General features: G+C 66.5%; 51 protein-coding genes (2 of these 51 only partly in view). 27 read left to right on the top strand and 24 right to left on the bottom strand.

Features of this window, described 5'->3' with window-relative positions:
• Nucleotides 1-1,108: the 5' portion of a phosphatase PAP2 family protein gene (locus tag ASD15_RS10025; RefSeq protein WP_057154700.1), read on the bottom strand. Its footprint begins 140 nt before the window's first position; 1,108 of the gene's 1,248 nt are visible here — the first part of the coding sequence; it begins with the start codon at nt 1,106-1,108; its stop codon lies off the left edge, out of view.
• A gap of 50 nt (nt 1,109-1,158) precedes the next feature.
• On the opposite strand from ASD15_RS10025, the gene ASD15_RS10020 reads away from it, so the two are divergent.
• Both ASD15_RS10020 and ASD15_RS10015 read left to right on the top strand, forming a co-directional pair.
• Nucleotides 1,159-2,256: a patatin-like phospholipase family protein gene (locus ASD15_RS10020; protein ID WP_229418135.1), complete on the top strand. Its 1,098-nt coding sequence runs from the start codon at nt 1,159-1,161 to the stop codon at nt 2,254-2,256.
• Entirely contained in the window at nt 2,253-3,017 is a 765-nt protein-coding gene (locus ASD15_RS10015; protein WP_082551721.1) for an SDR family oxidoreductase, read from the top strand. Before ASD15_RS10020 ends, ASD15_RS10015 begins: the two co-directional genes overlap by 4 nt.
• Before the next feature lie 22 nt (nt 3,018-3,039).
• Here ASD15_RS10015 and ASD15_RS10010 read toward each other — a convergent pair whose 3' ends face one another.
• Nucleotides 3,040-4,143, bottom strand: coding sequence for an HAF repeat-containing protein (locus ASD15_RS10010; protein ID WP_057154697.1), 1,104 nt, complete (start codon nt 4,141-4,143; stop codon nt 3,040-3,042).
• A gap of 93 nt (nt 4,144-4,236) precedes the next feature.
• On the opposite strand from ASD15_RS10010, the gene ASD15_RS10005 reads away from it, so the two are divergent.
• Complete coding sequence (locus ASD15_RS10005; protein WP_229418134.1) at nt 4,237-6,552, top strand: NHL repeat-containing protein; 2,316 nt, start codon at nt 4,237-4,239, stop codon at nt 6,550-6,552.
• A 12-nt stretch (nt 6,553-6,564) separates the two neighbouring features.
• On the opposite strand, the gene ASD15_RS10000 is transcribed toward ASD15_RS10005, so the two are convergent.
• Together ASD15_RS10000 and ASD15_RS09995 are read right to left on the bottom strand one after the other, a co-directional pair.
• Nucleotides 6,565-7,353 carry a LytTR family DNA-binding domain-containing protein gene (locus tag ASD15_RS10000; RefSeq protein WP_057154695.1) on the bottom strand — a complete coding sequence of 263 codons (789 nt, stop codon included), beginning with the start codon at nt 7,351-7,353 and terminating at the stop codon, nt 6,565-6,567.
• Nucleotides 7,350-8,411: a sensor histidine kinase gene (locus ASD15_RS09995; protein WP_057154694.1), complete on the bottom strand. Its 1,062-nt coding sequence runs from the start codon at nt 8,409-8,411 to the stop codon at nt 7,350-7,352. Before ASD15_RS09995 ends, ASD15_RS10000 begins: the two co-directional genes overlap by 4 nt.
• 155 nt (nt 8,412-8,566) lie before the next feature.
• On the opposite strand from ASD15_RS09995, the gene ASD15_RS09990 reads away from it, so the two are divergent.
• From ASD15_RS09990 to ASD15_RS09965, 6 genes are all read left to right on the top strand, one after another.
• Nucleotides 8,567-9,400, top strand: a complete 834-nt coding sequence (locus ASD15_RS09990; protein ID WP_082551720.1) for a DUF2306 domain-containing protein — start codon at nt 8,567-8,569, stop codon at nt 9,398-9,400.
• A gap of 228 nt (nt 9,401-9,628) precedes the next feature.
• Nucleotides 9,629-10,429 (top strand): hypothetical protein, encoded by an 801-nt coding sequence (locus tag ASD15_RS09985; RefSeq protein WP_057154693.1) that lies wholly within the window; start codon nt 9,629-9,631, stop codon nt 10,427-10,429.
• Nucleotides 10,430-10,522: 93 nt separating this feature from the next.
• Nucleotides 10,523-11,713: an acyl-CoA dehydrogenase family protein gene (locus ASD15_RS09980; RefSeq protein ID WP_057154692.1), complete on the top strand. Its 1,191-nt coding sequence runs from the start codon at nt 10,523-10,525 to the stop codon at nt 11,711-11,713.
• An 11-nt stretch (nt 11,714-11,724) separates the two neighbouring features.
• Nucleotides 11,725-12,864, top strand: a complete 1,140-nt coding sequence (locus ASD15_RS09975; RefSeq protein WP_057154691.1) for an acyl-CoA dehydrogenase family protein — start codon at nt 11,725-11,727, stop codon at nt 12,862-12,864.
• 29 nt (nt 12,865-12,893) lie between these two features.
• Nucleotides 12,894-13,358: a MaoC family dehydratase gene (locus tag ASD15_RS09970; RefSeq protein ID WP_057154690.1), complete on the top strand. Its 465-nt coding sequence runs from the start codon at nt 12,894-12,896 to the stop codon at nt 13,356-13,358.
• Entirely contained in the window at nt 13,351-13,803 is a 453-nt protein-coding gene (locus ASD15_RS09965; RefSeq protein ID WP_057154689.1) for a MaoC family dehydratase, read from the top strand. Before ASD15_RS09970 ends, ASD15_RS09965 begins: the two co-directional genes overlap by 8 nt.
• 34 nt (nt 13,804-13,837) lie before the next feature.
• On the opposite strand, the gene ASD15_RS09960 is transcribed toward ASD15_RS09965, so the two are convergent.
• On the bottom strand, nt 13,838-14,068 hold the full coding sequence (locus ASD15_RS09960; protein ID WP_057154688.1) for a hypothetical protein: 231 nt from the start codon (nt 14,066-14,068) through the stop codon (nt 13,838-13,840).
• A gap of 224 nt (nt 14,069-14,292) precedes the next feature.
• On the opposite strand from ASD15_RS09960, the gene ASD15_RS09955 reads away from it, so the two are divergent.
• Complete coding sequence (locus tag ASD15_RS09955; RefSeq protein WP_200953944.1) at nt 14,293-15,711, top strand: polysaccharide lyase family 1 protein; 1,419 nt, start codon at nt 14,293-14,295, stop codon at nt 15,709-15,711.
• A 23-nt stretch (nt 15,712-15,734) separates the two neighbouring features.
• Here ASD15_RS09955 and ASD15_RS09950 read toward each other — a convergent pair whose 3' ends face one another.
• From ASD15_RS09950 to ASD15_RS09880, 15 genes are all read right to left on the bottom strand, one after another.
• Nucleotides 15,735-16,658: a diguanylate cyclase domain-containing protein gene (locus tag ASD15_RS09950; protein WP_057154686.1), complete on the bottom strand. Its 924-nt coding sequence runs from the start codon at nt 16,656-16,658 to the stop codon at nt 15,735-15,737.
• The gene (locus tag ASD15_RS09945) at nt 16,655-21,226 is read right to left on the bottom strand and encodes a PAS domain-containing protein (protein ID WP_229418133.1); all 4,572 of its coding nucleotides are present in this window, start codon (nt 21,224-21,226) and stop codon (nt 16,655-16,657) included. Before ASD15_RS09945 ends, ASD15_RS09950 begins: the two co-directional genes overlap by 4 nt.
• Before the next feature lie 141 nt (nt 21,227-21,367).
• On the bottom strand, nt 21,368-22,627 hold the full coding sequence (locus ASD15_RS09940; protein WP_057154685.1) for an acyl-CoA dehydrogenase family protein: 1,260 nt from the start codon (nt 22,625-22,627) through the stop codon (nt 21,368-21,370).
• Nucleotides 22,628-22,638: 11 nt separating this feature from the next.
• Nucleotides 22,639-23,718, bottom strand: coding sequence for a phosphotransferase (locus tag ASD15_RS09935; protein WP_057154684.1), 1,080 nt, complete (start codon nt 23,716-23,718; stop codon nt 22,639-22,641).
• A gap of 76 nt (nt 23,719-23,794) precedes the next feature.
• A complete protein-coding gene (locus ASD15_RS09930) occupies nt 23,795-24,379 on the bottom strand; it encodes a prepilin-type N-terminal cleavage/methylation domain-containing protein (protein WP_057154683.1) in 585 nt (194 codons plus the stop codon).
• 27 nt (nt 24,380-24,406) lie between these two features.
• Nucleotides 24,407-25,114, bottom strand: coding sequence for a type II secretion system protein (locus ASD15_RS09925; protein ID WP_057154682.1), 708 nt, complete (start codon nt 25,112-25,114; stop codon nt 24,407-24,409).
• 2 nt (nt 25,115-25,116) lie between these two features.
• Complete coding sequence (locus tag ASD15_RS09920) at nt 25,117-25,857, bottom strand: hypothetical protein (RefSeq protein WP_057154681.1); 741 nt, start codon at nt 25,855-25,857, stop codon at nt 25,117-25,119.
• Complete coding sequence (locus tag ASD15_RS09915; protein ID WP_057154680.1) at nt 25,844-26,332, bottom strand: hypothetical protein; 489 nt, start codon at nt 26,330-26,332, stop codon at nt 25,844-25,846. Before ASD15_RS09915 ends, ASD15_RS09920 begins: the two co-directional genes overlap by 14 nt.
• Nucleotides 26,329-27,000: a hypothetical protein gene (locus tag ASD15_RS09910; protein ID WP_057154679.1), complete on the bottom strand. Its 672-nt coding sequence runs from the start codon at nt 26,998-27,000 to the stop codon at nt 26,329-26,331. The genes ASD15_RS09915 and ASD15_RS09910 overlap by 4 nt, the downstream gene beginning before the upstream one ends.
• Nucleotides 26,997-28,562 carry a hypothetical protein gene (locus ASD15_RS09905; RefSeq protein WP_082551719.1) on the bottom strand — a complete coding sequence of 522 codons (1,566 nt, stop codon included), beginning with the start codon at nt 28,560-28,562 and terminating at the stop codon, nt 26,997-26,999. The genes ASD15_RS09910 and ASD15_RS09905 overlap by 4 nt, the downstream gene beginning before the upstream one ends.
• Nucleotides 28,563-28,569: 7 nt before the next feature.
• The gene (locus ASD15_RS09900; RefSeq protein ID WP_057154678.1) at nt 28,570-29,778 is read right to left on the bottom strand and encodes a type II secretion system F family protein; all 1,209 of its coding nucleotides are present in this window, start codon (nt 29,776-29,778) and stop codon (nt 28,570-28,572) included.
• Complete coding sequence (locus tag ASD15_RS09895; protein ID WP_057154677.1) at nt 29,778-31,490, bottom strand: GspE/PulE family protein; 1,713 nt, start codon at nt 31,488-31,490, stop codon at nt 29,778-29,780. The genes ASD15_RS09900 and ASD15_RS09895 overlap by 1 nt, the downstream gene beginning before the upstream one ends.
• 2 nt (nt 31,491-31,492) lie before the next feature.
• A complete protein-coding gene (locus ASD15_RS09890) occupies nt 31,493-33,502 on the bottom strand; it encodes a lipopolysaccharide assembly protein LapB (RefSeq protein ID WP_057154676.1) in 2,010 nt (669 codons plus the stop codon).
• Nucleotides 33,499-35,355: a pilus (MSHA type) biogenesis protein MshL gene (gene mshL / locus ASD15_RS09885; RefSeq protein ID WP_057154675.1), complete on the bottom strand. Its 1,857-nt coding sequence runs from the start codon at nt 35,353-35,355 to the stop codon at nt 33,499-33,501. The genes ASD15_RS09890 and mshL (ASD15_RS09885) overlap by 4 nt, the downstream gene beginning before the upstream one ends.
• Before the next feature lie 110 nt (nt 35,356-35,465).
• The gene (locus ASD15_RS09880; protein ID WP_162249890.1) at nt 35,466-37,646 is read right to left on the bottom strand and encodes an AAA family ATPase; all 2,181 of its coding nucleotides are present in this window, start codon (nt 37,644-37,646) and stop codon (nt 35,466-35,468) included.
• Nucleotides 37,647-37,783: 137 nt separating this feature from the next.
• On the opposite strand from ASD15_RS09880, the gene ASD15_RS09875 reads away from it, so the two are divergent.
• The 15 genes from ASD15_RS09875 to ASD15_RS09805 all read left to right on the top strand — a co-directional run bounded on the left by ASD15_RS09875 (nt 37,784) and on the right by ASD15_RS09805 (nt 51,146).
• Nucleotides 37,784-39,487 (top strand): GspE/PulE family protein, encoded by a 1,704-nt coding sequence (locus ASD15_RS09875; RefSeq protein WP_057154673.1) that lies wholly within the window; start codon nt 37,784-37,786, stop codon nt 39,485-39,487.
• A 1-nt stretch (nt 39,488) separates the two neighbouring features.
• Nucleotides 39,489-40,715, top strand: a complete 1,227-nt coding sequence (locus ASD15_RS09870) for a type II secretion system F family protein (protein ID WP_057154672.1) — start codon at nt 39,489-39,491, stop codon at nt 40,713-40,715.
• Entirely contained in the window at nt 40,715-41,260 is a 546-nt protein-coding gene (locus ASD15_RS09865; RefSeq protein WP_057154671.1) for a type II secretion system protein, read from the top strand. The genes ASD15_RS09870 and ASD15_RS09865 overlap by 1 nt, the downstream gene beginning before the upstream one ends.
• Nucleotides 41,261-41,322: 62 nt before the next feature.
• Nucleotides 41,323-41,784: a type II secretion system protein gene (locus tag ASD15_RS33645; protein WP_057154670.1), complete on the top strand. Its 462-nt coding sequence runs from the start codon at nt 41,323-41,325 to the stop codon at nt 41,782-41,784.
• Between the two features lie 22 nt (nt 41,785-41,806).
• Nucleotides 41,807-42,352, top strand: coding sequence for a type II secretion system protein (locus ASD15_RS09855; RefSeq protein ID WP_229418132.1), 546 nt, complete (start codon nt 41,807-41,809; stop codon nt 42,350-42,352).
• A complete protein-coding gene (locus tag ASD15_RS09850) occupies nt 42,342-42,905 on the top strand; it encodes a prepilin-type N-terminal cleavage/methylation domain-containing protein (RefSeq protein WP_057154669.1) in 564 nt (187 codons plus the stop codon). Before ASD15_RS09855 ends, ASD15_RS09850 begins: the two co-directional genes overlap by 11 nt.
• A complete protein-coding gene (locus tag ASD15_RS09845; protein ID WP_057154668.1) occupies nt 42,902-43,759 on the top strand; it encodes a prepilin-type N-terminal cleavage/methylation domain-containing protein in 858 nt (285 codons plus the stop codon). Before ASD15_RS09850 ends, ASD15_RS09845 begins: the two co-directional genes overlap by 4 nt.
• Entirely contained in the window at nt 43,756-44,205 is a 450-nt protein-coding gene (locus ASD15_RS09840; RefSeq protein ID WP_057154667.1) for a hypothetical protein, read from the top strand. Before ASD15_RS09845 ends, ASD15_RS09840 begins: the two co-directional genes overlap by 4 nt.
• A 176-nt stretch (nt 44,206-44,381) precedes the next feature.
• Complete coding sequence (locus tag ASD15_RS09835; protein ID WP_057154666.1) at nt 44,382-45,326, top strand: hypothetical protein; 945 nt, start codon at nt 44,382-44,384, stop codon at nt 45,324-45,326.
• Entirely contained in the window at nt 45,323-46,039 is a 717-nt protein-coding gene (locus ASD15_RS09830; RefSeq protein ID WP_057154665.1) for a hypothetical protein, read from the top strand. Before ASD15_RS09835 ends, ASD15_RS09830 begins: the two co-directional genes overlap by 4 nt.
• Nucleotides 46,036-46,776 (top strand): type II secretion system protein GspM, encoded by a 741-nt coding sequence (gene gspM, locus ASD15_RS09825; RefSeq protein WP_057154664.1) that lies wholly within the window; start codon nt 46,036-46,038, stop codon nt 46,774-46,776. The genes ASD15_RS09830 and gspM overlap by 4 nt, the downstream gene beginning before the upstream one ends.
• Complete coding sequence (locus tag ASD15_RS09820) at nt 46,761-47,114, top strand: hypothetical protein (protein ID WP_057154663.1); 354 nt, start codon at nt 46,761-46,763, stop codon at nt 47,112-47,114. Before gspM ends, ASD15_RS09820 begins: the two co-directional genes overlap by 16 nt.
• 35 nt (nt 47,115-47,149) lie before the next feature.
• A complete protein-coding gene (mshL, locus tag ASD15_RS09815; RefSeq protein ID WP_057154662.1) occupies nt 47,150-48,934 on the top strand; it encodes a pilus (MSHA type) biogenesis protein MshL in 1,785 nt (594 codons plus the stop codon).
• Nucleotides 48,934-49,824, top strand: coding sequence for an ExeA family protein (locus tag ASD15_RS09810; protein ID WP_057154661.1), 891 nt, complete (start codon nt 48,934-48,936; stop codon nt 49,822-49,824). The genes mshL (ASD15_RS09815) and ASD15_RS09810 overlap by 1 nt, the downstream gene beginning before the upstream one ends.
• Nucleotides 49,821-51,146, top strand: coding sequence for a tetratricopeptide repeat protein (locus ASD15_RS09805; RefSeq protein ID WP_082551716.1), 1,326 nt, complete (start codon nt 49,821-49,823; stop codon nt 51,144-51,146). The genes ASD15_RS09810 and ASD15_RS09805 overlap by 4 nt, the downstream gene beginning before the upstream one ends.
• 49 nt (nt 51,147-51,195) lie before the next feature.
• On the opposite strand, the gene ASD15_RS09800 is transcribed toward ASD15_RS09805, so the two are convergent.
• The 3 genes from ASD15_RS09800 to ASD15_RS09790 all read right to left on the bottom strand — a co-directional run bounded on the left by ASD15_RS09800 (nt 51,196) and on the right by ASD15_RS09790 (nt 53,928).
• A complete protein-coding gene (locus ASD15_RS09800; RefSeq protein ID WP_057154771.1) occupies nt 51,196-52,194 on the bottom strand; it encodes an HD-GYP domain-containing protein in 999 nt (332 codons plus the stop codon).
• 25 nt (nt 52,195-52,219) lie between these two features.
• Nucleotides 52,220-53,398: a pyridoxal phosphate-dependent aminotransferase gene (locus ASD15_RS09795; RefSeq protein ID WP_057154659.1), complete on the bottom strand. Its 1,179-nt coding sequence runs from the start codon at nt 53,396-53,398 to the stop codon at nt 52,220-52,222.
• Between the two features lie 92 nt (nt 53,399-53,490).
• Nucleotides 53,491-53,928, bottom strand: a complete 438-nt coding sequence (locus tag ASD15_RS09790; RefSeq protein ID WP_057154658.1) for a putative toxin-antitoxin system toxin component, PIN family — start codon at nt 53,926-53,928, stop codon at nt 53,491-53,493.
• A 37-nt stretch (nt 53,929-53,965) separates the two neighbouring features.
• On the opposite strand from ASD15_RS09790, the gene yaaA reads away from it, so the two are divergent.
• Entirely contained in the window at nt 53,966-54,736 is a 771-nt protein-coding gene (gene yaaA / locus ASD15_RS09785; RefSeq protein WP_057154657.1) for a peroxide stress protein YaaA, read from the top strand.
• A 105-nt stretch (nt 54,737-54,841) separates the two neighbouring features.
• Here the strand turns inward: yaaA and ASD15_RS09780 are convergent, their stop codons facing one another.
• Nucleotides 54,842-55,645 (bottom strand): outer membrane protein assembly factor BamD, encoded by an 804-nt coding sequence (locus ASD15_RS09780; RefSeq protein WP_057154656.1) that lies wholly within the window; start codon nt 55,643-55,645, stop codon nt 54,842-54,844.
• Between the two features lie 64 nt (nt 55,646-55,709).
• On the opposite strand from ASD15_RS09780, the gene ASD15_RS09775 reads away from it, so the two are divergent.
• Nucleotides 55,710-55,831, top strand: partial view of an RluA family pseudouridine synthase gene (locus tag ASD15_RS09775; protein WP_057154770.1) — the beginning only. The gene runs 952 nt beyond the window's last position; the window shows 122 of its 1,074 coding nt (coding positions 1-122); its start codon is at nt 55,710-55,712; the stop codon falls past the right edge of the window.

The following is a 55,831-nucleotide window of genomic DNA, read 5'->3' as shown; positions in this document are numbered from 1 at the left end:
CCAGCGTGTGCAGGTCCAGCAGCGGAAAGTGCTGGTAGGGGTGGCGGCGCAGCGCGGGCGTTTCGCTCAGTTCGTTGGACAGGTCGATCACGGCGCAGCCGGCGGGCAGGCGCGCCGCCTCGGCGTTGCTCAGGCGCCTGCCCACCCACAGGCGCTCGCTGTGCCGGTCGAAGGGCGGCTTGTGCCGTTCGCGCCAGCGCACCAGCTGCCAGGTCAGCAGGTAGCCGCCCAGGTAGGGCGCGTAAAGCAGCCAGATCCACAGCGGGTGGCGGCCGTTGCGCTTGTGCAGGTAGGCGGCGTCGCGGCGCTGGTAGGCCCAGGCCACCAGCAGCAGGCTGGCGCACAGGTACAGCCACCACGGGCCGCCCAGCGCAACCCACGCCAGCAGGGACAGCCCGGCCAGCAGCGTGTAGCAAAATGCGACCGGCTTGGCGGTGGCGTGTCCGGCGGCGCCTTGTGCCGGGGCGGCAAGGTGGGCTACGCCGGCGCGCACTGCTGCACGGCCGGGCAGGGCGCGGATGGCCAGCATGCCGAGCAGGGCGCCTCCCGCGACGTCGGCCAGATGGTGCTGATAGGTGAACACGGTGGCGGCGGCAACCAGCATCAGCCAGGCGGCGAGCACTGCCCGCGCTACCGCGCGGCTGCGGAGCGCGCTGCTCAAGGCTGGCCAGAAAATCAGGCAGTAGGCCACGTGGAGCGACGGCAACTGGTTGTACGGCTGGTCCATGGCGGACAGTTGCGCGAACAGCCAGGCCGGCAGCGCCGCGTCCACGGCGGGCCGCTCGAAGCCGAAGCGCAGCGGGAACGCGGCAAATACCAGGCAGGCAGCGACAGTGGCAAAGGCCACGCGGCGGCTCAGCGCGGACAGCTCGGCGCGGCTGGCCGCCAGCACGAAACTCAGTACGAACAGCAGGCCGGACGTCATGTAGGGCAGCACCATCCAGGGCAGGAAGGGCAGCGCCGCATCCCACGGCAGCGCCACGCTGCCCGTCGTGCCGGCGCGTTGGGCAAGATGGTTCGCCAGCGGGTAACATAGCCCGAACAGCGCGCCGTTTAGCGCTAGCTGCGTTACACGCTCGCGCATGCTGGGCACTGCTTCCGGCTCCATGGTCGAACTGTCCTTGTTAATATCTATGTAATTGATGCATTATGGCACGCATGATGCGAGCACAACCAGATGAACGCTACGAACGCTGCATGGTGCTGGCCGGCGGCGGCTTTCGCTTCGGCTACTATCTCGGCATGCATGCCGCCGCCGTGGACGCTGGCCAGGAACCGGACCTGCTGCTGGCCACCTGCGGCGGCGCGGTAGCCGGCGCCATCATCCGCAACCTGCCCGACAGCGCCGCCCGCAAGGCTTGGGTGGCTTCCCCGCAGATGTACGAGTTCTTCTGCGGCCTGCAGTCCGGCCCGCAGGCCGCACCGTTGCGGGCGCTGGCCAACGTGGCGCTGCGCCGCCTGCACCCCGGCAAGGCCGCGCGCCTGCCGGACCTGTTTGGCGACTATCTGTTCGAGATACCCGCCGTGCTGCCATTGCCGCCGGCGGCCGGGCAGGGCGGCGCCGCGCTGGCCATCATCGGCGGCAAGCTGCTGTTTGGCGAGCACGAGGTGGGCCAGGCGCGCCAGGGCCGCCAGCTCTATGGCGTAACGCTGTTCTGCGGCAGCCGCACCGCTGCGCTGGCTGACGGCCTGCCGTCCGCCATCGGCAGCGGCGGGTGGACGGACGCGGTGGCGCCGTCTCTGCTGGTCGACACCGCCATGCCCTTGGCCGACGCGGTTCGCATCTCCATCTCGGACATGTATTACTTCCGCTGCCATTCCGTTGCCAGCGGCGACTACACCGGCGGCGTGGTGGATCTGTTCCCGGTGGAACTGGCGCGCAGCCTGGCGCGGCACGTCACCATGGAAATGAAGCCGCCGTACGACCAGCTGATGGCCATTCCCGCCTTGCGCGCCGTGTTCGGCTTTGACGGCAACCGCCGCATGCGGCACGTGCACGGCCAGGCGGTGGATGTGTGGGTCGATACCAGCGACGTCGGCGTCGCGCTGCGCGACAACGGCATCCAGAAGCGCGTGGACTGGCTGCGCAACCGCGTCCGCCTGGTGGCGCCGCCCAGTTATCCGCGCTACGTCGAGCAGGTGGAGGCGCAGTGGCATTATGGTTACCAGCGCGCCGCCGAAGCGTACGCGCTGGCAGCAGAGGGCCGCCGCCCGGCGATGCGCCTTGCCACGCGGCACAACAAGGCGCTGGCATGAACGTGCGGTTGAACGTCCTTATCATTGGCGGCACCAGCGGCATCGGGCTCGGACTGGCCCGGCACTACTGGGAACAGGGCGCGCGCGTGGCCATCTGCGGCCGTCGCCCGGAGAAGGTGGCCAGCGTGCCGTTCGCCAGGGATGAAAGAGTCAGCCTTCACGCCTGCGACATTGCCGACCGCGCCGCCGTGGCGCGCCTGGTGGCCGCGGCGGCCGGCGCCGGCGGCGGAATCGACCTGCTCATCGTCAGCGCCGGCCAGTACACCGACGCCGCCGCCATCGCGCGCGACCGCACCAGCACCTTGCCCGTGCTGCGCGTCAACGTGGGCGGCCTGGACAACGCCTTCAGCGCCGCGGCCGATACCATGATGGCGCGCGATGGCGGCAAAGGCGGGGGCCACCTGGTGGCGGTCGCCTCCATCGCCGGGCTGCAGGATGAATATCCGAACGGCTCGCTCTACAGCGCCAGCAAGCGCGCCGCCATCGCCATCTGCGACGCCTACCGCAAGGCGCTGGCGCCGTTCGGCATCGCCGTCACCGCGATCGTGCCCGGCTACGTGGACACCGCCCGGCTGCGCGAACTGAACCACGGCGACGCCAGTGGCAAACCCTTTCTCATGTCCGAGGCCGAGGCCGTGCAGCGGATCGCCGCCGCCATCGCCCGGCGTGATGAGCGCTGCGTGTTCCCATGGCAGATGCATGCGCTGGTGAAAGTGTTCAATCTGCTGCCGGGCTTCCTCAAGCGCGCGCGCAAAAAGTAGCCGCGCCGGCGTTCAGTAGCGCTCAGTAGCGCGCCATTGCGATACCGCGATACCGGCGCCGCAGCAGCATCAGCGCCACGGCCGTGCCGATCGCCATTGCGATCATCCCCATGAATTCGCGGTGCCCCTTCGGCACCACCGGAATCATGTCCGAACGCATCGTGGCGGCCGCATAGCGCTTGCTCAGATAAGTGGCACCGGCCACCAGTTCATTGTCGTTGATGGCGTTGGTCAGGTACAAGCCCTTACCCGCCTGGTGCACCAGCATCTTGCCGTCGCGGTAAACGAAGGAGCGCCGTTCTTCGCCGATCAGAATGGTACCCACCACGTGGCCCGCCGCGTTGATGCCGGTGGCGTAGCTGTTGCCGTAGCCGATCAGCGCGCCCAGGTCCACCATCTTCTGGCCGTCGTGCAGGAAGGCGTGCCAGCGCCGGTTGGGCATTTCCGACGCGCCAACGATCAGCCCGTCGTCATTGATGCCGGTGGCCGCGCTGGAGCGTCCGCCCAGCGTTCCCAGGTTGATCATGCCTTCGCCCGGGCGGTACAGGAAGGCGCGCCGGTAGCCGTCCGGCAGGGCCGCCGTGCCCACCACCGCGCCGCTGTTGTTAATGCTGGATGCATAGCTGATGTTGCCTCCCAGCGTGCCCAGGTCCAGCATGCTGCCGCCGGCGTCCAGCATGAAAGCGCGGAAGTAGCCGTCGGCGGTGTCGGCGAAGCCTGCCGCCTGGCCGGCCGCGTTGACGGCGGTGCCGTAGCTGCTGCCGCCGCCCAGTGTGCCCAGGTCGCGCATCGGCTCGCCCTTGCGCACCAGGAAGGCGCGCCAGTGGCCCTTGCCGTCCTGCGCCGACCCCACCACCAGGCCGTCGTCGTTGATGCCCTTGGTGTAGCTGTCGCTGCCGCCCAGCGTGCCCAGTTCCAGCACGCCTTTGTCGTACAGCACCGCGCGCTGCTTGCCGTCTTCGTCCTCAATCACCGCCGCCACCTGGCCGTTGGCGTTGATGTCGACCGCAATGCTGGCTTCCTTGCTGTTGGCCGCGAAGCCTGGCAACTGCTGCACTTTGGCGGCCGCGCTGACACTGCACAGGCCCAGCATGAGGGTGAGGGGCAGCAGCGAGGCTTTCAGCATGGCAGTCTCCGGGCTGGTTATGAGAACGGTAACTATAGCATTGGCGCCACCTTTTCGGTTAAGCTCGGTCTTCATTCATGGATGGGTTGTAACGTGGCGGCGAAGCAGAATTATGTGGCCCTGGCGGGCATAGGCGTGGTGGCGGCAGCGACGGGCGCCGGCGTGTATTTTTACCTGCAGGCCCGCGCGCCGCAGCCGGCACCGCAGGCGGCAGGGGCGGGGCGGGGGCAGGTTGCGGCGAAGACGCCGGCGTTCTGGACCGCGCGCGTCACCACGCTGGCCGGCGACGGCCTGGCAGGTGCCGTTGAGGGCAATATGCCGCTGACCGTGGCGCGCTTCGCGGACCCGTACGGCGTGGCGGTCGATGCGGCGGGCAATATCTACATTGCCGACGCCGGCGACAACAACCGCATCCGCAAGCTCACGCCGGGCGGCGCCACCTCCACGCTGGCTGGCGGCAAGGAAGGGTTTGTGGACGGGCCGGGTGCGCAAGCCAGGTTCAACACGCCGTCCGGCATCGCTATCGACGCCCAGGGCAACCTGTATGTGGCCGACACCGGCAACAACGCGATCCGCAAGGTGGCGCCGGACGGCACGGTCAGCACGCTGGCCGGCAATGGCGCGGCCGGCACGGCGGACGGCAAGGGCAAGGATGCGCAATTCAACGGCCCGGTGGGCGTGGCGGTGGGCGACGACGGCGTGGTCTATGTGGCCGACACCTACAACGACGCCATCCGCCGCATTGCGCCCGACGGCGCCGTCACCACCATCGCCGGCAGTGGCGCGCCTGGCGACGCGGACGGGCCCGCGCTCAACGCCGGTTTCGACACGCCGTGCGCGCTGGTGCTGGACGGCGACGGCGGGCTGCTGATCGCCGACACGCGCAACAACGCCATCCGCAAGCTGGGCAAGGACGGCATGGTCAGCACCGTGATGCGTGCGCCGGAAAACAACCGGCAAGCCGTGCTGCGGCGCCCGATGGCGCTGGCGCGCACGGCGGACGGCCACCTGTACATCGCCAGCGGCTCGCAGGGCCGCATCCTGCAACTGACGCCGCAGGGCGAGCTGGGCGGGCTGCTCGACATCGGCCAGCGTGTCGAGCCGGAGTACGGCAGCGACGGTAAGGTGCAGCTGTACGCGCCGCGCGGCATGGCGCTGGCGCGCAATGGCAGCCTGGTGGTCAGCGACGCGGCCACCTTCCGCATCCACCGCCTCAGCGCCGCCACGTCGGCCGACGCGCTGCCAGCGCCGCCTCAGCCAGCCGCTGCTGCCGCCGGCAACAGCGGCAGCAGCGGCGGCGCGCCGCAGTCCGCCGCTCTGGCCGCGTTGCCGATGGGCGCCGCGCAGGCTGAAGGCAAGGGCACGGATGCCGGCTCCGGCTCCGGCGCCAGCTTGCCCAGAGAATCGGCTCCGGCCCGGCGGGCGGCCCCGGTGACCACGATGCTGTGGCCGGTGGGCCCGCAGGACCAGCCGCACGAGATTGTCGGCGTGATGGGGGAAGTGCGCGGCAACTTCGAGGGCGAAAGCCGCGACCACTTCCACGCCGGACTCGACGTGCAGGCCGACGTCGGCAAGCCGGTGCTGGCGGTGGCGCCCGTCAAGGTCAGCGACCCCCTGCCCAACTGGGGCTTCGGCAGCCTGAGTGAAGGCATCGCGCTTGGCAACATCTCCTACATCCACATGCGCGTGGGCCGCGACCCCAAAAACGCTCCGCTGGACCAGCGCTTCCAGCTGCTGCTCAACGCCAAGGGCAAGCCCGAGCGGGTGCGCGTGCGGCGCGGCGCGCGCTTTGCGGCCGGCGACATGCTGGGCACCATCAACGGCATGGCCCACGTCCACCTCGACTACTACGACCAGGGCAAGGCCCTCAACCCGCTCAGCCTGCCGTTCAAGGGCCAGCTGGATACGGTGCGCCCGCGCATCAACAGCATCACCCTGTTCGACAGCCGGGGCAAGCTCATCAAGGCCGCCAAGCGCAAGCCGCTGATCGTCCAGCGCAGCGCGGGCGAACTGAGCATCGTGGTGGACGCCTACGACCAGATGGACGGCAACGAAGCGCGCCGCCGCCTGGGCCTGTACACGCTGGGCTACCAGCTGCTGCGCGAGGACGGCAGCCCGGTGGCCGGCTACGAGCAGCCGCTCATCACGCAGGTGTACGACGAGCTGCCGCGCAACTGCGAAGCGGTGAAATACGCCTACGCGCCGAACAGCGGCATCACCGTCTACGGCAGCAAGGCCACGCGCTTCGCCTACATGCTCACCAACCGCATGGTCCACGGCCAAGTCACGCCCGGCATGTGGAACGTGGCCGGGCTCGCGCCAGGCAACTACCGGCTGCGCGTGCTGGCCGCCGACTACGCCGGCAACAAGGCGGTTGACGGGCGCGACCTGCCGTTCACGCTGGAATAGCCTGGCCGGCAGTTACATCTGCCGGAAGTGGTGCAGATAGCTGCGGCTCACGGGCAGCACTTCCGCGTGCCCCCGCAGGTGCACGTCGGCCGTTTCGTTCACGCCGCGCACCACCTCGCGCACGTAGTGCAGGTTGACGATGGCGGACCGGTGGATCTGCACGAAGCGTTCGGGGTCCAGTTCGTCCGCCAGCTCGCGGATGCTCTTGCGTATCAGCGCTTCGCCGTCGTCCCACACCACCGTGGTGTACTTGCCGTCCGCGCGCAGGTAGGCCACCTGTTCCACCGGGATCAGGCGCATGCGGCTGCCGCTGGAGGCCTTGATCCATTGCAGCCAGGCGCGCGCGGGCACGCGCTGGCGCAGTTCGCCGGCCATGCGCTGCAGCACGGCGTCCAGCATCGCGTCGGTGGCCACGCGCTGTCCGGCGCCCGCGCCGGCGCTGAGCCGCTCTTGCAGGCGCTGCACCGTGTCGGCCAGCCGGGCCGGGTCCACCGGCTTCACCATGTAATCGATCGCGCCCTGCTCAAAGGCTTGCACCGCGTATTGTTCGTAGGCCGTGATGAACACGATCTGCGCGCGCCGCGCCAACGCGCGCGCCGCCTCGATGCCGTTCAACCCCGGCATGTGCACATCCAGGAACACGACGGCGGGCTGGTGCGCGTCGAACAGTTCCACCGCCTCGCGCCCGTTGCGCGCGTCCGCCACGATGTCCAGCTCGGGCCACAGCCGCGCCAGCTGGGAGCGCAGGTGCTCGCGCAGCAGCGGTTCGTCGTCGGCGATCAGGGCGGTGATGCGATTCATGCGGTGCTCCGTGGCGGGAAGGTCAGTTCAACGTGCAGGCCGTGCGGCTCGGCCTCGAGCAGGTCCAGCCGCGCGCCGGCGCCGTAGAACGCCTGCAGGCGGGTCCGCACATTGCCCAGTCCAGTGCCCGGCTGGGCGGACTCGGACATGCCCACGCCGGTATCGCTCACCCACAGGGTGACCAGGCCGCTGGCCGCGTCGGCCTTGCCGCCGACTTCGATGCTGCCGCCGTCGGTGCTGGGATCGATGCCGTGCCGGACGGCGTTTTCCACCAGCGTCAGCAAGGCCATGGCCGGGAAGGCCAGGCCGTGCAGTTCGGCCGCCGCGTCCAGCTTGTAGCGCAGGCGGTCCGGCATTCGCAGGTGCATCAGCTCCAGGTAGGCGCGCACCAGCTGCAGTTCGCTGCCCAAGGTGGCATCGGCGTCGTGCAGGCGCGGCATGGCGGCGCGCAGGTAGGCGATCAGGTGGCGTAGCACCGGCCCGGCGTTGCCGGAGCCGGACTCGACCAGCGCCTGGATGTTGGCCAGCGTGTTGAACAGGAAGTGCGGTTCGATCTGCGCTTGCAGCAGGCGCAGGCGGGCATCCAGCAGTTCGCGCTCCAGCGTATTGCGCTCGCGCTCGGCTTGCAGCAACGCGGCCCGCTCGCGCGCGCGGCGCTCCATGCGCAGTCCGGCCATGGCCGTGATGGTGCCCAGCACGAACATTACGATGGCCAGCATGGCGTAGCCCGACACTTCCCTGGACGAGCGCATGAAGACCAGCGTGTTCCCGCGTTGCATGGCCACCAGCGTGGCGAGCGTGGCAGCCGGCGCCGTCAGGCCCGTGGCCGCCAGGCGCAGCAGCGCCTGCGGCACCCAGCGCACGCGCCAGCGCGCGGAGGCCGTGTAGGCCAGCAGCATCGCCATGCCGATGGAGACGATATGGCCCGCCACCGTGAGGTAGGGCGTCTTCGACATCGCGTGCAGCAGCCAGGACAGCTGTCCGGTGAGGAACAGCACCACCAGGAACTGGCGCCAGGTCGGCAGGGCAGGCGGGGAGGGCGGCGGCGCTTTAATCATCCTGCAACAATAACCGTTCGCAGCCTGCGGTTCAAGCCGCAGGCCGTCGCTCACGCCGCGAAAACCGCCGCTCGTCGCACCGGCGCGCCGCAGGCGGCCAAACGCGGGACGCACCGGTCTACATTGGCAGCAAGCCCACTAACCGGAGATCCCGCATGAGCACCATCCAAACCCAAGCCGTCCCGCAGTACCTGGTTGGCCCGCAGGCCGCGTCCACGGCATTAAAAGCTTCGGCGACGCTGTGGTTCGCCGTGGCCGTCGCCGGCCAGTTGCTGTTCGCCTGGTACGTTGCTGCGCTCTATGGCGGCGCCGTGGTGCGCGGCGACCCGGCGCGCTGGAACTCGGTGGCGCCGCACGCGCACGTGCCCGGGGACACGGCCGGCAATGCCGCCTTCGGCCTGCACATGCTGCTGGCGGTCATCATCACGGTCGGCGGCGCACTGCAGCTGATCCCGCAAGTGCGCCGCCGTGCGCCGCGCTTCCACCGCTGGAATGGACGGATCTACGTGCTGCTGGCGGCCGTTGCCAGCGTCACCGGCCTGTACATGGTCTGGGCGCGCGGCACGGTGGGCGATCTGTCGCAGCACATCGGCGTGAGCGCGAACGGCGTGCTGATACTGCTGTGCGGCGCCATGGCCGTGCACCACGCGCGCGCCCGCGACGTCGCCCGCCACCGTCGCTGGGCGCTGCGCCTATTCCTCGTGGTGAGCGGTGTGTGGTTCTTCCGCGTGGGCCTGATGTTCTGGATCTTCGTCAACCAGGGGCCGGCTGGCTTCGATCCCAGGGCCTTCACTGGCCCCTTCCTCACCTTCCTGTCCTTTGCCCAGTTCCTGTTGCCGCTGGCCGTGCTGCAGTTGTACCTGCGCGCGCGTGACGGCGGCGGCGCGGCGGCGCGCATCGCCATGGCGGCCGGCCTCACCATGCTGACGGCAGCCATGGGCCTGGGCATCTTTGCCGCAAGCGCCATCATGTGGCTGCCCCGCCTGTGAGAAAGTTCACAATTGATAGCACCCGCTGCTATGGTAAACGATCGCTCAATTGTTAAATATGAGCGGTATTGTGACAATTGGTGAGTATCTCAAAATGGCTTTGAAATAATATGGTTCGCAAGCAAAACAAGTCCCGGCGGCAGCGTACGGGACCGGGGTGACAGTCGCGTAGTGGTCGGCGTGGCTGGAGCCAATCCAGAACCGCGGCCACTACGTGGAGGTAGAGTCATGTCCAAAATTTCGGAGACACAAAAGGAATTCCTGCAAAAACTGAACAGCCTGGACTTCGGTCCGCTGGCCTACAAGCTGATGAATCCCGAAGACCGTCCCGGCCTGTCGCTGGAGCAGGCAGCCGACGCCATCACGCGCTACAAAGGTTTCCTGTTCCTCACCCACAGCAATCCGGGCAAGGCCATTTCGCCGTCGCGCTATGTGGACTACGCGTGGCACAACCATATCCTGGATACCGAGCTCTACCTGGCGCAAACGGCCACGCTGTTCGGCAAGCCGCTGCACCACTTCCCCTTCTTCGGCAAGCGCGGCGCGGCGGACGAACGCGAGCTGCTGGCCGCAGCCGAGTACACGCGCGGCCAGGCACGCAGCTATTTCGGCTGGGACGACGACGACTGGTGCGGCACCGGCGGGCCGAAAGGCCCGCGCCCCCCGAAGGGGCTGGCGGAGCTGGCCGGCATCCTGTTCCCCGCCGGCGTGAGCCCGGCCGGGCTGGCGCGCGAAGCCGACACCTTCAGCCTCCAGGTGGGCAACTTCCGCCACACGGTGGAACATATCGGCGGGCAGGGTAGCCAGATGTTCGCCATGCAGGGATCGCGGCTGGACTACCTGGAGAAGCTGCTCAAACTGCCGATCTGGGTTATCGTTTGCATGCCGGCGGAACTGAGCGTGATCGACGAGATCGTCTCCATCCGCAAGGAGCGGCTGGCCGAGGTGTCCAAGGCGCTGGTCGAGCAGCGCCTGGCGCCACAGGGCTTCAAGCGTGAAATGGTACAACTGGAGGCGGTCGTCCACTAAATCGTGCATGAAAAGGTATTGCCGCTGTCTCCTTGTGGAGTACAATAAATGAACGGTCGTGCTTTTTGCGATTGATCATAACAAGGAGACAGCATGGATTTGAACTACTCGTCCGAGGATCTGGCGTTCCGCGACCAGGTGCGCGCCTTCCTCGAAGCCAACCTGCCCGCCGACCTGCAGCAGAAGGTGCGCAAGCACCTGCGCATGTCGCGCGAGGATTACGTCCGCTGGCACCAGATTGTCGCCAAGCAAGGCTGGGTCGCCCCGGCATGGCCGGTCGAGTACGGCGGTCCGGGCTGGAACGCCACCCAGCGCCACATCTGGGAAGAGGAATGCGCCATCGCCGGCACGCCGGCCATCCTGCCGTTCGGCATCAACATGGTGGCGCCCGTCATCATGGCCTTCGGTAACGACGAGCAAAAAGCCTACTTCCTGCCGCGCATCCTGAGCTGCGAAGACTGGTGGTGCCAGGGCTACTCCGAGCCGGGCTCCGGCTCCGACCTGGCCTCGCTGAAAACCACCGCCGAGCGCGTGGGCGACCATTACATCGTCAACGGCCAGAAGACCTGGACCACGCTGGGCCAGCACGCCGACATGATCTTCTGCCTGGTGCGCACCGACAGCACGGTGCGCAAGCAGGAAGGCATCTCCTTCCTGCTGATCGACATGAAGACGCCGGGCATCACCGTGCGCCCCATCATCATGCTGGATGAAGACCACGAAGTGAACGAAGTGTTCTTCGACAACGTGAAGGTGCCGGTCGCCAACCTGATCGGCAAAGAGAACAAGGGCTGGACCTACGCCAAATACCTGCTGGGCCACGAGCGCACCGGCATCGCGGCGGTGGGCCGTTCCAAGCGCGAGCTGCAGTTCCTGAAGAAAGTGGCGCTCAAGCAGCTCAAGCGCGGCAAGCCGCTGCTGGACGACCCGCTGTTCGCGGCCAAGGTGGCCAACCTGGAAATCGAGCTGATGGCGCTCGAGACCACGGTGCTGCGCACCATCTGCCAAGAAGACCAGACCCCCGGTCCGCAAGCGTCCATGCTGAAAGTGCGCGGCTCCGAAATCCAGCAAATCCTCACCGAGCTGATGATCGAAGCGCTGGGGCCGGACGCGCTGCCGTTCGACACCCGTTATCTGGAAGGCAAGTCCGAGCACGCCGTCACCGGCGAGGACGACAACGCGCCGCTGGCCGGCTACTACTTCAACTTCCGCAAGACGTCGATCTACGGTGGCTCGAACGAGATACAGAAAAACATCATCACCCAGATGATCCTGGGCCTGTAAGGGGAGACAGCATGGACTTTACTTTCAAAGAAGAACAGCAGCAGTTCGCCGACGCCCTGCGCCGCTGGGTGGACAAGGACTACACTTTCGAAACCCGCAAGCGCATCATCCACTCGCCGTCCGGCGTGTCGGACGAGGCGTGGGCCACGCTCGCCGAGCTGGGCATGCTGGCACTGCCGGTGCCGGAGGAGCAAGGCGGCTTCAACGGCAGCGCGGTGGACATGCTGGTGGTGATGCAGGAGCTGGGACGCGGACTGGTGGTGGAACCCTACCTTGCCACCGTGATGGGCGCGCAATTCCTCAAGCTGGGCGGCGGCCATGAGCAGCTGCTTGAACAAGTGGCAGGCGGCGAGCTGAAACTGGCTTGCGCGCTGGGGGAGCAGCAGTCGCGCCACGACCTGAGCGACGTCGCGGTCAGCGCCCATGAGCACGGCAACGGCTTTGTGCTGAGCGGCGCCAAGACCGTGGTGATCCACGGCGGCCAAGCGGGCGCCTTCATCGTGTCCGCGCGCAGCGGCGGCGAGCAGCGCGACAAGGGCGGCATTTCACTGTTCGTTGTGCCGGCCGCTACCAGGGGCGTGACGGTCACCGACTACCGCACCATTGACGGCCAGCGCGCCGCCACCGTGCAGTTCAGCGCGGCCGAAGTGCCCGCGTCGGCGCTGTTGGGCGGCGTCGGCGCCGGCTGGGACATCCTCGATGCGGCCGCCGACTACGGCGCCACCTTGCTGTGCGCGGAAGCCGTGGGCGCCATGGACGCCATCTTCGCCGCCACGCTGGACTACCTGAAGACGCGTCAGCAGTTCGGCGCGCCGATCGGCAAGTTCCAGGCCCTGCAGCACCGCATGGCCGACATGTTCATCCACCTGGAACAGGCCCGTTCGATGGCCATGCTGGCGGCCGTGAAAGTGGCCTCCACCGATGTGGAAGAACGCCGCCGGGTGGTGTCGGCCGCCAAGGTGCGCGTGGGGCATGCCTGCAAATTCGTCGGCCAGCAGGCGGTACAGCTGCACGGCGGCATGGGTGTGACGGACGAGCTGCCGGCGGCGCACCACTTCAAGCGCCTTACCATGATAGACCTGACACTGGGCGACGCCGACCACCACCTGGAACGCTTCATCGCCCAGCCCGGATTCAAACATGCCGCTTAAAATGGCGCATTAATTCAAGGAGAGGCTGCATGAAGAAATGGTATTTCGAGGATTTTTTTGAAGGCCAGGAGATTACGCTGGGTAGCCGGCACGTGACGGAGGAAGAGATCATCGCCTTCGCCACCCAGTTCGACCCGCAGCCTTTCCACGTCGACCACGAAGCGGGCGCGCGCTCCATCTTTGGCAAGCTGGCCGCCAGCGGCTGGCATACCTGCGGCATGATGATGCGGCTGGTGGTGGATGGCATCCTGAACGACTCGTCCAGCATGGGTTCCCCCGGCCTGGACGGCATCCGCTGGATCAAGCCCGTGCACGGGGGCGACACGCTGAGCGTCAGCTATGTGACCAAGGAAGTGCGGCCGTCGAGTTCCAAGCCGGACCGGGGCGTGGTGGTATCGGTCTGGAAGGCCACCAACCAGCACGGCGAGCTGGTGTGCACGGTGGAAGGCATGGGCATGTTCGGCCGCAGGCCGGCGGGAGCGGCCCATGCGTGACATCGCCACGCTGGAGGAGATGAAAACGCTGGTGGGCGAGGAAGTGGCCGTGTCGGACTGGATCGACATCACGCAGGAACGTGTAAACCAGTTCGCGGTCGCCACCAACGACCACCAATGGATCCATGTGGACGTGGAGCGCGCCAAACGCGAATCGCCGTTCGGCGGCACTATCGCGCACGGCTTCCTCACGCTGTCGCTGGTGCCGGCCATGCTGGAGAGTGCGCTGCGCATGGTAGACATGAAGATGGGGCTGAACTACGGCCTCAACAAGGTGCGCTTTCCTGGCCCGGTGCCGGTCGGCAGCCGCCTGCGCGCGCGCATGACCATCCAGTCCATCGAGGACATCGAAGGCGGCGCGCAAGTGCAGTGGGGCGTGGTGATCGAGCGGGAAGGGCAGGCCAAGCCGGTATGCGTGGCGGAGTTTGTGATGCGGCGGTATTAGGCGGCTTGCAACGGAGCCGATCCAGCCGCAAGCGTCAGTGCCGCAACTCCGAGTGGGGATTGATGGCAAATACCCGGCCGTCCATCACCAGGCTGGGCAGTACTTTGACGCCTGCTCGCTCAGCCTCGTCCAGCCGTTCCGGCGCCAGGCCGAGATTGACGATTTCAGTGGTGTAACGGGCCGGGTCCAGCGCTGCGCCGAATAGGTCTGCCATGGACAGGCATAGCTTGCAGCCGTCGTGATAAAAAATAGCAGTGGTTTTCATGGATAAGTCCATTCAATGGTGAGGTGTCGGCAGGTGGCATTCTAGCACAATAATTAGGAATCCTACTTAAATCTGTGCTGCGCATTGCGCTGCGCTAAGCTTTTGAAAGTGTTGCATGGCGGTGTGGAAATGTTGCAATTGGACGGCAACTGCTTCGCCTGCGGTTGTATGATGTCTGTTGACTGGCGGCGCTGATGTTGCCAGCTTACAAAGGGAGACACATCTTGACATCGAAACAGATTGTTTTGGCGGGCATGGTAGCGTTGCTGTCCTCAAGCGGCGCAGCGCAGGCGGCTGACTGGCCGGCCGGCTATTCCAAGTGCGCGGACGAAGGCAATACCTGCAAGGCGGGCAGCAGCGCCCGCGTGGTATCGTTCGGGATCAAGGATAGGTTTGTGGTGCAAACGCGGTCCGGCGACATCGCGTGCACGGTGGCCAGTTTCGGCTCGGATCCTTACCCGGGGCTGGCGAAGAAGTGCGCCGTCGGCCCGATCGGCGGCGCGGCGCCGACCCCGGCGCCCGATCCGGAACCGGCCCCGGCTGCGGACGCCAGCAAGGAAGCGGCCCCGGCCGGCGGCTGGGCCGGGAGCAACGGCGGCACCACCGGCGGCGCGGCGGCAGCGGCTACCGCCATCTACAAGGTGAACACGCCGTCGCAATTGCTGGCCGCGCTCAAGGCGCAGGGCAGCAATGCCAAGATCATCAAACTGTACGGCACCATCGACATGGCGTCGGCGGACAACGGCGGCCCGTTCACCGGCACCAGCGACCAGTCCCTGCGCAGCAAGGTCAAGGTCGGCAGCAACAGCACCCTGATCGGCATGGGCAGCGACACCCGCCTGGTGAACGGTTCGATCTCCATCAGCGATGCGCAGAACGTGATCGTGCGCAATCTGAACATCGTCAATCCGTGCGATGTGAACCCGGTGTGGGACCCGAACGACGGCAGCAGCGGCAACTGGAACTCGGAGTTCGACAGCGTGGTGATCAGCAATTCGAAGAACGTGTGGGTGGACCACAATGTATTCACGGACGCGCCGCTGACCGACGACAAGCTGCCCATCAGCAACGGCAAAGTCAAGCAATGCCATGACGGCGCGCTGGACGTGAAGAACGGTTCGGACTACGTGACCGTGTCCAACAACCGCTTCGAACTGCACCAGAAGAACAACCTGGTCGGCTCGTCGGACAGCACCACCAGCGACGATGGCCACCTGACCGTCACCTTCAACAACAACCACTTCCTGCATGTGGCGGAGCGGGCGCCGCGCGTACGCTTCGGCAAGGTACACCTGTACAACAACTACTTCGAGGGCAGCCGCTCGCACGCGGTCTATCCGCACCACTACAGCGTCGGCGTGGCCTACAAGGCCAAGATCATTTCGCAAAACAACGCCTTCGACATCGCCGGCGCCACCAGCTGCACCAATATCCTGACCAATCCTGGATCGTCGAGCAAGACCGGGGCCATCACGGACGCCGGCTCGCTGCTGAACGGTACGGCGCTGGACTTGGCCGGCAAGTGCAGCTTCAGCGCGTCCGTTGGCTGGACCCTGCCATACACGCCGGCGCTGCTGGCCACATCGGCGGTCAGGCAGTCGGTATTGAGCAACGCCGGCACCGGCAAGCTGACGGTGCCTTAGCCAGCATGGCTGCGTGTCCCCGCTCAGTCCTGGGGGGACATGCAGTAGCGGTTGCGGCCGGTTTCCTTGGCGCGGTAAAGCAAGGCGTCGGCGCGCCGGATCAGCGCGCTGGCGTCGGACTGGTCATCCGGCATCGCGGTGGACACGCCCATGCTGACGGTCACTTGCGGGCCGACCGACGATGCCTTGTGCGGGATTTGCAGCAGCCGTACCTCGTCCAGGATGCGCTGCGCCACCACCTCGGCGCCTTCCGCCCCCACCTGCGGCAGCAGGATGATGAATTCCTCGCCGCCATAGCGCGCCAGCAGGTCGGGCGGACGCCCGGCACAGCGCTTCATGGCCGCGCTCACCTGCTGCAGGCACAGGTCGCCAGCCTGGTGGCCGTAGGCGTCGTTGTAGTGCTTGAAGTGGTCGATGTCGATCATGATGATGGCCACCGGCGTGCCGTCGCGCCCGCAGCGGCGCCATTCGTTGTCCATGGCTTCGTTGAAGCTGCGGCGGTTGGCCACGCCGGTCAGCGAGTCGGTCAGGGTCAGTTCGCGCATGGCGTCGGCCTGGCGCTTGACGGTCAGCTGGGTGCGCACCCGCGCGCGCACCACGGCCACGTTGAACGGCTTGCTGATGAAGTCCACCGCGCCCGCTTCCAAGGCCCGGGTTTCGTCCTCGGGCGTGCTCAGCGCGGTGACGAAAATCACCGGGATGTCGCGTACGGCGGCCGAGGCGCGCAGCGCGCCGCACACCTCGTAGCCGTCCATGCCGGGCATGACCGCGTCCAGCAGGATCAGGTCCGGCTGCTGGTTGTGCGCAATCTGCAGCGCCTTCTCACCGCTGAGGGCAAACAGCACGTCATGCTCGTCGCGCAGCGCATGGTGGAGAATCTGGATGTTCTCCATCGCGTCGTCGACGATCAGGATGCGTCCGTTCATCGCCAGGTCGCTCCAGCTCATGCAGTGTCCTTTCGCTTCAACATATCTTGTACCAGGTGCTCGGCGGCGGTGAAATCCAGGGTCTCCACGGCATGGGCCAGGGCCAGCACGGCGTCGTGCCCGTGCTGCTCCAGCGCCGGGCGCAACGCCTGGAAGTGGGTCAACGCTTTCATGTTGTTAGTTTGTAGCAAGCATAGCAGGTCTGCCAGCGCTTGCGGCAGATCGGCGCCGCCCGCCGCCGGGCCGCTGTCCGCCGCTGCAGCCGGCAGCGGCAACGGCAGCGTGCGCGCCGCCTCGGTCACCACGCTGATCGACTGGTCCAGCGCGGTCAGCAGGAAGGCCAGGTCGGTTTCGCTGCCTTCATGTAACGCCACTTCGGCCTGCGCGCTGAGGCGGGCGATGTCGCCGGCGCCCAGGTTGGCCGCCACGCCCCGCAGGCGGTGCAGCAGCTGGGCTGCGGCGTGCTGCTTGCCGCTTGCCAGCAAGATGCGCACTTCGCCCACGGTGCCGCCCTGCGAGTTCTCGAAGCGCTTGAGCAGGCCGACAAAGGCCGGGTAGTTGCCGGCCAGGCGCTTGAGCGCGGCCTCCAGGTCTATGCCCGGCAGGCTGGTCGGCCTGTCATCGTCGGGCGCCTGGCGCCAGCTCTCGTCGGGCGCGGCGCGTCCCGGGTGCAGCGGCGCCAGGCGCAGCAAGGTGGCCAGCAGTTCGTCCACGTCGATCGGCTTGGGCACATGCGCGTTCACGCCGGCTTCCACCGCCAGCTGGCGGTCCTCGTCCAGCGCGTTGGCCGTCATGGCAATGATGGGCAACTCCTTCAAGCCCATGGCGCGCAGGGTGGCGGTGGCTTCGTAGCCATTCATCACCGGCATCTGCAGGTCCATCAGCACCGCGTCGTAGCGTTCCGGATCGGCTTTCAGCAGCTCCACCGCCACGCTGCCGTTGCAGGCGATGTCCACCCGTGCGCCGGCATGCAGCAGGATGTACTGCGCCATTTCCTGGTTGATCTCGTTGTCCTCCACCAGCAGCACGCGCATGCCTGCCAAGCGGCCCGACAGCGGCGTGTGGGCCGGCAGGGCGGACTGGTGGGCGGTGCCGGTGCGTACCGCCACCACGCTGGCCAGCAGGCGGGACGGCGTGGTTGGCTTGGCCAGGATGGTTGCGATGTGCAGGCTGTCGGCGATGGGGATCAACTCCTCGGTGTAGTGGTCGGGTGCCATCATGATAGTCGGCGGCAGCTGCAGGGTATCGTCCGTGTGCGCCTGGGTCAAGAGCGAAATGCCGTCCAGGTCCGGCAGGCCGGCGTCCAGCAGCAGCAAATCGAGCTGGCGCGCGGCGCCGGCGCGGGCCAGCTTGCGCAGCTGGGCCAGGCCGGCCTGGCCGCTGTCGGCGCTCCACACGCGCCAGCCCAGCGCCTGGCACTGGCGCGTCAGCATGTCCAGTACGGTGGCGTTATCCTCGACAATCAGCAGGCTGAGGCCTTCCACGGCGGGCGGCAGTTCGCGCGCCGCCGGCAAGCCGTGCACGGCGCGCTCCAGGGTGCAGGCAAAGCGGAAGGTCGACCCTTTGCCCAGTTCGCTGTGCAGGCTGATGGAACTGTTCATCAGGTCCACCAGCCGGCGGCAGATGGCCAGGCCGAGGCCGGTGCCGCCGTACTGGCGGCTGGTGCTGTTGTCGCCCTGCGAAAAGGCTTCGAACAAGTGGGCCTGCTGGGCCGGGCTGATGCCGATGCCGGTGTCGCGCACGGCAAATTCCAGCGTGGTGGAGGTGGCGCTGGACGCCAGCTGCCGCACCGACACCACCACCTCGCCGTGTTCGGTGAACTTGACGGCGTTGCCGGCCAGGTTGAGCAGCACCTGCTGCAGCCGCATGGCGTCGCCCACCAGGTCCAGCGGCACGTCCGGCGCCACGTTGAAGACCGGCTCCACCCCCTTGTTCCACGCATTCTGGCCGACCAGCACGCCGATGCTGGTGAGGATATGGTCGAGGTTGAAGGGGCTGTGTTCCAGCTTGAGCTGGCCGGCCTCGATCTTGGAGAAGTCCAGCACGTCGTTGACCACTGCCAGCAGCGACTGCGTGGCCAGCTGGATCTTGCCCACGTAGCTGCGCTCGCGCCGCTCCAGCGGCGCCTCTTCCAGCAGCCGCGCCAGGCCGATGATGGCGTTCATCGGAGTGCGGATCTCGTGGCTCATATTGGCCACGAAGGCGCTCTTGGCGCGGCTGGCCGCTTCGGCCCGGTCGCGCGCGCGCACCAGCTGCTCGTTCAGGTCGTGCAGGCGCAGCTCGGTGCGCTTGAGTTCGGTCACGTCCGACACCATGACGAAAAAGCCGCGCACCTTGCCGGCCTCGTCCAGGTCGGGGATGTAGTTGGCCCACACGAAGTGCGATTCGCCGCTGCGGTCGGGCCGGTCCTGGTAAAAGCTCTGCGGCTGGCCGGCCAGCGCGGCTTCGACGCGCTGCCGGTTGCGCCGGTACAGCTCGCCTCCGATCACTTCCACCAGCGGCGCGCCGATCACCTGGTCTATCCCCAAGCCCATGAATTCGACGAAACTGCGGTTGGCGAAGCGGCAGCGCAGTTCCTGGTCCCAATAGGTGACCATGGCCGGCACATGGTCGGTCACGGTGCGGATAAAGGCGTTGCTGCGCGCCAGGCTGAGCGAAGTGGCGCGCAGCACCTCGTCGGCGCGCTTGCGCTCGGTGATGTCGATGGCCATGCCCAGCAAGTGGGTGGGAGTGCCTTGCTCGTCGCGCAGCGCCACCTTGCGGGTGTTAAGCACGCGCACCGTGCCGTCGGCCGCCGTGACTTCCTCCTCGGCGATCTCCACCACCTCGTTGCTGGCCAGCACGGTGCGGTCGGCGCGGGCGAAGGCGTCGGCCTGTTCCGGCAGGAAGAAGTCGAAGTCGTTCTTGCCGAGGAACTGGGTGCGTGGCCGGCCCAGGGTCAGCTCGGCCTGGCGGTTCATCATCTCGAAGCGCAAGTCGGCGGCGCGCTTGACAAACAGCATGGCAGGCATGTTCTCCACCACCTGCTTGAACAGCTGCTTGGACTGGCGCAGCTGGCGCTCGATGTTCTTCTGCGGCGAAATGTCCACCAGCAGGCCGGTGATGCCTATCATGCGGCCGGTGGCGTCGTGCACCGGGAAATAGCTGGAGAGCCAGTGGGCGGCCCGGTCCGGATGGTCCGGCGCGGTGCCGGACATTTCGACGCCGGAGACGGCCAGGCCGGTGGCCAATACCTGGCGGTAGTCGCGCTCCACGTCCAGCCGCACCTGCGCGTCGCGAATGACGTCGCTGAAGTAGCGGCCAATGTGCTCGGACACCGGCTTGTCGTTGATGGCCGCCAGGTAGTCGTTGATCATGACGATGCGCAGGTCCATGTCGACAAAGCTGAGGCCGACCGGCGCGCTGGCGTACACGTTCTCCAGCAGGGCCTTGGACGCTTCGAGCTGGGCGGTGCGTTCGGCCACCAGGGTTTGCAGCTCGTGGCGGTGGCGCTGGATGTCGCCTTCGACCTGCACCAGCGCCTGCGCCACCTCGTCGGCCTCGCGGAAGGTCATGTGCGGCAGGGCCATGGTTTCGCCGCCGGCCAGCGCGCGCGCAGGACCGGTGAGGCTGGCGATGGAGCGGGCGATCTGGCCGCCCATCAGCCAGGCCAGCACGATGCCCACCAGCAGCAGCATGCTCACGGCGCCAGCCACCAGCGGCACCGATGGCAGCGCCGCGTCCAGCATGGCCTGTTGCTCGGGCATGCCCACGCCCACCGCCCACTGGCGTCCCGGCAGCAGGCTCAGGCCGGCAAACACGGAAGTCCCGTCGCGCGATTCGGTCAGCCGGGCGCCTTCGCCGCTGCCTTGCAGCACCTCGCGCGACTGGGCCGAAATCTGCGTGCCGACAAAGCGTTCCGGTTCCTTGTTGCGGTCCACTATCACGCCGTCTGCGCCGATCAGTGCGATCAGCCATTGCGGCGACAGGCGCTGGGCTTCGGCCGCCTCGGCCAGGCGGTTCGGCTTGAGCACGGCGGTCAACACGTGCAAGGTCTTGCCGCCGCGCTGCACCGGCACATCTACCGCAACTTCGGGCTGGTATGGCAGATCGCTGCGGGGCAGCACGGAGAGCGCTGGGCGGCCCTGCGCGATGGCGGGGGCGACGCGGGCGGCCTGGGCTGCCTGCGCCGCGTTGCCTGGACTGGCGGCGCCGGCCTGCGGCGGCGGGGAAGCGGCGGCCGGCTCAGCGGGGCCGACGGTGAGCAGCACGCGGCCGGCGGTGTCGCTCAGCAGCAGGCGCTGGACCGGCAGCGCGGGGCGCAGCTGGCTGGCGGCCTGCGCCGCGAAGCCGGCCAGGTCGCCACGCTCCAGGCTGGGCGAGCTGGCCAGGGCCAGCGCCGCGATTTCGGCCTCGCCGATGTCGTAGCCGATGGCGGTTGCCAGCGCGCGCGCCGTCGCCAGGGCCTCGTGCTGGAATTGCAGCTGTTCGCGCTGGTAGAAGTGCTGCAGCAGCACGCCCAGGCCAAGCACCGACGGCAGCGCGCAAGCCAGCACCAGCAGAGCGATCTGCGAACGTATCGATGGCAGCTTGGCTGTATTGTGTGGCACCGCATGGCCCCCGGTTTGCGTGGATAGCGCTCTGATAATAGCCGAGCGCCGCGTGGCGACCAAGCGAATTGTCGGCGGGCATGCTGGCGCGCCGCCCCGGCGCAACAGCGCGCTGCGGTGCGCCGCCGGAGAGTGCTATGCCTAGCTGCGCGTGATGGGCAGGCCGAGGTCTTCCTTCAGCGGCATGTGCTTGGCCAGTTCCAGCTTGGCAATCGCGTTGCGGTGAACCTCGTCCGGGCCGTCGGCCAGCCGCAGGGTACGGTTGCCGGCCCACTGGTAGGCCAGCGGGAACTCGTCGGACACGCCGGCCGCGCCGTGCGCCTGGATGGCCCAGTCCAGCACCTGCTGGGCCACGTTCGGCGCCAGCACCTTGATCATGGCGATCTCCGCTTGCGCGCCCTTGTTGCCCACCTTGTCCATCATGTAGGCGGCTTTCAGGGTCAGCAGGCGCGCCGTGTCGATCTGGATGCGCGCTTCGGCAATGCGCTCGCGCCACACGCCCTGTTCGGAAATGCGCTTGCCGAAAGCCACCCGGCTGTGCAGGCGCTGGCACATCAGCTCCAGCGCGCGCTCGGCCACGCCGATGGCGCGCATGCAGTGGTGGATGCGGCCCGGGCCCAAGCGGCCCTGGGCAATCTCGAAGCCGCGCCCTTCACCCAGCAGGATGTTGGCGGCAGGCACGCGCACGTTCTCGAATACCAGTTCGCAGTGGCCATGCGGCGCGTCGTCGTAGCCGAACACGGGCAGCGGACGCACCACGGTCAGGCCGGGCGTGTCGGCCGGCACCAGTATCATCGACTGCTGCTGGTGGCGGGCGGCGTTGAAGTCGGTCTTGCCCATGGTGATATAGATCTTGCAGCGCGGGTCGCCGGCGCCGGAAATCCACCATTTGCGGCCGTTGATGACATAGTCGTCGCCGTCGCGGTCGATGCGGGTTTCGATGTTGGTGGCGTCCGACGAGGCCACGGCCGGCTCGGTCATGGCAAAGGCCGAGCGGATTTCGCCGCGCAGCAGCGGCTCCAGCCATTGCTGCTTGTGCTCTTCGCTGGCGTAGCGCTCCAGGGTTTCCATGTTGCCCGTGTCCGGCGCGGCACAGTTGAATACTTCCGGCGCCCAGGGCACGCGGCCCATGATTTCGCACAGCGGCGCGTAGTCCAGGTTGGACAAGCCTTCCGGCGCGCGCGTCGATTTCGGCAGGAACAGGTTCCACAGTCCCTGTTCGCGCGCCAGCGGCTTGAGCTTTTCAATGATCTCGGTCGGGATCCAGCGGTTGCCTTTTTCGCGGCCGTTACGCTCCACTTCCTGGTAAAACACTTTTTCGTTCGGGTAGATGTGCTGGTCCATAAAGGCCAGCAGTCTGGCTTGCAGCTCTTTGCAGCGCTCCGAGTATTCGAATTCCATGCCGGTCTCCTTTAGATTTGTTTGCCGGACGCGTAAGCCCAGGCCAGTTCAGCCATGGGGCGCGCCATCTTGCCCGATTCCAGCGCCTGGGCGCTGGCGGCGGTGCCGTCCACATAGCGTTTCATAATGCCTTGCATGATGCTCGCCAGGCGGAACATATTGAACGCCAGGTAGAAGTTGAAGTCTTCCAGGCGGATCCGTTTGCCGGTGCGCTCGGCGTAACTGGCGATGTACTCCTGCTGGGACGGAATGCCCAGCGCCTTCAGGTCCAGCCCGGCGATGCCGCGGAACTGGCCCGGCTCGATGTTCCAGCCCATGGCGTGGTAGGAGAAGTCGGCGAACGGGTGGCCCAGGGTGGACAGCTCCCAGTCCAGCACGGCCAGGATGCGCGGCTCGGTGGGGTGGAAGATCATATTGTCCAGGCGGTAGTCGCCGTGCACGATGGAGGTGTCGTCGCCGGGCGGGATGTTGTTGGGCAGCCACGCGATCAGCTGGTCCATCGCCGCGATCTGCTCGGTTTGCGAGGCCACGTATTGTTTGCTCCAGCGCTCGATCTGGCGCTGGAAATAGTTGCCCGGCTTGCCGTAGTCACCCAGGCCGATGGCGCTATAGTCGATGCTGTGCAACTGCGCGATGACGCGGTTCTGCTCGTCGTAGATGGCGGCGCGCTCGGCCGGCGTCATGCCGGGCAGGGCCTGGTCCCACAGCACGCGGCCGTCGACGAACTCCATCACGTAGAAGGCGCGGCCGATCACGGATTCGTCGGTGCACAGCGTGTACTGGCGGGCCGCCGGGAAGCCGGCCTTGTTGAGCGCGTCCATCACGCGGTACTCGCGGTCGATGGCGTGGGCCGAGGCCAGCAGCTTGGCGGCCGGGGCGGGCTTGGTGCGCAGCACGTAATGCTGCTGTTGTGCGCCGGCGCCCTTGCTCAGCTTGAAGGTCGGGTTGGACTGGCCGCCCTTGAACTGGACCACGGCCAGCTCGCCCTCCGGGTAGCCTTCCACGTGCTGGCGCAGGTAAGCGTCCAGCGCCGCCACGTCGAACTGGTGGCGTTCGGACACTGCTTTGGTGCCCATGAATTCCTCAAACATCGCGTCTCCTGCGTTGGGATGGTTTTTAACGTAGTTTTATTCTATCGCAAAAAAACGAACGCGCGTACTTTTTTGTTCAGAAGAAGATCGCGAGACGGGTAACGATGGCGCCGGTGTTGGTGTAGGCGGTGACGCCGGGGCCGACGGCGGCGCGCACCGAGCCGGTGTTGGGTTTGCCGTCGTCCAGCTTGGCGTCGATCTGTTCGGCCACGGTGTCGGGCAGGTTGTCGATGCGCACGCCATTGCCGCCGCGTCCGCCCACCACGTCGTTGTAGATGTAGACGGCGCCGCCCTGGGCGCTGGTCATGAAGTCGGTACTGCCGTTGAAGGAACCGGTGATCAGTCCGGCCAGCGCCAGGTGCTGCGGCGCCAGCTGGTATTCGCTGATCTGGCCATCGCCATTGCCGTTGCCGGTGGCGCCCGGCACGTGGGCGGTGGCCAGCGGATCGTCGCCCGGCAGGGCGCGGAACTTGTCCTGGTAGGCGTTTACGGCCGAGGTCAGCGCGTTGGCCTGCTGGATGATGTTTTTCACCTTGGCACTGTCGATCAGGCTTTGACCCTTGAGTACTCCGCCCAGCAGCAGGCCGATGATGACCAGCACGATAGCGATTTCTACAAGGGTGAAGCCTTGCTGGGAACGGTTGCAGGCTGGCTTGCGCATGGGTAAGTCCTTTCTCTGTGTCGAATTCTAAGGCAGCACCTGCGCCGCAACCATCCTGTTGAACAGGATGTTGGGCGAGACCCACACCACCATGTCGTCGAACTCGCCGCCCGGCAGGGCGCGGTTCTCGCTGGGGTTGCGTGCCATGAAATTGATGTCGGCGCCGGCGTTGTTCTGTTCGTCCTCGTTGCTGCGCGAACCGTTGGCCAGCAGCCGGCCGGCGTCGCTGGTGGCGCCGTAGCCGTTCTTGCCGTGCGACAGGATCACGGCGGGAATGTCGGCCGGCGCCGTCGCGGCGGCCAGGTTGCCCAGCCCGTCGCGCGTGTAGACCGTGATGTCGCGCGCCGTGACCAGCTTGAAGCGGTCTGCGCTGTCGGCGAAGGCGGGCGTGACGCTGTAGCGGTACAGGTGGTTCCAGGCGTCCAGCCGGGGCAGGCCGAGGGTGGCCCAGGGCAGGTAGCCGTCGCGGCGTTCGCCAGTGCAGCGGTTGCCGCTGCGGTCTTCCTGGCCGTCGCTGGCGGAGACGGCGGGGCAGGGCAGGTAGCCGTAGCGCACCGCAAAGCCGACCAGCGCCTCGCGCGCCTCGTCCAGCGCGCGCTGGGTGTCGGCGGCCTTGCGCTGTTCGAGCTGCATGCTGAGCGGCGTGAGCAGGCCGCCCACCATGAGGCCGACGATCACCAGCACGATGGCGATTTCGACCAGGCTGAAGCCGCGTTGTTGGTTTATGGTGTGCATGGTCAGTTGGGCAGGGTGCGGGCGGCGCGCATGCGGGCATACAGGGGTTGCAGCGTCAGCCAGGCAACCTGGTCGTCGAATTCGCCGCCGGGCGCGTTCGGGTCGCCGCTGGCGACGCGCGTGATGAAGTGCCTGCTGGCGCCTGCGTTGACGGCTTCGTCGTCGTTGAGCTGGCCCGGGTTGGCTTGCTCCACGCCTTCGGCCGAGGTGCCGTAGTTGTTTTTGCCGTGCGAGAGCACCACCAGCGCGGCGCAGCGGGTTTGTGCGGTGCAAGCCGGGCCGCCGGCCACGTAGCGCAGTTCGCCGTCCGCGCCGCGCTGCTGCACGGTGCGGGTGGCGGCAGCGCTGGCGGGCTGGTATTCATAGCTGGTGAATGCCGCTGTGACACTGTAGCGCAGGCGCTTGCCCCAGGGGTCTTCGCCGGCCACGCCCAGCGCCACCCAGGGCAGGTAGCCGGTGCATAGCTCGTCGCTGGCGCAGGGCAGCGGCTGCTCGCGGCCGTCGGTGGCCGAGATGGCGGGGCGCGGCAGGCGGCCGTTGGCGGCGGCGAAGCCGGTCAGCGCATCGGTGGCCTGCGCCAGCAGCATCTGGGTGCGCTGCGCGCGGCGCGCTTCCACGGTGTTGGCGCCGAAGGCCGACATCAGCAGCGAGGAGCCGGCCAGCGCGAGCACGGCAAGCAGGATCAGCAGCACGGCGCCCTGCTGGCGCGGCGGCTCGCGACGCGGCCGCTTACTGGCCCGCATTGGTGATGGCGCCGGTGGCTTCGTCATAGCTTTGGCCAGGTTTCAGGGTGATGCGTTTGCCCGACGGCAGCTTGATCGACACGGACCGGTCCGGCAAGACCTGGCTGCCGCGCGCAGCCAGCGGGGCGTCGTTCAGCCAGACCGTGGTGGCGCCGTTGCTGCGCTGGACCACACCGTTCAGCAGCAGCGGCTCGGGCGGTGTGGCGGGCAGCGCGGCCGTGGCGGCTATTGCGGGCTGGCTTTCCACCGCGCTGCCGTCGCGGCGGGCGTCGAGCAGGGCGCGTTCCTGCGGCGTGGAGAACAGGCGGCCGAGATGGCGTGACTGTCCCGGCTGGGCGTGCGCCTCGGATGAGGCGGCGGATGCCGCCCACGATGGCGCGGCCACGGCCAGCCTCAGGGCCGGAGCCACCACGACGGCTAGCGTCACGGCTGCAGCCAGCGCAGCAGCGCCCGGGCGGGGTGTCAGGGGCGTCATTGCGGCCTCCATTGCTGGGCGATGCGCGGGGCGGGGGCCGGCGTGAGGGTGAGCCAGTTGAGGGTGCAGTCGGCGCTCAGCGTGGGCGCGAGCGGGGTGGGCAGCCCGCTGGCCGCGCGCTTGATGCTGCACTCCTGCGCGCTGTAGAAGCTGCGCTGGCGCAGGTCGTCCAGCAGCACGAACAGGTCGCCCTCGTGCAGCAGGTCCATGTGCAGATGCATGCGGCTGCCGTGCAGGCGGTAGCCGCCCAGTTCCATGCCGGCGTCCATCCGCACCGGCTGCTGCGGCTCCAGCTCGTAGCTGACCGGCATCAGCTTGCGCTGCTCCTGGATCTGGCGGATGGCATCCACCCAGTCGAGGCGGTTTTCCTGGCCGATCAGTCCGCGCTCGCGCAGCGCGGCGTACTGCGGCTGGTACAGGCGGATTTCACGCTTCTCGGTTTCGGCGTTGAACAGGCGGTCGCGCGCGGCGTTGCGCTTTTGCTGCGCCCAGGCCTGGAAGTCGCGCGCCTGGTGCCAGTACCAGCGGCTGGCGCTCACGGCGCCGATGGCCAGCGCCACGGTGAGCACGAAAGCGATTGCCTGCAGCCGTATCAGCGCGAACTCGCGCAGCCAGTATGGCAGGGTGGTTGCGCGCCTGGGCTTGGGTTTGCGGTTTGCGGGACTCATGGCGCCAGGCTCAGGTTGAGTACGAATTGGGCGGGCTTGCCCCCTGCCGCGGCGGTGCTGCCGCTAAGCTTGGCGCCCGGGCTGATGTCGAGCACGGTGCGTTCGATAGCCACCGTCAGCTTGGGATTGCGCGCCAGTTCCTGGGCGAAGGTGTTCATGCTGTCCACGATGCCGCGCGCGTTATTGCTCATCAGGGCCACCTCGGCCTCGACGCGCAAGGTTTGCGGCGGCTTGGACGGGATGCCCAGCACCCGCGCCGGGATCGGCACCGCGCCGGCGTCTGCGCCATTCGTTCCGCCGCCGGAAGCCGTGGCGGGCAGGCCGTCCGCCGCCACGCGCCAGTCCAGGCGCACCACCTGTACCTGCGGCACCTTGTCCAGCGCGGCGCTAAGCATGCCCATCATGTCGATCGGCGCCGGCGCCTGCGTGGCGAGCAGGCGTTCAATGGTGACCGCCGCTTTCATGTTGGCGGTCGGCGCCAGCGACGGCGGCATGTCGGACATGCTGACGCGGTAGCTGGCGTCGTAGCCTGCCGCCTCCCGGTTGAGGCGCTCGCCGTCGTCCTGGGCGCCGACGTAGGCCCACAGGTTCCCCGTGACCCACATCAGCGCGCAGATGGCGACTGCCGCGCTGGAGGCCATCAGCGCGCGCCGCACCCGCCACAGCCGGAAGTAGCGGCCTTCCTCGCCCAGCTTGTAGTGGCTGGCCGGACGGGTGCGTACCAGCAGCTCCAGGAACATGGGATCGGCCAGCGGCGCGTCCTCGCTGGGCAAGCCGATGCCGGCCAGGCCGGCCGCGATCCCCAGCGGAATGAAGTGGTAGACCGTCTCCGGCCCGTTCTCGCACTGGCCGCTCCAGCGCTCCAGTTCCTGGTCTTGCGCGATCATTACCGAGTGCAGTTGCTCGCCGCGTTCCAGCAGGCGCACGCTAACCAGGAATTGCTGGGTACGGGCCGTTTCCACCCCGGCGTTGACGGCCGTGCCTTCCCGGTCCGCCGCCAGTGTCAGGCGGCTGAACTTGAGGCAGCCCTTGTGGAAATAGCTCTGGCGCACCCCGGCCGATTGCTGCGTCACCAGCAGCAGGTGTTCGTGCTCCCGCCCCACGCCCAGCCGGTCGGCCAGTTCCTCGCCCAGCAGCGGCACCGAATACACGCCGGCCAGCGGCGTTTTCAGTAGCTCGAGCGCTTCTGTCCAGGGCTGCAGCAGCGCGGGATTGGTCAGCGCCGAGCACAACACGATATCGTCGCGCCGGCCTTCCTCGGCGCGGCCCTGTATGGTGGCCTGGCGGTAAGGCGTTTCACGGTATTGCTGCAGCAGGCGCCGCTCCAGCAGGTTGCGGCCCGCCTTGCCGCCCACGTGCGGCAGCAGCAGGCGCTGGAAATCCTCCTCCACGACGTCGGCCAGCAGCAGCGCCGGCGCGCCCGGATGATGGTGTGCCAGGTAGTCCAGGAAGGCGTCCACCCCGGCGCGGGTCGCGGCGAAGCTGGCCGGGCCGGCCAGCCGCCCCGCCTCCCACCGCCAGGCGTCCAGTCTTTCGCTGCCAAGATAGAGCAGATGCTTCATGGTCGCTTCACAGTCTGATACTGCTGATGGTGTCGTAAATCGGGCCCAGCACCGACAGCATGATCCAGCCCAGCATCAGGCCCAGGGTCACCGTCATGGCCGGTTCTATCATCGCTTGGGCGCGCTCTATCATTTCCTTCACTTCGCGGTCGTAGAAGTAGCTGGCGTTGTGCAGCGCGCGGTCCAGCGCGCCGGTGGCTTCGCCCACTTTCAGCATGCGGATCACCAGCGGCGGGAAGATGCCGGTGTTCTGGAACGCCGCCGTGACGCTGTGGCCCTCGGAAATGAGCTGCGCCGCGCGCCGCAGCCCGGCCGCCACCACGCGGTTGCCGACAATGCCTTCGGACAGCCGCAGGCACTCCAGGATGGTGATGCCGGAGGCGTACATCAGCGCGAAAAAGGTGGCAAAACGCGCCAGGATAATCTTGTGCAGCACCGGGCCCACCAGCCAGATGCGCAGCTTGAACGCGTCGAAAGCATAGCGCGCCCGCTCGCTGCGGCCCAGCCAGATGCGCAAGCCCACCCAGGCCAGCACCGGCAGCAGCAAGATGGCATACCAGAACTGGATGAACACGCCGGACAGGGCGATCAGCGCGCGCGTGTGCAGCGGCAGCTCGTTGCCCATGTTCTTGATGAAGGCGGTCAATTGCGGCACCAGGTAAATCATCAAGAAGAAGGTTACGCCCAGCACCACCACCGCCACCACCGCCGGGTAGGTGACAATCTTGCGGGTGCGCGCGGCCAGTTCGTCCTGCCACTTCAGGCTGTCCGACAGATTCTTGAACACCTCGGCCACCTTGCCGCTTTGCTCGCCGGCGTGGATCAGGCTGGTAAATGTGTGGTCGAACACTTCCGGGTGCGCAGCCAGCGCGTCCGACAGCTGCAGGCCGCCTTCGATGCTCTCGATCAGCGCGGTCAGCACCTCGCGAAAGCGCGGGTGCTGCTCCATGCTCTCGCGCAGGTCGTCCAGGCCTTCCAGGATGGGCACGCCGGCGCCGGTCATCTGCTCCATGTGGAAGCAGAAGTTGATCAGGTCGGCGCGCGTGATGGCGCGCCGGCCCAGCACCAGCAGCTTGTCGCGCGTGACCGTGTAATCGATCAGGTCCAGCTCCATGCGGCCCAGGCGCAGCTCCAGGTCCGGCACGTTGGCCGCGTCCATATTGCCCGGCAGGACCTGGCCGGTGTTGTCCATCGCCGTGTACAGATAGTGCGGCATCAGCTCAGCCTGTCCGTCAGATCGACCACGCGCGACACTTCCTCCAGCGTGGTCACGCCTTCCAGCACGCGCCGCATGCCGTCGTCCACCAGGGTCTTGAAGCCGGCCGATTTCGCCGCGTTGCGCAACTCGCGCGCCGAGGCGCGGCGGCCGATCAGCTCATCGAGCTCGGCGTTCATCTTCAGCAGCTCCATGATGGCCAATCGCCCCTTGTAGCCCTGGTGCGCGCAGCGCTCGCAGCCCACCGCGCGATACAGCCGGGTGGGACTGTCGCCGCGCGCGTCCTCGGGCAGGCCGAGCAGGCGGCGCTCCACGGCGTCGGCCGTGAACGGCTCGCGGCAGTGCGGGCACAGGCGCCGCACCAGGCGCTGCGCGATCACGCCGATGATGTTGCCGGCCATGACGTCGGGCACGATGCCGATGTCGAGCAGGCGCGACACGGAGCCGATGGCCGAGTTGGTGTGCAGGGTGGAATAGACCTGGTGGCCGGTCATGGCGGCGGCGAAGGCCATTTCGGCGGTTTCCCTGTCGCGCACCTCGCCCACCAGGATCACGTCCGGGTCCTGCCGCATCATGGAGCGGATGCCGTCGGCGAAGCCCATCTTGGCGGACTCGTTCACCGAAGTCTGGCGGATCATGTTCATCGGGTATTCCACCGGGTCTTCCAGCGTCATGATATTGACGCTTTCCGTGTTGATGTGGTTCAGGATGGAATACAGCGTGGTGGTCTTGCCGCTGCCGGTGGGGCCGGTCACCAGGATCACCCCGTCCGGCCGGGCGATCATCAGCTTGAGCAGGGTCAGCTCGGCCTCGTCCAGGCCCAGGCCGTCCAGCGGCACGATGCCTTTCTGGCGGTCCAGCACCCGCAGTACCAGGTTCTCGCCGTGCGTGGTGGGCTGGGCCGAGGCGCGGAAGTCGATCTGGCGGCCGGAAAACTTGATCGAGATGCGGCCGTCCTGCGGCGCGCGCGTTTCGGCAATGTTCATATTGCTGATCACCTTGAGCCGCACCGCCATGGCCGGCCAGTAGGATTTGTGCAGGCTGCGGATCTGGCGCAGGATGCCGTCGATGCGGTAGCGGATGCGCAGGAAGCTCTGCTCGGGCTCGAAGTGGATGTCCGAGGCGCCGTTTTGCACCGCGTCGGCCAGCAGCGCGTCGATCAGGCGCACCATGGGCTGGCTGTATTCGTCGCTCGTCGTGCCCAGGCTGGCGTAGTTCACCTCGCCCGTTTCGATCTCGTGCAGGATGCCGTCGATGGACAGCTCGAAGCCGTAGTACTGGTCGATGGCGCGCTGGATGTCGGACTCGTTGGCCAGCATCGGCGTGATGGTGATGCCCTGCACCAGCATGGCGTTGATCTGGTCCAGCGCCACGATGTTGCTGGTGTCGGACATGGCCAGCACCAGGTTGTCGATGTCGCGCTGGTAGACGATGGGGAACACGCGGTAGCGCTTGGCCACTTCCTTGGGGATCAGCTTGAGGGCGATGGCATCCACCACCAGGCTGTTCAGGTCGGCGCTTGGCGTGTGCAGGTTTTCGCTGAGCGCCTCGCGCATGGTCGCTTCGGTGACGAAGCCGAGCGCGATCATCATCTTGCCCAGCGGCTCGCCGCTGCGTTTCTGCTCGATAAGGGCGATGCGCAGCTGGTCTTCGCTGATGACGCCTTTCTGGATCAGCAGCTTGCCGAGGGGGATTTTCGGGGTGTCGGGCATGGTCAGTTCGGCTCCGCCAGCTGGCGCATGCGCGCGCGCACCGCCTCGCTGTCGAAACCGGCCGGACCGGCCTGGGACAGCGCCAGCGCGCGCTGGTAATAAGTAAGGGCCAGCTTGGGCTGGTTCAGGCGGTCCAGGCCCACGGCCAGGTTGAAGGCGTAGTCCGGATTGTCCGGGCTGGCGCTGTAGGCGCGGAAATAGGCTTGCTGGGCGTCGGTCCAGCGCGACTGGCGCGAATACAGGTTGCCCAGGGCGAACTGGAGCGGCGCCGAGTCCGGCGACTTGCGCAACAGCTCCTTGAGGCGCCGCTCGGACTGTCCGGTGTCGCCGGGACGCAGGCTGAGCATGCCGGCCAGCGCTTCCGGGTCGCTCGGGTCCAGCTCCAGCAGGCGCATATAGCTGGCCGAAGCCAGCGCGGCGTCGTTGCGGCGCTGGGCCACGGCGGCGCTGCCCAGCAGGGCGTCGCGGCTGTTCGGATCCTGCCGCAGGGCGGCGGCGTACTGGTCGGCAGCGGTAGGCAGGTCGCCGTCGAGCAGGGCCCGGTAGCCGTACTGCAGCGCCGGATCGATGCGTGGCGCGTTGCTGCGGCGGCTCACTTTGATGTCGCTGCTTGCCCAGGACGCGTCCGCCGGGCGTGTGCCGGCGCCTCCAGCAGGGCTGGCAGCCGATGCGCTGGACCAGCCCGCAGCCGGGGCGCTGGCTGGTCCGCCTTGCAGCGCGCCGCCTTGTCCGGCGACGCCGGCAGCCGGTGCTGCGGCGGCGGCAAATGGCGGCGGCGTGCCGCTTTGCTGGCCGGCCTGCATCTGCATGGCCCGTTCGATCTCTTCGGGGGTGGCCATCACGGTATTGGCGGCAGGCGCCGCATTGCGTGCCGATCCCAGCATGGAACTCGACCCGGAAGGTCCGCGCGCGGCGCCGCCTTGCGATGCCAGTGGCGCATAAGAAGGCGGTGGCGCGGCCAGCGGCGCACCCGCATGGTCTCCGCCGGGCGCCTGTCCGGGCGACACGCCTTGCTGCTCCAGCGGTGCCGGGCCGGCCAGCGTGCCGGCGGTGCTTCCCGGCGTCCCCGGCGCGCCGCCCGGGGGCACGACGACGGTGCCGCTTTTGGCGCCTGCGGCGTCGGGCGGCGGCATCGGCACCATGGGCAGATGGGCGCCTGGGCCGGGCACCGACGTGGCGCGCCAGTATAGATAGCCGAACAGTGCGACCACCAGCAGCAGGATGCCGCTTAGCACGGCAAGCCGGATGCGTGCCGGGTCCCAGCCCACCTTGTCTTCTGCCGTCGTGGCGCGCGCGGCCGCTGCCGCACGGGCCCTGGCCGCTGCGCCTGAGGCAGGTGCGGGCCTGGCCGTGGCGCCGGCCGCCGGCTTGCCGGCCTCGCCGCCGCCCAATGCACTGCCGTGCGCTATGCCACTGTGCGCTACTCCGCCGTTCGCTGTACCGGCGTCCGCTGCCATGCCGCCCGCCGTATCCCCTGCCGGCCGGCCTGCCGGCGAATTGAAGTGGTCAGAGATGCGCTGGCCGCCGCCTTGGCGGCGGTCTCCGACGCGCGCGTCCGGTCTGCCGGCGGCCGCAAGCGCGGCTGCCGGCGAGGGCGGCTGCAGGCCGGTGTCGGCCCAGGCGGCCTGCGCCGGGCCGGCAGGCTGCAAAGCCTGCGGCAACGGCGCCGCCTGCGCCGGTTTGTCCTGCAAGTCCTGCAAACTGAGTTCGCTGCGGGTGGTCCGCGCGCCGCCCACGCGGGCCTGCGGTGGCGTCGGGTCGTGCGGTGCTTCCTCGGCCGGCGTCAGGGCCGGGATCTGCTCCGCTTCGGTTTCGGGCATCAGCGGTTCATCCAGCGGCGCCAGGGAAAATTCCGCCGCGCGCGGATGAAGCTGTTCCGGCGTCAAGTCCTGCGGCGTCAGCGCCAGCACGCCGTCAAACGCCTCGGACGGCTTCTCCGCAGCCTCTTCGTCCGGCAGGCTGTTCTGTTTGGAGCGCTCGGCCTTCTTGAGCGCCTGCATCAGCAAGCTCATAGCCCACCAGCCTTGCCCGCCAGTGGCGGCTCCGTGTAGGCGGGCGAGGGCATGGATGCCTGGCCCGGCAGCAGGTAGCGGTAGTCCTTGTAGTCCCCGTTCACGCTGGCGTCCTTCACCACCACGGGGCGCATGAAGATCACCAGTTCCGTCTTGCTGGCCTTCTCGTTGCGGTAGGAGAACAGGTTGCCGACCACCGGCAGCGTGCTCAGCAGAGGTACGCCGTCCTTCGCGTTATCGACCGAATCCTGCATCAGCCCGCCCATGACCGCCACCTGGCCGTTGCTGATCTTCATGATCGACTCCAGTTCGCGCGCCTGGATCACTGGCACCTCGCTGCGCACCCCGTTCTCCTGCAGCGCCGGATTCGGGTCCCGCACGTAGCCGACGATGCGCGTGATCGTGGGGCGCACGTTCAAGGTGACTTCGTCACTGTCCGCGATCTGCGGCGTCACGCTCATCACGAAGCCCACCGGCACGGTCTGCAAGGTGGACTCATAGGTGGCCGGCGCCGTCACCGTGCCGGTGGAGTTAAGCACGGCGGGCGTGACCTTGATGGTGAAGAACACATTGTTGTCCACCACTTTCAGCATCGCGGTCTGGTTGTTCAATACGCTGATCTTCGGGCTGGACAGCACTTTGACCTTTCCGAACGACTCCAGCAGCTGGATCGTGGCCGTGAGGTTGCCGGGGTTCAGGTAGTTCAGCACGAACATGCCGGGCGTAGTGCCGGGCGTGATACCGGTGGGCAGCGGCGTGTTGCCCACCTGGCCCTGGTTCATGCTCAAGCGCCCGTTCAGGCCGGACCAGTTGATGCCTTGCTGGTACTGATCGCCCAGCTTGACCTCGATAATCGTGGCCTCGATCAGCACTTGCCGCTTGGCGCTGTTGACCACCAGGTCGAGGAACTCCTGGATCTTCTCGTGCTGGCGCGCGGTGGCGCGCACCGCGATCAGCCCGCTCTCGGGATTGACCACGATGGACGGATCGTTGCGGGTGCGCCCGCGTTGCGAGAAGGGCATGGCGTTGTCGCCGAAGGGCTGCGGCGCCGCGCTCATCGGCGCGATGGCGCCCTGGCCGGAGCCCTGCGTCCCTGCTCCGCCCTGCAGGGCGGCTTGCTGGCTTTGCGCCTGGGCCGCCATCTGCGCCAGCGGGTCCACTTGCGTGTCGCCCAGCGTGGATGCGCGCAGCATGTCGCGGATGTTCTTCTCCAGGCTGTACCAGAAATTGTTGTCCGAGCGGTTGGCCACCGAGGTGGTCGAATTGTTGTTGCCGCTGGTGGGGCCGCCGGCGCCTGCCGGAGCCGACGCCGTGGCGGCACCGACCGGATTGCTGCTCTGGCCCGCCGGGCCGCCGCCGGTGGTTGAAATCTGCGTGGCGATGTTGACGCTGCTGCTGGTGCTGCGCGCCACGTTGACGTAATCGACCTTGTAGTTGCGCCATTCCGGCGAGTCCGGCAGCACCACCAGGTTGCTGCCTTCGATCTCGTAGCGCATGTCGACCTGGCGCGCGATGCGGCCCAGCAGTTGCGGCAGGGTCTGGTCCAGCGCGTTCAGCGTGACGGTGCCGTCAATGGCGGGATGGATGTCCACGTTCATGCCCGCGTCGCGTGCCAGCGCGAACAGCAGCGACTGCACCGGCACCTTGTGCACGGTAACGCTGTAGGTCTCGACCCTGGCAGACGGCTTGGGCGGCGGCGGCAAGGCGCTCTGGCGCACGGGTTCCGGAATGGCGCCGGCCACGCGCGGCGTGTCGGCGATGTGGGCAGGCGACACCGGCAACTGCGGCGTGGCGCAGCCGGTGATCAGGAGGACGCAGGCAACCGGTATCAACGGAGCGGCGAGTTGTTTCATGTGCGGAACGCCCCAGGCAAGCGAAATATTGTAATTTTGAAACGTCAACCAGCATCATCTAACAAAAACAACAACAGGGGCGCACGGTTCAATTTCCGCGCGTTAATAGTTCAGCTTGCCTGTTTTCCCGGGCTGACCTTGTCTGCCGCCTTGCCTGCCGCCTTGGCTACCGCCTGGCGGATGCCCTTGATGGTACGGATTTTGTGGTGAGTGCCGGAACGTTCGGCAAGCTCGGCCTGGACTTCCATGACCTTTTTTGCGGAAGCGAAACTGCCGTACACGATGGCGATGCGGCGCGCGCCGTTGATGAGCATGGGGTAGCTATGGACCTCGCTCAGGCCGATGGCAGCGCGGGTGTCGGCGAGGAATTTCTCGGCGCGCGCAGACTCGCTGGCGGGGAAGTTTGCGATCTGGACGCAGAAATTGTTGTCCGGCTCGTCGCGCAGCCAGGTTTTGCTGGCCGCCAGGGATTGTTTCAACAATCCCGGCTTGCTGGGCGGCGCAGCAGGTTGCGCCGGCCGCGAGGGCGCTGATGGCCGTGCAGCCGGACTGACCGCCGGGGGGGCGTCCGGGATGGCAGCCGGATTTGCGTCCGGCGGTAGCGCCATTTGAACCGGTGGCTGCGCGGACGCGGCGACTGTGTTGGTGGCGGCCGCTGGCTGTGCTGCTTCCACCGCGGCCGCAATGCTGGCCGGAGCGATGGCCGGACGGAACAGGAAGGCAGCGGTGGCAACCCCGGCGACCGCCAGCATCGCGCCACTGATGACCAGCATGTTGCGCTTCAGGGGATGATTCCTTGGCGGTGATGTTTGCGCAAAAGCGGCTTGCAGGGTGGCGGCCGCGTCGTACTGCGGTGCCGGGGGGAGCGCCGCAGGCTCGGGTGCAGGCGGCTGTGCGGGAATCGGGGCGGCATCGTCGAGCAGTTGGGCCTGTGATGGTTCAGTCGACAGCTGCGCGGCTTGGGGGGCGCCCAAGGCCGGGGAAGAGGCGTCTTCGGCGAAGAGCCGGGCCTGGGCTGCAATCGGTGCGGGCGGCTGAGCGCTCCGAGTGCTGGTTGCGGCGCTGGCGGCGTCGCCCAGCCGCACCACTGGTTCCTGCGCTGCGTACGCGCCCAGGGCGATAGGGGCAAGCGCCGGCGGCAAGTCCGTAGCGGAGGCCGCGTCATCGTCGGTCTGGGTGCTTTCTGCTAGCGTGTTATCGCCGGGGCCTGTGGCCGGGGCCACGCTGGCCGACGCCTGGATCCCTTCAACTGCGAGCTCGTCCGGGGATGCGGCTAGCTGCTGTGTTCTGTCCAGGGGGCACGCGTCAAGACTTGCGTCGGCTGGCGGCGCATCCGTGGCCGCAGGATTTTCTCGGCCCGGGGCGTCAGCCGCTTCAACCGGTTCTGGCGAGACAGGTGCTGACGGTATTGGCGGCGCGGGGTGGGCTGGTACGCCTTTGATGGCGTCGCGCACGTGGAACATGGCGACGGCGGGGGCGCTGGCTTGTGCGGCGACGCTCAGCGACTTGTCCGCCAGCGCAATGAGCGCGCGCAAGTCCGCGCCGGCGGTGCGGGCAATAAGCTTGGCTGCGTCCAGCTGGAACAGCGCGCCGTCGGCGTGCCCAGCCATGCGCAGGCGATGTGCCAGCAGTTCGGGGACCAGCTCGGAGGGCAGGGGGGGCAGCACAAAGCTGAGCGTGATGCGCTCGCGCAGTTGGCGCAGCCGCGGCTGGCGCAGCACGTTGCTCAGTTCGGGCGTCCCCAGCAGCACAACCGGCAGCAAGTTGTTCGCGCCGTCATTCAGATTGGTGAGTTGACGCAGCGTTTCCAGCGTGTCCGCAGGCAGCAGCTGCGACTCTTCCACCAGCAGCACCGCCCGCCTGCCGGCAGCGCGTTCGGCCGCCAGACGGCTGTACAGCATCCGCATCACCTCGTCGTTGCGCATGCCGCCCGGCGCCAAGCCGAGCTGGCGGGCTATACCGCAGACCGCGTCCTGGGCGGACAGGGGAAACGAGCCCGTGCCGGGACCTCCGGCCCCGGACCGTGGCGCCTGCTGTGCAAAAACCGTCTGGCCCAGCAGCACTGTTTGAACGGGCGGCACCGATTGCGCCAGGCGCTCCGCCAGCACGCCGCACAGCATGGTCTTGCCGCTGCCGGCCTCACCGGTCACTTTAATGACGCCGTCGCCCAGCCTGAGCGCGTATTGCAAAGCCCCCAGCAACTCGCGCCGCGCCGCATCCTCAAAGTGGAAAGCGGGGGCGGGAGCGCGGTTGAAAGGCGGGCGGGGCAGGTGAAAGTGGTCGAGGGCCATAAACGTCGCGTGCTGTATGGATGAGCACTGTAGCAAATATCGGACTGGTTTAGCCAGTAGGCACCACATATTACTCGTAGAAACGGCCTGATCTGGCATAAAATGGCCGCGACCATTGTGTAACGTCTGGAGTGTGTATGGCTCGGCCCGAAAAAGTCCGTTTAGGTGAAATCCTGGTGCAGCAAAAGCTGCTGACGGAGGAACAACTCGGACTGGCGCTGGCCGAACAGAAGCGCAGCGGCCGCAAACTCGGCCGGGTGTTCATCGAAAGCAGCTACGTTACCGAGGAGCAGATCGCCGGGGCGCTGGCGCGCCAGCTCAACATCCCCTACATCAACCTCAAGTTCTACAACATCAACCCGGAAGTGGTGCGCCTGCTGCCGGAAACCCAGGCCCGCCGCTTCCGCGCATTGGTGCTGGAGGACCGCAAGGGCTCGCTGCTGGTCGGCATCGCCGACCCCACCGACCTGTTCGCCTACGACGAAATCGCCCGCCTGGTGCATCAGAACATCGAGCTGGCCGTGGTCAACGAGACCGAGGTGCTGGCCGCCATTGACCGTATCTACCGCCGCACCGAGGACATTACCGACCTGGCGCGCGAGCTGGAGCAGGACCTGGGCGACGTGTCGGTGGACTTCGGCGCGTTGGCCGCCAACCCCGGCCTGGAAGAGGCGCCCATCGTCAAGCTGCTGCAGTCGGTGTTCGACGACGCCACCCAGGTGCGGGCTTCCGACATCCACATCGAGCCGCAGGAAAGCCGGCTGCAGATCCGCTTCCGCATCGACGGCGTGCTGCACCTGCAGACCGAGGCCGACATCAAGATCGCCCCCGCGCTGGCGCTGCGCCTGAAGCTGATGTCGGACCTGGACATCTCCGAAAAGCGCCTGCCGCAGGACGGCCGCTTCGCCGTGCGCGTGAAGAACCAGCGCATCGACGTGCGTATTTCGACCATGCCGACGCAGTACGGCGAGTCGGTGGTGATGCGTCTGCTGAACCAGGGCGGCATCAATTTGCGCCTGGACGCGATCGGCATGCCGCGCGGCATACTGGAGAAGTTCCGCGCCATCGTGCAGCGCCCCAACGGCCTGGTGCTGGTGACTGGCCCCACCGGCTCCGGCAAGACCACCACCTTATATAGTGCGTTGGCCGAGCTGAACTCGGTGGAGAAGAAACTGATCACCGTGGAAGACCCGGTGGAGTACCGCCTGCCCGGCATCAACCAGGTGCAGGTGAACGACAAGATCGAACTGAACTTCGCGCGCGTGCTGCGTTCCGCGCTGCGCCAGGACCCGGACATCGTGCTGGTGGGCGAGATGCGCGACCAGGAAACCGCCCAGATCGGCCTGCGCGCCGCCATGACCGGTCACCTGGTGCTGTCCACGCTGCACACCAACGACGCCGCCAGCACGCCGCTGCGCCTGATGGACATGGGCGTGCCGCGCTACATGGTGGGCAGCTCGCTGCAGGCCGTGCTGGCGCAGCGCCTGGTGCGCGTCATCTGCGAGAGCTGCACCACGCAATACACGCCCACCCCCACCGAGCACGAATGGCTGCGCCTGGAGTTGAACGACAAGGTGGACATGGCGCGCTACTTCCACGGCAAGGGCTGCTCGCACTGCAACGGCATGGGCTATCGCGGCCGTACCGGCGTGTACGAACTGCTGGAGATGACCCAGGCGGTGGTGGATGCGTCGCACCACCATGACACCAGCCATTTCATGAAGGTGGCGCACGCGCAGATGCGCGGCGAAACGCTGCGCCGGCATGCGGTGCACCTGGTGATCCAGGGCCGCACCACCATCGCTGAAGCCATGCGCATCAGCAACCAGTACGAGGAGTGACGTGCCATTCTTCGCCTATAAGGGCCGCAATGCGCGCGGCGAACTGTTGCAGGGGGTGCTGGAGGGCGCCGACAGCAATGCCGTGGCCGACCAGCTGTTCGGCACCGGCGTCACGCCGGTGGAGATCACCCTCACGCGGCAGGCCGTCAGCAAGGATGGCGAGAACTGGTGGACCCGGCTCACTGAGAAGAAGGTGACCTCGCTCGACGTGCAACTGTTCAGCCGCCAGATCTATACCTTGCTCAAGTCCGGCGTGCCCATCATGCGCGGGCTGGCGGGCTTGCAGGAATCGGCCATCAGCAAGTCGTTCGGGCGTGTCATCAAGGATTTGCGCGAGTCGCTGGACGCGGGCCGCGAACTGTCGGCCGCCATGCGGCGCCATCCTGAAGTGTTCAACAACTTTTACCTGTCCATGGTGAAAGTCGGCGAAATGACCGGCCGGCTGGACGAAGTATTCCTGCGCCTGTTCGACCACCTGGAATTCGACCGGGAGATGAAGAACCGGGTGAAGAGTGCCACGCGCTATCCGACGTTTGTCATTATCGCCATGACGCTGGCCATGATTATCGTCAACATCTTTGTCATTCCCCAATTTCAAAAGGTCTTCGAGAGCTTCCGTGCCGAGTTGCCACTGATGACGCGCATCTTAATAGGCACGTCAAAATTCACCGTCGATTATTGGCCGGCATTGCTGATCGCGGCAGTGGCGGGCTTCCTGGCTGCCCGCGCCTGGGTCGGGACGCCCAACGGGCGCTTCAGCTGGGACAAGGCCAAGCTGCGTTTCCCTATCGCCGGAAAAATTGTGCACAAGGCTACGATGGCACGGTTTGCGCGCAGCTTTGCGTTATCCAGCCGTAGCGGAGTGCCTATCGTGCAGGCGCTGACAGTGGTGTCTCAGACTGTCGATAATGCCTATTTGTCGTCGCGGGTTGAGCAAATGCGCGACAGCGTGGAGCGCGGCGACAGCATTCTGCGCACGTCCATAGCGGCGGGGGTATTCACGCCGGTGGTGCTGCAGATGATCGCGGTCGGCGAAGAGTCGGGTGCGCTGGACGATTTGATGGACGAGATCGCCGAAATGTATGAGCGCGAGGTCGACTACGAATTGAAAACCCTGGCATCCCAGATCGAACCGATCATGATCACCTTCCTGGGCGCCATGGTGCTGGTGCTGGCCCTGGGTATCTTTCTGCCGATCTGGAACCTGGGGCAAGCGGCGCTGCATTAATGTCTAAACCGCGCCAGTTCAGGATTCGTGTAGCGTCGCCGCAACGGTTGCACGCGAGAGGGTTTAGCCTGCTTGAGCTGGGTGTTGTTGCGATTATTTTCAGTGTGCTGGCGGCTGTGCTGCTACAGCGGTTGGCTTTTTATCAGGACCAGGCGGAACGGGCCGGCGCGCAATTATTGGTGGCAAATATGCGTAGCGCCTTATACGGCAAGGTTCTCGAGGCGGCAGTGCAGCAAGATAATGCTCAACTCGCCCGGTTAGCGGGCATGAACCCGGTTGGGCTGCTGAAACGATTACCCGAAAACTACAAAGGTGAGCTTGATGCTTTGACAGCAAATCGTCTCGAGCCGGGTTACTGGTATTTCATTCGGGACAAGCGCATGCTTGTCTATGTGTTCAGTGGGGAAAAAAGTTTTCCTATGGATTCAAATTTGCGCTGGTATTTCAAGGTAGAATTCAGCCGCTTGCCCACAAAAAACGCCAAGCCGGATGGAGCGCATGACCAGAATGGCAGCGTAGCCCTGATTCAAGTTGACGGAAGCTGAGGTCGTTATACATACTGACTGCAGGCCGTCACAATTTCTTTCAGACTAAGTTGGAGTAATAAATGCAAAACAAACAATTGGCTTCGTTGCGTGGTGGCGCTCAAGCAGGTTTTACCCTGATTGAACTGATCGTCGTTATTGTGATTCTGGGCATTCTGGCCGCCACGGCGTTGCCGAAGTTTGCTGACATGGGGGCAGATGCGCGTCGTGCCAAACTGATGGGCGCGCGTGGTGCTGTTGCCAGCGCGGCGTCGCTCGTGCATGGCCGTTGGCTGGTAACCGGCAGCGGGGTGGCCGGTAACGTGACAATGGAGGGTACGACCGTTGTGGCCGCCAATGCCCAAGGCTACCCAACCTTCGGCGCAATTGCAGATGCTGCGGGCTTGTCGACCAACGAGTACAACATTGTTGCGACTGCCGATCCGGTAACGATTTCGGTCGATGTCGCAAATGCCGGGACCTGCTTCTTTACCTACACGGCTTCGACTGGCGCGGTCAGTGCGGCCACCACCTCCAAGTGCTAGTCTGACCAACGACGCGCAGGCTGTGGCTTTGCCACGCGGCGTCGCCCAACTGCCTGGCCATCCGGCCAGGCAGTTTGGGTTTACGCTGGTTGAACTGATCATCGTCATGGTAGTGATAGGTGTGCTGGGCGCCGTCGCGGCGCCGCGCTTCTTCCAGCGCCAGGGTTTCGACGCCGTCACTTATGCCGACCAGGTACGCAGTGTGATCCGTTACGGGCAGAAGCTGGCGATCGCGCAGAACCGCAACGTGTTTGTGCGGCTGGACGGCGCCAGCGTGGCGTTGTGCTACGACGCTCCTGGCACCTGCGCGCAGCGGGTGCAGCCGGCCAGCGGCACCAATTCCGGCAGCAGTGCCACGCTGCAGCGCTGCGGCAATGCCACTGCCTGGGCCTGCGAGGGCGTGCCTGCCGGCCTGAGCATCACTGCCCATCCCAACTTCTTCTTCGACCCTTCCGGCGAGCCGTTCCTGGCCGCAGGCGGCAGCCTTCCCACGCAGACGGTTGCCGTCACCGGCGATGGCTTGAACCACAACGTCATCGTCACCACCCAAACCGGCTATGTCTATTAACCGGCGCCAGCGCGGCTTGACCATGATCGAGCTGATCATTTTCATCGTCATCGTCGGCGTGGCCGTGGTCGGCATCCTGCAAGTGCTCTCGCTGAATACGCGCAGCAGCGCCGACCCGGCCCGCCGCAAGCAGGCCATGGCGATTGCCGAGGGCCTGATGGAAGAGGTGCGGCAGGCGGCTTTTACCTGGTGCGACTTCAGCGATCCGCTGGTCGAGGAAGCTGCGGGCCCGGCAGGCTGCACCACCCGGGCGGAAGGCCCGGGACCGGAACCGGGCGCAGTGCGGCCGTTCGACAATGTGAACGACTACGGCAGCGCCAACGGCGCGCCGGTGCCGTACACCACCGATGTCACCGGCAATGCTTTCCCTGCCGGCTACAACGCGACCGTCACCGTGGCCAGCCAGGCGCTGGCGACAGTGCCGGCCGGCAGCGCGCTGCGCATCACTGTCAGCGTAGCGTACGGCACCGAAAGCGTGGTGCTGGAAAGCTACCGTACCCGCTACGCGCCGAACAGTACGCCGATCAGCCCCAAATCGGTGGGCTTGCCATGAAGCGGCGGCACTTCAATCGGCGCGCGCGCGGTTTCACGCTGGTGGAAGCCATTATCGTGATCGTCATCACGGGTATCGTGGCGGGCATGGTGGCGGTGTTCATCCGGGCGCCTGTGCAGAGCTATGTCGATACGGCGGCGCGCGCTGAGCTGAGCGACACGGCCGACCTGGTGCTGCGCCGCATGAGCCGCGAGTTGCGCCTGGCGCTGCCGAACTCCATGCTGCTGTCGAACGATGGGCGCTCCATCGGCTTCCTGCTGACCAGCACCGGCGGCCGCTATATCGACGAAACCGATAATCCGGTTGCCGGCGTGTTGCCGCTCAGTTTCACCAACACTGCCGCGACGACCTTTCATATGGCGGGCGCTGCGCCGGTTGGCCGCGAGGCCATCGTGCCGGGCAACTTTATCGTGGTCTACAACCTCGGCCGCAGCCAGGCGCCTGCCGACGCCTACAGCATGCGCAACGTGGCGCGTGTGACGGCCGTCAACGGCACGCTGATCACGATGAATGCGAATCCCTTCGCCAATGAAAATCCGGTCATGCCGTCGCCCGATCACCGGTTCCAGGTAGTGACCGGCGCCGTCACCTACCAGTGCGGGCTGCCGGCCGGTGGCGGCGAGGGCACGCTGACGCGTTTCTTCAGCAACCAGATACCGTTGAACGCCGATGTGCCGGCCCCGGTGGCGGGCACCGGCCAGCTGATGGCTGGCATGGTGGCCGCGTGCGAGTTCCGCGCCACGCAGCTGGCCACCGTGCAGGCGGCGCTGGTTACCATCACGCTCACGCTGCGCCATCGCAACGGCGAACAAGTCACCCTGGTGCGCCAGGTCCACGTGGACAACACGCCATGACATTCAAATTCCATCGTGCGATACGGCGCAGGCTGCAGGCCGGCGTCAGCCTGGTAACTGCCATCTTCCTGCTGGTGGTGCTGTCCGCATTGGGAGCGGCCATCGTCTCGCTGTCCGCCGGCCAGCAGGTCAGTTCGGCGCTGGACCTGACAGGGACGCGCGCCTACGAGGCGGCACGCTCGGGCGTTGAGGTGGGACTGTTCCAGAACACGCAAGCCGGGCAATGCGCGCCGCAGGTGTCGCTGGTGCCGCCCGCGCCCACGATGGCCGCCTTTACCGTGACGGTGCGCTGCGTCGTCAACCAGACTGCCAACTTGCCAGGCGGCTTGCCGCAAGTAACGGTCATCACGGCCACCGCTTGCAACCAGCCGGCCAACAATGCCTGCCCGAACCCCGCGCCGACTTCGCCGGACTATGTGCAGCGTGTGGTCACCGTGCAGTTCTGAGCGGCCGATGCCGGGCGCGCCTGTCGTGTCCCGGCAATTTTTGTCTCCATTCGGCAAAAAGCAGCCGAAAGTTGTTTCAAGGGGCCAAATATCGCCTCGCCGGGTCAGGAATCTTGAATATAATCAAGCCACTGCGACGGTTTGTGAATGCATCGCTAAATCATTGAGACGGTTTTATGATTTTTTGGGGTAAAGCGAAGAAGAAAGAGGGCTGGCTGGCCATTGCGCTGTACGCCGATGGCGTGCTGGCTGCGCTCGTCGAGCGCCGCCGCGATGCCAAACCCGTCGTGCAGATGGCGTTGTTCGTGCAGGGTAGCCGCGACCAGGCCGGCGCCGCCCTGGCGCGCTTGCACAAGGACATGAACACGGCCCAATACCAGTGCTCCAGCCTGCTTGGCATGGGCGAGTACCAGCTGCTGATGCTGGAGGCGCCGAACGTGCCCGCCGAGGAAATGAAGACGGCGGTGAGCTGGCGCCTGAAGGACATGATCGACTTCCCCGTCGCCGACGCCACCGTGGACGTGGTCGAGGTGCCGGTGGCCAGGAACGGCCCGGCGCACAACCACCAGTGCTTCGCGGTGGCGGCGCGCAATAGCCTGATCGAACCGCGCCAGCATCTGTTCGCCGACCACAAGGTCGGCCTGTCGGCGATCGACATCCCGGAAATGGCGCAGCGGAATATCTCGGCTTTGCTGGAGCCCGAAGGGCGCGGCGTGGCCATGCTGTCGTTCGACCTGGACGGCGGCCTGCTGACGGTCACCTTCGGCGGCGAGTTGTACCTGGCGCGCCGCATGGACGTGACGCTGGCACAGCTGCTGGGCGGCGACCGCGACAAGGTGCAGCAATTGCACGATCGCATCACGCTTGAATTGCAGCGCTCACTGGACCACTTCGAGCGCCAGTTCAGCTATGTGGCCGTGTCCAAGCTGGTGCTGGCGCCGACCGGCAGCCCCGCGCTGCACGAGTACCTGGCGCGCAATCTGTACCTGCCGGTGGAAGTGCTGGATCTGGATAGCGTGCTGGATCTGGACAAGGTGCCGGAATTGCGCGACGCGGCGCAGCAGGCGCGCTACTTCATGACGCTGGGCGCGGCGCTGCGCGACGAAGGAGCCAGCTCGTGAGCCAGCAGATCAATCTGTTCAACCCGCGCTTCCTCAAGCAGAAGAATTACTTCTCCGCCGCTGCGCTCGCCGCCGTGCTGGGTGTGGTGCTGGTGGGCGGCCTGGCAGCAGGCATGGTGGCGCGCCAGCGCGCTGCGGCCCTGGAGACGCGCGCGGCCGACGTGAAGAGCGAGCTGGCGGCGCGCGAAGCGCGCAAGGCCGCTGCCGCCACCGAATTGGCGCCGCGCCAGCGCAGCACGTCGGTGCAGCAGGAACTGGAGCAGGCGGAGGCAGAGAGCCGCGCGCTGCTGGGCGTGTCGGCCATACTGGACAAGGGCGAGTTCGGCAATACGCGCGGCTACTCGGCCTATTTCAAGGCATTCGCGCGCAGCCGCGTGAGCGGCTTGTGGCTGACGGGTGTGCAGATCGTCGGCGCCGGCAATGAAATCGGCTTGCAGGGACGCACTTTGCAGGCCAGCCTGCTGCCCGGCTACCTGAACGGCTTGTCGCGCGAGCCGGTGTTGAAGGGCACCACCTTCGGCCATCTGGAAATGGCGCAGCCCAAGCCGGCAGAGACGGCGCAGGGTGGGCAGGGCGGACAGCGTGCCCCTGCGCTGAGCCCGCTACCGCCGGGCGCGGCACCGGCGAACGCCGCAGTCCCGGCCGCCGTTGCGCCGTACATCGAATTCAGCCTGCAAGCCTTGCCGGCCGGCGCCAAGACGGAGGGCATATGAAGCAGCAATGGTTGAAACTGGCTGCCCGCGTGGAAGCGCTGAGCTTGCGCGAGCGGCTGATGGCGTGCGGCGCCGCCGCCGCCGCGCTGCTGTTCATTCTCTACACCATCATGATCGAGCCGGCCCTGGCGCGCGAGAAGTCGCTGCACGCCGTAATCGACCAGCAGCGGCAGCAGATCGCGGCCATAGATGTCGAGCTGGCGCAGCGCCAGGCGCTGGCGTTGATCGATCCCGACCAGGCCAGCAAGGCGCGCCTGGCGAAGCTCAAGGCTGAGAACGACACCATGCGCAAGGCGCTGCGCACCGTGCAAAAAGGCTTGGTGGCGCCGGAAAAGATCAGCCAGATGCTGGAACAGTTGCTGCAGGGTGGCAAGCTGAAGCTGGTGTCGCTGAAGACCTTGCCGCCACGCGGCATGAGCGATGGCCGCTTTTCCGAGCCGGAAGCGGGCGCCATGCCGGGCCTGCTCCAGGCCGCGCCTCCGCCGGCCCAGGCCGGCGCTGCCGGCGGGAAAGCGCCGGACCCGGCCGCCCAGCAGGAATTGTTGTACCGCCATGGCGTGCAACTGGAACTGCAAGGCAGCTACCTGGACATGGTGAGCTATATGGAAGCGCTGGAACGCATGCCGTCCCAGCTGTTCTGGGGCAAGGCCACGCTGGAAGCGCAGGAATACCCGAAGGCGCGCCTGACGCTGACGCTGTACACACTGAGCCTGGACACCAAATGGATATCGCTGTGAAGACCCGTGCCGCCATCCTCGCCTGCGTCCTGGCCGGGACCGCCGTCGGCGGCGCCGCGCAGGCGCAGACCCTGTCCGATCCGACCAGGCCGCCGGCAGTGCTGGGCGTGCCGGGCGGAGCTGGCGAGGGCGAGGCCGGCAACCCGGCTGCGCCGCAGCTGCAATCCATCCTGGTGTCGCGCGAACCAGGCGGGCGCCGCGTCGCGGTGATTAATGGCGAAATGGTGCGGCAGGGAATGAAATTCGGCGACGCCATCGTTGAGCGGGTGGGCGAGACGGAAGTGGTGCTGCGCCGGGGCAAATCCCGTGAAACGCTGAAGTTGTTCGCGAAACCATAATGCATATAAAAGTGCGACCAAACCGAGTAGAACACATGCAAAAACTCATACACATCGCTTGCGCCATCGGCGCCGCCGCCAGCCTGGCGGCCTGCCAGAGCCAGATCGCCGCGAAACGCGACACTTATGAGGAGATCAGCAACGAGGTGCGGCAGGCCGCGGCCAAGTCGCCCAAGCAGGCGGCCGCGCCGGACGCGGTGGAATCGGCCCTGATCCCGCCGCTGCCGGCGCTGGCTGCGCAGCTGCCCAAGGCGCGCGCGGTGCTGGACGAGCGCTTCAACGTGGCCTTCAACCAGGTCCCGGTGCAGCAGTTCTTCAACTCCATCGTGGCCGGCACCCGCTACAACATGCTGATCCATCCTGAAGTGAGCGGCACCATTACCGCGCACCTGAAGGACGTGACGCTGTTCGAGGCGCTGGACGCGGTGCGCGAGCTGTACGGCTACGACTACAAGGTGGAGGGCACGCGCATCTACATCCGTCCGCTGACCATGCAGACCCGCATGTTCAAGGTCAACTACCTGACCGCCAACCGCAAGGGCAGCTCGAATGTGCGCGTGTCGTCGACGTCGGTCGGCACGGTCGGCGCCACCACCTCCGGCCAGACCGGCAATGGCAGCAATAACGGCAGCAACCAGGGCAATGTGCCGCAGCCGGCGCAGCAGGGCAACCCGGTGCAAACGCAGCGCGACGCCAGCAACGTCACCACCACCTCCGACACCGATTTCTGGGCCGACCTGAAAGAAGCGCTGACGGCGCTGATGGGCGGCGTGGCGGACGGCCGCAGCCTGGTGATCAGCCCGCAGTCCGGCGTGATCGTGGTGCGCGCCATGCCCGAACAGCTACGCAATGTGGACCAGTACCTGAAAGCCACCCAGCTGGCGGTGGAGCGCCAGGTGATCCTGGAGGCGAAGATCCTGGAAGTGCAGCTCAACAGCGGCTTCCAGAGCGGCATCAACTGGGCCTCGTTCGCGTCCTTCAAGACCGGCCACGACAACCGCGTCTCGGCCGGCTTCCTGCAGCCCGGCTCGGCGCTGCAGCCGCTGCCGTTCCAGGGCGGCCAGCCGCCCACCATGACCACCGGCGCCGGCCTGGCCGCCAGCACCGGCTTTGCGCTGGCCAATGCCGCCAACAACGCCGGCTCGCTGTTCGGCCTGGCATTCCAGACCAGCAATTTCGCCGCCATGATTTCCTTCCTGGAGTCGCAGGGTTCGGTGCACGTGCTGTCGAGCCCGCGCATCGCCACCATGAACAACCAGAAGGCTGTGCTGAAGATCGGCACCGACGAGTTCTACGTCACCGGCGTCAGCACCACCACCAATTCCAACGCCACCGGCAACACCACCAGCCCCAACGTGACCTTGCAGCCGTTCTTCTCCGGCGTGGTGCTGGACGTGACGCCGCAGATCGACGACGACGGCAACATCATGCTGCACGTGCACCCGTCGGTCAGCCAAGTCACCACCGTCAACAAGGTGGTCAACCTGGGCAGCGCCGGTTCGTTGAACCTGCCGCTGGCAGCATCGAGCACGTCCGAGATGGACAGCATGGTGCGTGGCCAGGATGGCCAGATCGTCGCGATCGGCGGCCTGATGCGCCAGTCCTCCACCAACGACCGCTCGCAACTGCCCGGCGCCGGCGACCTGCCGGTGGTCGGTGCGCTGTTCCGCAATACCGACCAGCAGACCCAGAAGCGCGAACTGGTGGTGCTGATCAAGCCGACCATCGTCGATGGCGCCGCCAGCTGGACCCAGGACATGCAGGACGCCAGCGGCCGCATCGAGAAGCTGGACCCGCGCCGGCCTTCGGAGCGCCGCTGATGTACCAGTCCCACTTCGGCCTGCGCGAGGTGCCTTTCAGCATCACGCCGGACACCAGCTTTTTCTTCACCAGCCCGCATTCGCAGGAGGCGCTGAACACGCTGCTGGTGGCCGCCCGGAGCGGCGAAGGCTTCATCAAGATTACCGGCGAGGTCGGCACCGGCAAGACGCTGCTGTGCCGTAAGTTCCTGGCCACCCTGGGCGAGGAATTTGTCACCGCCTACATCCCGAATCCCTATCTCGAACCGCGCACGCTGATGCTGGCCCTGGCGGACGAACTGGAGCTGACGCTGGCGCGCGACGTGGACCAGCACCAGCTGCTCAAGTCGATCAATTACCGGCTGCTGGAACTGGCGGGGCAGGGCAAGCAGGTGGTGCTGTGCCTGGACGAAGCGCAGGCCATCCCGGTGGAGAGCCTGGAGGCGCTGCGCCTGCTGACCAACCTGGAGACGGAAAAGCGCAAGCTGCTGCAGATCGTGCTGTTCGGGCAGCCCGAACTGAACGCGCACCTGGAAAGCCCGACCATCCGGCAACTGGCGCAGCGCATTACCTTCCATTACCACCTGGGCGCGCTGTCCAGGGATGACCTCGATTACTACCTGGCGCACCGCCTGCGGGTGGCGGGCTATGCCGGCGGACGGCTGTTCGGCCACAGCGCGGTGCGCAAGCTGTATGCGGCCACCGGCGGCATTCCGCGCCTGGTCAACATCATGTCGCACAAGGCGCTGATGCTGGCTTACGGCGAAGGACGGCAGCAAGTGGAGAGACGCCACGTGGCGCTGGCTGCGTCCGACACCGTGGCGGCGCCGCGTGCGCGCTGGCCGTGGTTTGCCGGTGCGGCCGGATTGGCGCTGGCGGCCTGCGCACTAACCTGGGCGTTGATCAAATGAGCCTGATAAATAAAATGCTGCAGGATCTGGACGCGCGCGGCGGCGCACAGGCGGGGCGCGGCAACGTGCCGCAGATGCGCCCGGTCTCCGCTGGCAGTCAGACAGGGCGCGCAAAGATGGCGGCCGGCGCCGGGCTGGCCGTGGTGCTGCTGGCCGCAGGCGGCTGGCTCGGATGGCGCTATCTTCAGCGCCCGCCCGCGCTCACGTCTGGTACTGCGCCATTTGCGGCGCCTGCGGCCGCCATGCCCACGCAGGCGGCTGTCAACGCGGGGCCGCCGAACGCGCAGGGCGGCGCCGTGCAAGCGGACGCCGCCGCCGTGCATGCGGCGCCGGGCCATGCGGCAGTGGCCGCGCAGCCGGCTGCGGCGACGCCCGGGGCGGCGAATGGGGCAGCCAAGGGGCAGGCCGCGCAGCCGAATACGGCCCGCCTGCTGGCCGTGGCCCGTCCGATCCCGGTTGCACCGGCGGCCGTGCCTGCCGATGCCGGCGACGCCACCGCCAACTTTACGCGCCGACCACAGCGTACGCAGGCGGAGGAAAAGAGCGCGGCCCAGCTGGCGGCCGAACTGAAAGCAGCCAGAAAGCAGGCACGGCAGGCGAAAGCCGAAGCCGAGCGCCTGGCGGCAGGCGGCCGTGCGGCGGAGCGTGCCGCTGCAGGAACCGCCGCCGCTGCGCGCACGGTGAAAGCAGACGGCAAGCCCGTGCGCGGCGCGGACATCGCCATCCAGCCGGGCACCGGGGGCGTCACCGTCACCTCGCAGCAGCAGGGCGAAAACGCCTACCGGCGCGGACTGGCTGCCTTGCAGGAGGGCCGCGTGCAGGAGGCGCTGGCGAATATGGAGCAAGCCGTGTTCCTCTACCCGCGCCACGACACCGCGCGCCAGACCCTGGTCGGCCTGCTGATCGAGAACAAGCGGCACGAGGAAGCGATGCGCCATTTGCAGTTCGGCCTGGGCCTCGATCCCAAGCAGCCGCAGATGGCCATGATCTTGGCGCGGCTGCAGATTGAAAAGGGCGGCCCGGCGATTGAAACCTTGCAGCGCAGCCTGCCTTATGCGGCCGGCAACGGCGATTACCTGGCCTTCCTGGCAGGCGCATTGCAGCGGGCGCAGCGCAACCGCGAGGCGGCGGAGCAATATCAGGCCGCGCTGCGGCTTCAGCCGCAGAACGGCGTGTGGTGGATGGGACTGGGGATTTCGCTGCTGGCCGAGAAGCGCAACGCCGAGGCGCAGGAGGCGTTCACGCGCGCCAGGAACAGCGGCAACCTGTCGCAGGAACTGCAGAGCTTCGTCGAGCGCAAGCTGCAGCAGCTGGCGCGCTGAGGGACGGCGGCCCATGCAGCGGCACTGCTAAGCCGCCATTGCATGCGGCCTACAAGCTCGCCTGCTCGCCCCAGATCTGTTTCATGCTGAAGCGTACGTCGGCCTGGTCCTCGCTGAGGACTTCCGCAATCGCGCATTCCGGATCGCTGGCGCGGCGCAGCGCCTGGCTCAAGCCGCTCGCGTCGCGCAGCGATTTGCCGCTGGCGTCGCGCAGGCAATGGATGTGGATGTCGCCGCCGCCGTCGCGCTGCATCACCACGCCCACTTCGCCGTTTTGCAGCCGCACCAGCGCCCCCGGCGGGTATTTGCCGATCTGGCTGATGAACTGGTCCGCCAGCAGCGGGTCGCTGACCCGCGCCGGGTCGCCCAGCAGGTTGTGCAGCGCCTTGTCCGGCAGCACCGAACAGCGGTAGTTGCGGGCCGATACCTGTGCGCAGTAGCGGTCGGCCAAACTGATCAGGCGCGCGTTCTGCGTGATGTCGGCGCTGGTGCGGCCTTCCGGGTAGCCGGTGCCGTCGTCGTTCTCGTGGTGCATCAGCACGCAGGCGATCCATTCCTCGTCTTCCACGCCCGCGTCGCGCAGCAGGCCCACGCTTTCCTCCGGGTGGCGCCGCACGATGGACATTTCCTCGCTGGTCAGGCTGGAACTTTTGTTGAAAGTGTTCTGGTGCCGCAGCATGCCCACGTTCATGGTCAGCGCTGCGGCGGTAATGACCAGCAGTTCCTCGCGCGTCTTGCGCATGCGCTGCGCCACCAGGGCGGCCACGATGGCGGTTTCGATGCAATGGCGCACCGCGTACGTGCCGGCGATCTGGCTCAGGAAGATGCAGGCCAGCGCCACGTCGTGGTTCAGTTCCACCGCGGCCATCACTTCGCGCGCGATGGCCAGCAGCTCGCTCTGCGCATTGGCCTCGTTGCGCAGATCGGCCAGCAGCTTTTCCAGCCGGCGGTTGGATTTGTTCAGCGCGTTAAGTACCGAAGGCCGCGCCATGGCGAGGTTGCTGTTGTCGCCCAGGACGATGTCTTTCAAGCTGCTGTACTGGTTCATGATGGTCCCCGTGCCGCCGGTCTTCTTATATGCCGGCCAGGCGTTCAAGCGCCAGGGCCAGTGTGTCGTCCTTCTTGGCAAAGCAGAAGCGCACGATGCCCGACTCCTTGCCCTGCTGGTAAAACGCCGAAACCGGTATCGCCGCCACCTTGATCTCGGTGGTCAGCCATTCCGCGAACTGCGCTTCCGGCATGTCCGAAATGGCGCCGTAGCGCACGCACTGGAAATAAGTGCCGTCGGCCGGCAGCAGCTCGAAGCGGCTGCCTTGCAGGCCATTGCGGAAGATGTCGCGCTTGCGCTGGTAGAACGCCGGCAGGTCCAGGTAGGGCGCCGGGTCGGCCATGTAGCCGGCGATGCCGTGCTGCATGGGCGTGTTGATCGAGAACACGTTGTACTGGTGCACCTTGCGGAACTCCGCCATCAGCGCCGCCGGCGCTGCCACGTAGCCGATTTTCCAGCCGGTGACGTGATAGGTTTTGCCGAAGCTGGAAACGACGAAGCTGCGCGCGGCCAGGTCCGGGTGGCGGCAGATCGACTCGTGGCGCTGGCCGTCGTACACCATGTGCTCGTACACCTCGTCCGACAGGATCAGCACATTGGTGCCGCGCACGATGTCGGCCAATGCCAGCATGTCCGCTTCGCGCAGCACGCTGCCGGTGGGATTGTGCGGGGTGTTGATGACGATCATGCGGGTTTTGCCGTTGACGGCAGCCTGCACCTTGTGCCACGGCACGCTGTAGCCGGCCGCGCCCACTTCCATCTGCACCCGCACGGCCACGCCGCCGGCCAGTTCGATGGCGGGCAGGTAGCTGTCGTATGCCGGTTCGATGACGATCACTTCCTCGCCCGGATGGACCGCGCACAGGATGGCAGTGGTCAGCGCCTGGGTGGCGCCGGCGGTGACGGTGATCTCGGCGTTGACGTCGTATGCATGGCCGTAGTGCGCGGCAATCTTGGCGACGATGGCCTGCCGCAGCACCGGCGCGCCGGTCATCATCGGATACTGGTTGAAGCCGGAGCGCATGGCGTCGGTCACCATATCGACCAGTGTCGGCTCGCAGGCGAAGTCGGGGAAGCCCTGGCCCAGGTTGACGGCGCCGTGTTCGGCGGCCAGCGTGGACATGCGGGTGAAGACGGTGGTGCCGACGGCCGGCAAGCGGGTGGTCAGGACGGGCGTTGCAGGCGGGATTTGACGGCTGTTCATAGGGCGTTGGCGTAAGAATCGTTTGCTTATTCTAGCGCAGGCGCCCTGGTTCGGTGTTGCTCAAAAGCCCGCTATTTTATTGCACGGGAGGTTCAGGCCTCCAGTGTCCACGCTTCCGGCACCATCACCTTGAACATGCCGGCCTTGGCCAGGCGCTTGCCCAGTTTCAGCAGCGCCTTGTCCTTGGTGATGAGGATGGCCGCGCCGGCGTCGCGCGCCAGTTCCAGGAATTTCTGGTCGTCGCGGTCGGTGCACACCGGCAGGCGGATGCCCGACTCCGGCGGCGCCACCACCTTGATCAGCTGGTCGAAGCGCGCCGCGCTCAGGGGACGGCTGTCGTCGTCCAGCGGCAGGTGCTGGTAGTGCAGCACCACCAGGTATTCCTCGCGGCAGTCGGCGCGCGTGATGGCTTCCACGGCGCCGCTTTCGATGGCGGACAGCAGCGCCGCCCAGCGCGGGTCATTGAAGACGAACAGGTCGAGGCAGACATTGGTGTCCAGCACGATGCGTTTTGGCGAAACAGGTATCATGTCGGTTCTTGATATGAAGTAAGTATTCTTAAAATTTATGCTGATAGTGCTTTCGCCCGCCAAAAGTCTCGACCTGGAGACCCCTCCGACCACCAAGCTGCACACCCAACCCGATTTTCTCGACCATTCCGAGCAGCTGATCAACCGCCTGCGCGAATATTCGCCGGCCGAGATCGGCGAACTGATGGATATTTCCGATGCGCTATCCTCGCTGAACGTGGCGCGCTATGCCTCCTGGACCAAGGATACGTCCGAAGCGCGGCAGGCGGTGATGACGTTCAACGGCGACGTGTACGACGGCCTGGCCGCGCGCACGCTCACGCCCAAGCAGCTTGACTACACCCAGCGCCGGGTGCGCATCCTGTCCGGCCTGTACGGCATGCTGCGCCCGCTGGACCTGATCCATCCGCACCGGCTGGAGATGGGTACGCGCCTGAGCACGCCGCGCGGCAAGGATTTGTACACCTTCTGGGGCGACACCATCGCCGATGCGCTGAACCAGACAGCGGAAGAGCAGGGCGCCGAGGTGCTGGTGAACCTTGCCTCGGAGGAATATTTCAAGTCGGTCAAGCGCGCCAGGCTGGGCATGCCGGTCATCACGCCCGTGTTCGAGGACTGGAAGAACGGCAAGTACAAGATTATTTCGTTCTATGCCAAGCGCGCGCGCGGCCTGCTGGCGCGCTACGCGGCGGTGAAGAACATCACCAATCCGGAAAAACTGAAGGCCTTCGACGTGGACGGCTACGCCTTCGACAAGCAGGATTCGGACGAGCGTACCTGGGTGTTCCGGCGCCGCGTTGCGGACTGAGCCTGGCGGCTTGCGGCGTCCCGCCTGACCCGCCCTACAGCGGCACGCAGGGCGGGCTGGACGCGCAGCGTCGTATCCCGCCCGTCCTTAGCCCCAGAGTTTCCACTACTGGCGTTCTTTTTTCACGCCTTCGTCGAGGAATTTGCTGTTCGGGTAGTTCTGCTTGAACACGCGCAAGGCGTCGTCGTGCAGTTTGACGTTGCCCATTTTCTCGTAGCCGCGGATCATGATGAACAGCGCTTCCTCGATCGACGGCGAGTCGCGGTAGTCGCTGATCACGCCCATGGCGCGGTTCACGGAGGCCAGATAGGCGCCGCGGCGGTAGTAGTAACGCGCCACGTGCACCTCGTAGGAGGCCATCGCGTTGATCAGATACTTCATACGGTCGATCGCATCCGGCGTATACTGGCTGTCCGGGAACTTGTCGACCAGCGCTTTAAACGCTGCGAAGGCTTCGCGGGTGGCTTTCGGATCGCGCTCGGTGGGGTCCTGTTCGTAGATGAAGTTCAGGAAACCGATCTGGTCGTTAAAGCTGATCAGGCCGCGCAGGTAGTACATATAGTCCACGTTGGCGTGATTGGGGTGCAGCTTGATGAAGCGCTCCACGGCGGCCAGCGCCTGGGCCTGGTCCTGCGCCTTGTAGTTGGCGTAGGCGATTTCCATCTGGGCTTGTACTGCGTACGTACCGAACGGATAGCTCGATTCCAGCCTTTCAAACAACTGAATTGCGCGCTCGTAGTGTCCGCCTGCCAATTCCTCCTTGGCCTCCGAGTATAATTTCGTAGCGGACCAGCCTTTGGTTTCATCTGCCTTTTCCGGCAGCAAGCTGCAGCCGGAAAGGCCAAGCAGTGCGAAAGTTACTGCGGTTGCTGCTGCTTTTGCTGCGATAGCCGAATATTTTTTTTGCATGTTGTTTTGCAAGAACGTTTAACCAAGATTGTACAACTGGCTGATTATAGCCGATGGGAATGCTGTGATTTTAACTAATAACGAAATAGACGCCGACTTTGATGCTGACTTCCTGGGCGAAGACGAGGCCGGCGACGCGCTGGCCCCTATCGTACTCGAATTGAGCCCCGAAGCGTGCGGCGAACG

This window comes from Massilia sp. Root351 (assembly GCF_001425045.1).
Lineage (GTDB): Bacteria > Pseudomonadota > Gammaproteobacteria > Burkholderiales > Burkholderiaceae_D > Rugamonas.
Note: the sequence above shows the minus strand (reverse complement) of the source record. Positions and strands in the feature narration are given on the sequence as shown.

Bases quoted from the DNA above. Each gene is read 5' to 3' on its own strand.
- ASD15_RS09935 (WP_057154684.1), bottom strand. From the start codon at position 23,718: ATGTTTGAGGAATTCATGGGCACCAAAGCAGTGTCCGAACGCCACCAG.
- ASD15_RS09840 (WP_057154667.1), top strand. From the start codon at position 43,756: ATGACATTCAAATTCCATCGTGCGATACGGCGCAGGCTGCAGGCCGGC.
- ASD15_RS10015 (WP_082551721.1), top strand. From the start codon at position 2,253: ATGAACGTGCGGTTGAACGTCCTTATCATTGGCGGCACCAGCGGCATC.
- ASD15_RS09845 (WP_057154668.1), top strand. From the start codon at position 42,902: ATGAAGCGGCGGCACTTCAATCGGCGCGCGCGCGGTTTCACGCTGGTG.
- ASD15_RS10010 (WP_057154697.1), bottom strand. From the start codon at position 4,143: ATGCTGAAAGCCTCGCTGCTGCCCCTCACCCTCATGCTGGGCCTGTGC.
- ASD15_RS09895 (WP_057154677.1), bottom strand. From the start codon at position 31,490: ATGCCCGACACCCCGAAAATCCCCCTCGGCAAGCTGCTGATCCAGAAA.
- ASD15_RS09875 (WP_057154673.1), top strand. From the start codon at position 37,784: ATGGCTCGGCCCGAAAAAGTCCGTTTAGGTGAAATCCTGGTGCAGCAA.
- ASD15_RS09905 (WP_082551719.1), bottom strand. From the start codon at position 28,562: ATGAAGCATCTGCTCTATCTTGGCAGCGAAAGACTGGACGCCTGGCGG.
- ASD15_RS09990 (WP_082551720.1), top strand. From the start codon at position 8,567: ATGAGCACCATCCAAACCCAAGCCGTCCCGCAGTACCTGGTTGGCCCG.
- ASD15_RS10020 (WP_229418135.1), top strand. From the start codon at position 1,159: ATGATGCGAGCACAACCAGATGAACGCTACGAACGCTGCATGGTGCTG.
- ASD15_RS09800 (WP_057154771.1), bottom strand. From the start codon at position 52,194: ATGAACCAGTACAGCAGCTTGAAAGACATCGTCCTGGGCGACAACAGC.
- ASD15_RS09925 (WP_057154682.1), bottom strand. From the start codon at position 25,114: ATGCACACCATAAACCAACAACGCGGCTTCAGCCTGGTCGAAATCGCC.
- mshL (WP_057154662.1), top strand. From the start codon at position 47,150: ATGCAAAAACTCATACACATCGCTTGCGCCATCGGCGCCGCCGCCAGC.
- ASD15_RS09835 (WP_057154666.1), top strand. From the start codon at position 44,382: ATGATTTTTTGGGGTAAAGCGAAGAAGAAAGAGGGCTGGCTGGCCATT.
- ASD15_RS09995 (WP_057154694.1), bottom strand. From the start codon at position 8,411: ATGATTAAAGCGCCGCCGCCCTCCCCGCCTGCCCTGCCGACCTGGCGC.
- ASD15_RS09790 (WP_057154658.1), bottom strand. From the start codon at position 53,928: ATGATACCTGTTTCGCCAAAACGCATCGTGCTGGACACCAATGTCTGC.
- ASD15_RS09950 (WP_057154686.1), bottom strand. From the start codon at position 16,658: ATGAGCTGGAGCGACCTGGCGATGAACGGACGCATCCTGATCGTCGAC.
- ASD15_RS33645 (WP_057154670.1), top strand. From the start codon at position 41,323: ATGCAAAACAAACAATTGGCTTCGTTGCGTGGTGGCGCTCAAGCAGGT.
- ASD15_RS09910 (WP_057154679.1), bottom strand. From the start codon at position 27,000: ATGAGTCCCGCAAACCGCAAACCCAAGCCCAGGCGCGCAACCACCCTG.
- ASD15_RS09890 (WP_057154676.1), bottom strand. From the start codon at position 33,502: ATGAGCTTGCTGATGCAGGCGCTCAAGAAGGCCGAGCGCTCCAAACAG.
- ASD15_RS09850 (WP_057154669.1), top strand. From the start codon at position 42,342: ATGTCTATTAACCGGCGCCAGCGCGGCTTGACCATGATCGAGCTGATC.
- ASD15_RS09960 (WP_057154688.1), bottom strand. From the start codon at position 14,068: ATGAAAACCACTGCTATTTTTTATCACGACGGCTGCAAGCTATGCCTG.
- ASD15_RS09805 (WP_082551716.1), top strand. From the start codon at position 49,821: ATGAGCCTGATAAATAAAATGCTGCAGGATCTGGACGCGCGCGGCGGC.
- ASD15_RS09795 (WP_057154659.1), bottom strand. From the start codon at position 53,398: ATGAACAGCCGTCAAATCCCGCCTGCAACGCCCGTCCTGACCACCCGC.
- ASD15_RS09920 (WP_057154681.1), bottom strand. From the start codon at position 25,857: ATGCGGGCCAGTAAGCGGCCGCGTCGCGAGCCGCCGCGCCAGCAGGGC.
- ASD15_RS09915 (WP_057154680.1), bottom strand. From the start codon at position 26,332: ATGACGCCCCTGACACCCCGCCCGGGCGCTGCTGCGCTGGCTGCAGCC.
- ASD15_RS09970 (WP_057154690.1), top strand. From the start codon at position 12,894: ATGAAGAAATGGTATTTCGAGGATTTTTTTGAAGGCCAGGAGATTACG.
- mshL (WP_057154675.1), bottom strand. From the start codon at position 35,355: ATGAAACAACTCGCCGCTCCGTTGATACCGGTTGCCTGCGTCCTCCTG.
- ASD15_RS09780 (WP_057154656.1), bottom strand. From the start codon at position 55,645: ATGCAAAAAAAATATTCGGCTATCGCAGCAAAAGCAGCAGCAACCGCA.
- yaaA (WP_057154657.1), top strand. From the start codon at position 53,966: ATGCTGATAGTGCTTTCGCCCGCCAAAAGTCTCGACCTGGAGACCCCT.
- ASD15_RS09810 (WP_057154661.1), top strand. From the start codon at position 48,934: ATGTACCAGTCCCACTTCGGCCTGCGCGAGGTGCCTTTCAGCATCACG.
- ASD15_RS09865 (WP_057154671.1), top strand. From the start codon at position 40,715: ATGTCTAAACCGCGCCAGTTCAGGATTCGTGTAGCGTCGCCGCAACGG.
- ASD15_RS10000 (WP_057154695.1), bottom strand. From the start codon at position 7,353: ATGAATCGCATCACCGCCCTGATCGCCGACGACGAACCGCTGCTGCGC.
- ASD15_RS09820 (WP_057154663.1), top strand. From the start codon at position 46,761: ATGGATATCGCTGTGAAGACCCGTGCCGCCATCCTCGCCTGCGTCCTG.
- ASD15_RS09930 (WP_057154683.1), bottom strand. From the start codon at position 24,379: ATGCGCAAGCCAGCCTGCAACCGTTCCCAGCAAGGCTTCACCCTTGTA.
- ASD15_RS09980 (WP_057154692.1), top strand. From the start codon at position 10,523: ATGGATTTGAACTACTCGTCCGAGGATCTGGCGTTCCGCGACCAGGTG.
- ASD15_RS09940 (WP_057154685.1), bottom strand. From the start codon at position 22,627: ATGGAATTCGAATACTCGGAGCGCTGCAAAGAGCTGCAAGCCAGACTG.
- ASD15_RS09975 (WP_057154691.1), top strand. From the start codon at position 11,725: ATGGACTTTACTTTCAAAGAAGAACAGCAGCAGTTCGCCGACGCCCTG.
- ASD15_RS09880 (WP_162249890.1), bottom strand. From the start codon at position 37,646: ATGGCCCTCGACCACTTTCACCTGCCCCGCCCGCCTTTCAACCGCGCT.
- ASD15_RS09985 (WP_057154693.1), top strand. From the start codon at position 9,629: ATGTCCAAAATTTCGGAGACACAAAAGGAATTCCTGCAAAAACTGAAC.
- gspM (WP_057154664.1), top strand. From the start codon at position 46,036: ATGAAGCAGCAATGGTTGAAACTGGCTGCCCGCGTGGAAGCGCTGAGC.
- ASD15_RS09965 (WP_057154689.1), top strand. From the start codon at position 13,351: ATGCGTGACATCGCCACGCTGGAGGAGATGAAAACGCTGGTGGGCGAG.
- ASD15_RS09900 (WP_057154678.1), bottom strand. From the start codon at position 29,778: ATGCCGCACTATCTGTACACGGCGATGGACAACACCGGCCAGGTCCTG.